Genomic DNA, 57,671 nt, shown 5'->3' with positions numbered 1-57,671 from the left:
GGGCGTACACCCTGATGCTCGCGGTCACCTCGACCATCGCGTACGCCACCATCTTCGACGTCCTCTTCGACGTGAACCGCACGGTCGCCATCGTCCTCGGCGGCACCATCGTCGTCGCGTACTCGACGCTCGGCGGCATGTGGTCGATCACGCTGACGGACATGGTCCAGTTCGTCGTCAAGACCATCGGGGTGCTGCTGCTCCTGCTGCCCATCGCGGTCGTCAAGGCGGGCGGCTTCAGCGAGATGAAGGCGCAGCTGCCCACCGAATACTTCGACCCGCTCGGCATCGGCGGCGAGACGATCTTCACGTACGTCCTGATCTACACCTTCGGCATGCTCATCGGGCAGGACATCTGGCAGCGCGTGTTCACCGCGCGCAGCGACCGCACGGCGCGGTGGGGCGGGACGGTGGCGGGGACGTACTGCCTCGTGTACGCCATCGCCGGAGCCGTCATCGGCACGGCAGCCAAGGTGATGTACCCGGACCTGGCGAGCGCGGACGCCGCCTTCGCGACCATCGTCAAGGACGAGCTGCCGATGGGGGTGCGGGGGCTGGTGCTCGCCGCCGCCCTGGCCGCCGTGATGTCGACGTCGTCCGGTGCGCTGATCGCCTGCGCGACCGTCGCCAACAACGACATCTGGTCGCGGTTGCGGGGGGCCGTGGTGCGGAGCGGGGGCGGTGACGGTGATGAGCCGCATGACGAGGTCAAGGGGAACCGGGCGTTCATCCTGATCATGGGGGTTGCGGTCATCCTGATCGCCATCGTCCTGAACGATGTCGTCGAAGCGCTGACCGTCGCGTACAACCTGCTGGTGGGCGGGCTCCTGGTGCCGATCCTGGGCGGGCTGCTGTGGCGGCGCGGGACGGCGGCGGGCGCGCTGTCGGCGGTGTGCGTGGGAGGTGTCGCGGTGGTCGGGCTGATGGCGTACTACGGGATCCTCGCCAACCAGCCGATCTACTACGGGCTGTTGTCGTCGCTGGCCGTGTACGTCGTCGTCTCGCTGGCCACGCCGCCTACGGACGCGGCTGTGCTGGCGGCTTGGCGCGAGCGGCTGGCGGGGCGCGAATCCAGCCCGTCCGGCGTTTGAGGACGGAACCCTCGCGCCGGACCCGGGCGCTCAAAGATGCCCTCAATCGCCGGGCGGGCTGAGGGTGGCCGGACTTGGTTGGCCGAGCCCAAAGACGCCCTCAATCGCCGGGCGGGCTGGAATGCCCGCACACTTGGCACCGTACGAAACCTGTACGAATCCTGAAACGAAAGGCACACCCCCCCATGAGCAGCAACGAATCGCCGCGCGGCCCCGTCGACTCCTCCCGCGTCCCGCGGTACGCCGGGCCCGCGACGTTCGCCCGGCTGCCCCGGCTCGAGGAGGTCGGGCGCACCGATGTCGCCGTCGTCGGCGTGCCCTTCGACAGCGGGGTCTCCTACCGGCCCGGCGCCCGCTTCGGCGGCAACGCCATCCGTGAGGCCTCCCGGCTGCTGCGCCCCTACAACCCGGCCCAGGACGCGTCCCCGTTCGCCCTCGCGCAGGTCGCGGACGCCGGGGACATCGCGGCGAACCCGTTCAACATCAACGAGGCCGTGGAGACCGTCGAGGCCGCCGCAGACGACCTGCTCAACACCGGCGCCCGCCTGATGACCCTCGGCGGGGACCACACCATCGCCCTGCCCCTCCTGCGCTCCGTCGCCAAGAAGCACGGGCCCGTCGCCCTGCTCCACTTCGACGCGCACCTGGACACCTGGGACACCTACTTCGGCGCCGAGTACACCCACGGCACCCCGTTCCGCCGGGCCGTCGAGGAGGGCATCCTCGACACCTCCGCCCTCTCCCACGTCGGCACCCGCGGCCCGCTCTACGGCAAGCAGGACCTGACCGACGACGAGAAGATGGGCTTCGGCATCGTCACCTCCGCCGACGTCATGCGGCGCGGCGTCGACGAGATCGCCGACCAGCTGCGCCAGCGCATCGGGGACCGGCCGCTCTACATCTCCATCGACATCGACGTCCTCGACCCGGCGCACGCCCCCGGCACCGGCACCCCCGAGGCCGGCGGCCTCACCTCCCGCGAGCTGCTGGAGATCCTCCGTGGCCTCTCCTCCTGCCACCTGGTCTCCGCCGACCTGGTCGAGGTGGCGCCCGCGTACGACCACGCCGAGATCACCTCCGTGGCCGCCTCCCACACCGCGTACGAGCTGACGACGATCATGTCCCGCCAGATCGCGGCGGCGAAGGCACCCAAGGACGCCAAGTGAGCCACGACCACGACGACCGGCCGCAGCTCACCGCCGCGCAGGCCGCCGCCGTACTGAACCCGCCGCCCGGGCGCAACGGCGGTGACCTCGTCGTCGAGTCGCTCCAGGGGCTCGGCGCGACCACCGTCTTCGGTCTGCCCGGTCAGCACGCGCTCGGCATGTTCGACGCGCTGCGCCGTTCCTCGCTGCGGTACGTCGGACTCCGCGTCGAGAACAACGCCGGGTTCGCCGCCGACGCGTACGGCCGGATCACGGGCGAGGTGGCGCCCCTGCTCCTCTCCACCGGGCCCGGTGCTCTCACCTCGCTCGCCGCGCTCCAGGAGGCGGCCGCCGCCTCCGCGCCCGTCCTCGCGATCTCCAGCCAGATCCCCACGGCGGGGCTCGGCGGCGGGCGCCACGGCTATCTGCACGAGCTGCGCGACCAGCAGGCTTCCGTCCGGGACATCGTGAAGTCTGTGCACACCGTGCGGGCGGCGTCCCAGATCCCGTCCGCGATCGCCGCCGCCTGGGAGTCCGCGCTGACCGCCCCGCACGGGCCGGTCTGGGTGGAGATCCCGCAGGACGTGCTGCTGGCCGAGACGACTCTCCCCGTCGTCAGCGCCATGGACGCCACCCCGCGTGAGCTGTACCCGCGCCCCGAGCTGACCATCGCCGCCGCCCATCTGCTGTCGAACGCCGAGCGGCCCGTGATCATCGCGGGCGGCGGAGTCGTACGCTCCGACGCCTCCGGCAAGCTGCGCGCGCTGGCCGAGAAGATCGACGCGCCGGTCGTCACCACCTTCGGCGGCAAGGGCGCCTTCCCCTGGGAGCACCCGCTGTCGCTGCGCTCCTGGCTGGAGGACCGGCACACGACCGACTTCCTGGAGGACGCGGACGTCCTGCTCGTCGTCGGCTCGGGGCTCGGCGAACTCTCCTCGAACTACCACACCTTCCGCCCGCGCGGCCGGGTCATCCAGATCGAGGCGGACGCCGGGAAGCTGGAGTCCAACCACCCCGCGCTCGGCATCCACTCCGATGCCCGCGAGGCGCTGTCCGACCTGCTGGAGGCCGTGGAGCCGCGCGAGGACGCGGGGGCGGCGGAGCGCGTACGTACGGTGCTGGAGAAGGTACGGGCCCGGATCGACGCCCAGGAGCTGACCCTGGAGCAGCGGGTCCTCGACGCCGTACGCGAGGCGCTGCCCGACGGGTCGCCCAGCTTCTGGGACATGACGATCCTGGCCTACTGGGCGTGGTCCGCGTTCGACGCGCGGCGCCCCAACACCATGCACTCGGCCCAGGGCGCGGGCGGCCTCGGCTACGGCTTCCCCGCGGCCATCGGCGCCGCCTCCGCCGACCCGACGACGCCGGTGCTCGCGGTCTCCGGCGACGGCGGGGCGATGTACTCCATCGCGGAGCTGGCCACCGCGCGCCAGTACGACCTGCCGCTGACGTGGCTGATCGTCGACGACGGGGGCTACGGCATCCTGCGCGAGTACATGACGGGCGCCTTCGGCGAGACCACGGGCACCGAGCTGTCCCGCCCGGACTTCGTCGCCCTGGCCGAGTCCTTCGGCGTACCGGCCGTCCGTACGACACCGGAGTCGCTCGCCGCGGACCTGGGCAAGGCGCTGACGGCCCCGGGACCGTCGGTCGTCGTGCTCCCGGCCCTGCTGCGGATGTTCGAGCCGACGCATCTGTAGGTCGCGCATCGGTAGTTCGTGCGTCGGTAGGCCGTGCGTCTGTACGTCGCGCGTCGGTACGTCGCGCGGCCGCAGGGCCCGGGGCAGGCCGCGTGGCTTACAGTGCCCGGCTCCCTCAGCCCGTTGCCGCCGCCCTCTCCGCGCTCGCGTCCGCCTCCGCCTCGGGGGCGGACGCGGACGCGCGTTCCTGGGAGGGCGGCTCCGCGCCTGCCTCCTCCCCGGCCGCCGTGTGCGGGATGAAGGAGACCCGGACCACGTCCTCCGCACCGGGCCGCAGGCTGAAGTCCGCGTCCATCGCCCGGGCGAGCCGGGCCAGCAGGGGCACGGTGGGCATGGAGCCACCGAGCTCCAGCTTCGAGACCTGTGGCTGGGACATGTTCGCGCGTCGCGCCAGCTCGGTCTGGGCCAGCCCCAGCGCCGTACGACGGTCGTAGACCGCCTGGCCGAGATCCCAGGCCAGATCGAGTTCCCTGCGGCGCCGCACGCGCTCCGCGCTCTCGGCGCTGTCCTCACCCTCCGAGATGCTCTCGGCGACCTTCCGGTCCCGGGCAAGCTTCCACTGTGCGTGACTCACCATGTGGCTCTTCCTTTCCAGACGTCGCGTCTAGACATCGCGGATGAATGTGCCGTGGGCGGGCTCGCGCTCCGACTCGCGGATCGCCTTGGCGCGCCTGGCGCGAGCGATCTCCGCCTTCTCGCGCTGCCGTGTCTTGCGGAAGACGGTCAGCAGAACGCCCCGGCGCCCGGGCGCCAGCCAGTACGAAATTCGTACGGCCTCACGATTGCGCCCCATCTCGGACCTGAGCTCCCGCACTCCGTCCCGATGAACCGCGAGTGCGGTTCGTCCAGCGTGGTCGCGCTCCGCGCCGGCCTGCCCGCCGCGTGGGCCGCCCGCTCGTAGTCACTCGCCGACAGATTCGTCAGCCGCGGTCGGACCTCCGGCTCGATCTCGATGATGAAGGGTTCTTTTATATGGAGGAGCGTATATATCCGGCAGTGTATAACCTGCCGAAGCGGGCGGGAAGTCCGCCGCACGAGTGATGGGAGCGCCCCGCGTTGACCCGGCTCCCCGGGCGCCGTTTGTTGCGGAGGGATGAAATCCGCCCCCCGCCGTGTTGGTGCCTTCCGGAAGATCAGGCGCGACAGCCGCGACAGGCAGAACAGATGGATCAGCGGAGAAGAGCCGGGAGGCAACGCGTGACGGGCGCAGAGCAACAGGGGTGGGGCCGACGGCTGACCGGGTACGCGTGGCGGTACCGGCGCAACGTCGTGCTCGCGCTCGGCTCCTCGCTCGCCGGGATGGCCGTCATGGCGCTCGTCCCGCTGATCACCAAGGTGATCATCGACGACGTCGTCACCGACCACACCCGCTCGCTCGCCGTCTGGACCGGCCTCCTCCTCGGCGCCGCCGTCCTCGTCTACATCGCCACCTACATCCGCCGCTACTACGGCGGCCGGCTCGCCCTGGACGTCCAGCACGACCTGCGTACGGACATGTACACAACGATCACCAGGCTGGACGGCAAGCGGCAGGACGAGCTCTCCACCGGGCAGGTCGTCGGCCGCGCCACCAGCGACCTCCAGCTCATCCAGGGGCTGCTGTTCATGCTCCCGATGACCATCGGGAACGTCCTGCTCTTCCTCATGTCTCTGGTGATCATGGCGTGGCTCTCCCTGCCGCTCACCCTCGTCGCCCTCGCCGTGGCCCCCGCCCTCTGGGCCATCGCCCGCCGCTCCCGCAAGCGCCTCTTCCCCTCCACCTGGTACGCCCAGGGCCAGGCCGCCGCCGTCGCCGGGGTCGTCGACGGGGCCGTCTCCGGGGTGCGGGTCGTCAAGGGGTTCGGGCAGGAGGACCAGGAGACGGGCAAGCTCCGCGAGGTCAGCCGGCGGCTCTTCGCCGGGCGGCTGCGCACCATCCGGCTGAACTCCCGCTACACCCCCGCCCTCCAGGCCGTGCCCGCGCTCGGCCAGGTCGCCATGCTCGCGCTCGGCGGCTGGCTGGCGACCCGGGGTGAGATCACGCTCGGCACGTTCGTCGCCTTCTCCACCTACCTCGCCCAGCTCGTCGGCCCGGTCCGGATGCTCGCCATGGTCCTCACCGTCGGCCAGCAGGCCCGCGCCGGTGTGGAGCGTGTCCTGGAGCTGATCGACACCGAGCCCTCCATGCAGGACGGCACCAAGGAGCTGCCCGCCGACGCCCCGGCCGGGATCGAGTTCGACGACGTACGGTTCGGCTACGACGAGGAGCGCCCCGTCCTCGACGGCTTCTCGCTCACCGTCGAACCCGGCGAGACCCTCGCGATCGTCGGCGCCTCAGGCAGCGGCAAGTCCACCGTCTCGCTCCTCGTGCCCCGCTTCTACGACGTCTCCCACGGCGCCGTCCTCATCGGCGGCCACGACGTCCGCGAGCTCACCCAGGCGTCCCTGCGCGCCGCCATCGGGCTCGTCCCCGAGGACAGCTTCCTCTTCTCCGACACCGTCCGCGCCAACATCGCCTACGGCTTCCCCGACGCCACCCAGGACCAGATCGAACAGGCCGCCCGCGCCGCCCAGGCCCACGGGTTCATCACCGAGCTGCCCCACGGGTACGACACCACCGTCGGCGAGCACGGCCTCACCCTCTCCGGCGGCCAGCGCCAGCGCGTCGCCCTCGCCCGCGCCATCCTCACCGACCCCCGGCTCCTCCTCCTCGACGACGCCACCTCCGCCGTCGACGCCCGCGTGGAGCACGAGATCCACGAGGCGCTCAAGCAGGTGATGGAGGGCCGCACCACCCTCCTCATCGCCCACCGCCGCTCCACCCTCCAGCTCGCCGACCGCATCGCGGTCCTCGACGGCGGGAAGCTCGCCGCGATCGGCACCCACGCCGAGCTGGAGCGCACCTCCCCGCTCTACCGCCGCCTGCTCACCGACCCCGACGAGCTGGGCGGTACGTCCCCGGGCCACCGGCCGACGCACGGCGAGGCCGACCCCGACGGCGACCGGGCCCTCCAGCGGGAGCTGGACGCCGAGTTCGACGCCGAGCGCGGCATCACGCCCGAGCTGTGGATCCGCAAGGAGGAGGAGCGGGACTCCTCGGTCGCCGGGATGCCCGCGAGCCCCGAGCTGCTCGCCCAGGTCGAGGCCCTGCCGCCCGCCACGGACACCCCGCAGGTCGACGAGGCGCGGGCCGTGCGGTCCGAGGACTCCTACGGGCTGCGCCGGCTCCTGCGCGGCTTCGGGGCCGCCCTGCTCATCAGCCTCGGGCTCGTCGCCGTCGACGCCGGGATGGGCCTGCTGCTGCCGGTCCTGATCCGGTACGGGATCGACGAGGGCGTCAACCAGGTGGCGATGGGCGCGGTGTGGGCGGCCTCCGGGATCGCCCTGGCCGTCGTGCTCGTCCAGTGGGTCGCCCAGACCGGCGAGATCCGGATGACCGGCCGCACCGGTGAACGGGTCCTCTACTCGCTCCGCCTGAAGATCTTCGCCCAGCTCCAGCGGCTCGGCCTCGACTACTACGAGCGCGAGCTGACCGGCCGGATCATGACCCGGATGACCACCGACGTGGACGCGCTCTCCTCGTTCCTCCAGACCGGCCTGGTCACCGCGTTCGTCTCCGTCGTCACCTTCTTCGGCATCATGGTCGCCCTGCTGGTCCTGGACATCCAGCTCGCCCTGGTCGTCTTCGCGACCCTGCCCGTGCTGATCGTCGGGACCTTCTTCTTCCGCCGCAGCAGCGTCAAGGCGTACGAACTGGCCCGTGAGCGCATCAGCGGGGTCAACGCCGACCTCCAGGAGTCCGTCTCGGGTCTCCGCATCGTCCAGGCCTTCGGCCGCGAGCACGACGGCGCCGCCCGTTACGCCGAGCGGAGCGACAGCTACCGCCAGGCCCGGGTGCGCGGCCAGTGGCTGATCTCGGTCTACTTCCCGTTCGTCCAGCTGCTGGCCTCGATCGCCGCGGCCGCCGTGATCATCGTCGGCGCGGGCCGGGTCGACAACGGCACGCTGACCGTCGGCGCCCTGGTCGCCTACCTCCTCTACATCGAGTTGTTCTTCGCCCCCGTCCAGCAGCTCTCCCAGGTCTTCGACGGCTACCAGCAGGCCACCGTCTCCCTGGGCCGCATCCAGGAGCTGCTGCGCGAGCCCACCTCCACCGCCGACCCGGACGAGCCGCTGGACGTGCTCTCCCTGCGCGGCGAGATCGCCTTCGAGGACGTCTCCTTCGCGTACGGGGACGAGGAGGAGGCCCTCACCAGCGTCGACCTGCGCATCCCGGCGGGCCAGACCGTCGCCTTCGTCGGCGAGACGGGCGCGGGCAAGTCGACCCTGGTCAAGCTGGTCGCCCGGTTCTACGACCCCACCAGCGGGCGCGTCACCGCCGACGGCACGGACCTGCGCCGCCTCGACATGACCGCCTACCGCCACCGCCTCGGCGTCGTCCCCCAGGAGGCGTACCTCTTCCCCGGTACGGTCCGCGACGCCATCGCCTACGGGCTGCCCGACGCCACCGACGCCCGGGTGGAGGCCGCCGCCCGCGCGGTCGGCGCGCACGACATGATCGCCACCCTGGAGGACGGCTACCTCCACGAGGTCGCCGAGCGCGGCCGCAACCTCTCCGCCGGACAGCGCCAGCTCATCGCGCTCGCCCGCGCCGAGCTCGTCGACCCGGACATCCTGCTCCTCGACGAGGCCACCGCCGCCCTGGACCTGGCCAGTGAGGCCCTGGTCAACCAGGCCACCGACCGGCTCACCGGCCGCCGCACCACGCTGGTGGTCGCCCACCGCCTGACCACCGCCGCCCGCGCCGACCGGGTCGTGGTGATGGACCAGGGGCGCGTGGCCGAGGACGGCACGCACGACGAGCTGCTGGCCCGGGACGGGCGGTACGCCCGGCTGTGGCGCACCTTCATAGGGGAGGACATCGGCGAGGGCATAGGGGAGGACGAGCCGGCGGGCGTCTGAGCGGACCCCTGGGAGGTTGCACCGACCCGCCCGTGCAACCTCCCAGGGGTCTGCTGCGTCGTAGGCAGGGACGCTCAGGTGCGTACAGACGTCAGGTGGGGGCAAAAGTGTTCGATACGGCGGCGGGAACCCGGAGACCGCAGCGGCGGTCCCGACGCGAGGGGGTGGCGGCGCGCCTCCTGGTCGTACCGCTGCTGGCCGGTCTCGTGCTCCTCATCGGCGCCCCGGCCACCGCGGCCCAGGCCGCGCCCGGCTGCTCCGGCCGGCCCGCGAAGACCGTCGCGTTCGCGACGGGGGAGCTGCGCGTCTACAAGAGCCGCGCCCACGCGTGTGCCGTCGCCGTCGCCAAGAAGCCGGGCAAACGGCGGGCGATGAGCGTCACGCTCCAGCCGCGCGGCGGCCATGTGGTCAGGGACAGCGGTTCGTTCACGCAGATGGCCGGTCCGGTGACGGTCAACGCCCTCAACCGCTGCGTCCGCGCCACCGGAACGGTCGCCGGGAAGTCGGCCTCCACCGGCTGGATCCTGTGCTGACCGCGCCGTAGGACCCGTAAGGAAAACGCGTGAAGAAACGCGTAAGGGAAACGCGTGAGGAATCAGGACACGCGCAACTGGGTCTGGCGCCCGGTGCGTTGCCCTCGCTAAGTTCACGGCGACTGTTGTGAATCAAGGGGAGGGTGCATGCGCAAGGCGCTCACAGGGGTTCTCTCGCTCGCGGTGCTGATCGGCACGGTGGGAGCGGCGGGAGCCTCGGCCGGTGCGGCCACCGCCGCGGAACCGGACGCGAAGCGGAGCGGTGCCACCGCCGTACGCGGCGGCGAGGCGGGCAACGAGGACATCAAGGACCGCATCCTGGCGATCCCGGGGATGAGCCTGATCGAGGAGAAGCCCTACGCCGGATACCGCTACTTCGTCCTCAACTACACCCAGCCGGTCGACCACCGGCGCCCGTCCAAGGGCACGTTCCAGCAGCGGATCACCGTGCTGCACAAGGACACCGCCCGTCCGACGGTCTTCGCCACCAGCGGCTACAACGTCTCCACCAACCCCAGCCGCAGCGAGCCGACGCAGATCGTCGACGGGAACCAGGTCTCCCTGGAGTACCGGTTCTTCACCCCGTCCCGCCCGGCCCCCGCCGACTGGACCAAACTCGACATCTGGCAGGCGGCCAGCGACCAGCACCGGGTGTTCACGGCGCTCAAGAAGATCTACCCGAAGAAGTGGCTGGCCACCGGCGGCTCCAAGGGCGGTATGACCGCCACGTACTTCGAGCGGTTCTACCCGAAGGACATGGACGGCGTCGTCGCGTACGTGGCGCCCAACGATGTCGTCGACCACGAGGACTCCGCGTACGACCGGTTCTTCCGGAACGTCGGAACCAAGGAGTGCCGCGACAAGCTCCAGGCGGTGCAGCGCGAGGCGCTGATCCGCCGGGCCCCGCTCCAGAAGAAGTTCAAGGAGTACGCCACCGCCAACGGCCTCACCTTCGACACCCTCGGCTCCCTCGACCGGGCCTACGAGGCCGCTGTCATGGACTACATCTGGACGTTCTGGCAGTACAGCCTGCTCGCGGACTGCGCCGAGGTCCCGGCCGACGCCAAGAACGCCACCGACGAGGTGATCTGGGACGCCGTCGACTCGGTCTCCGGCTTCTCGTTCTACTCCGACCAGGACCTGGAGACGTACACCCCGTACTACTACCAGGCGGGCACCCAGCTCGGATCGCCGGACATCAAGCAGCCCTGGCTCGGCAATCTGAGCCGCTACGGCTACCAGGCCCCGCGCAACTTCGTGCCCCGCTCCATCCCGATGACGTTCGACCGGGGCGCGATGCGGGACGTGGACAGCTGGGTCCGGAACAACGCCCACCAGATGCTGTACGTCTACGGGGAGAACGACCCCTGGCGTGCTGAGCCCTTCCACCTGGGGCGCGGTGCCAAGGACAGCTACATCTACACCGTGCCGGACGGCAACCACGGCGCCCGCATCTCCGGCCTGACGGAGGACCAGAAGGCGAAGGCCACCGCCGCGATCCAGCGCTGGGCGGGCGTCGCCCCGGCGGCCGTCCAGGCGGACCCGGGCAAGGCGAAGCCGCTGGCGAAGTTCGACACGAGGCTGGACCAGCTGAACGGCGAGGTGGAGCGCGCGGAGGGCATCCTGCGCCCGTGAGCGACCGCCTGTGCCCGCCGATTCCGTGACAGGAGCCGGCGGGCACAACGCTTTGGCGGCAGCCGCTAGTACGACAGCCCGTGGCCCACCGGGTACAGCACCCGCGCCGGGTCGTCCGCCCGCTGGACCGGGACCGGGAGCCGGCCCTCCGGAGCGGAGCGGCCCGCGATCACCCGGGCGGCGGCGCGGAGTTCGACGTCCGTCCAGGAGTAGGACGCCAGGACCGCGGCCACCCCCCGGCCGGTGAGGTGGGCGGCGTCGTACGGGTTGCGGATCGCGACCGCGACCACCGGGACGCCTGTCGCCACGAGGGCGTCGACGAGGGCGAGTTGGGTGCTGCCCGCCGTGATGTTGTACGTGGCCACGACCACCGCGTCCCTGCCCTGTGCGGCGGCGACCGCTTCGGCGATCTTCGCCTGGTCCGGGGCCGTGCCGGTGGACAACGCCGTGGTGCCGAAGCCCAGTTCGGTGAAGGCGCCCGCCAGCGTGGTGGTCGGCGGGCCCGTCGTACCGGACGGGGAGGCCGGGTCGGCGCCCACCACGAGCAGCCGTCGTCGGCTGCGGCGGGAGAGCGGGAGCAGGGCGCCGGGGTCGGCGAGCAGGGTCGTCGTGCGCTCGGCGATCCGGTCGGCGTCCAGGAGGTGCTTGCGGATGCCGACCGTGCGGTCGACCTCCCGGCCGCTGACGAACGGGTCGCGGAACAGGCCCAGTCTGGTCTTGAGCCGCAGGATCCGCAGGATGGACGCGTCGATCCGGGCCTCGCTGATCTCGCCGCCCCGGACCGCCTCCAGGACAGCGTTCCACGCGACCGAGAGGTTCGGCGGGTTGAGCAGCTGGTCCACCCCCGCCAGCAGCGCGAGGACCGGGACGCGGTCGTCGCCGTACTTCGTGCGTACGCCCTCCATGCCGAGCGAGTCCGTGACCACCACCCCGTCGTAGCCCAGCTCCTCGCGGAGGATGCCGGTGAGGATCGGCCGGGAGAGGGTGGCCGGGTCCTCGGACGGGTCGAGGGCCGGGACCACGATGTGCGCGGTCATGACCGAGTCGATACGGGCCCGGACCGCCGCCCGGAACGGCGGCGCGTCCAGCTCCTCCCACTCCTGCCGGGTGTGTTCGATGACGGGCAGCCCGGTGTGGCTGTCGGTGCTGGTGTCGCCGTGGCCGGGGAAGTGCTTGGCGGTGGCCGCGACCCCGGCGCTCTGATACCCCTTCACCTGCGCCGCGACCAGCTCGGCCACCGACTCGGGGTCGGAGCCGAAGGAGCGTACGCCGATGACCGGGTTGGCCGGATTGACGTTGACGTCGGCGTCGGGCGCGTAGTTCTGGTTGATGCCGAGCGCGGCCAGCTCGGCGCCCGCGATCCAGGCCGCCCGCCGGGTGTCGGAGCGCGAGCCGCCCGCGCCGAGGGCCATCGCGCCCGGCAGCAGGGTGGCGGGCGCGCCGACGCGGCAGACGATGCCGTGTTCCTGGTCGGTGGAGATGAGCAGCGGGATGCGGGAGCGGGTGGTGAGGGCGGCCTGCTGGATGCCGTTGGAGAGGTCGGCGATCTGGTGCGGGTCGCGGGTGTTGTGGGCCCAGGAGAAGTAGATGATCCCGCCGACGTGGTAGGTCGAGACCAGCTCGGCGGCGGTACGGACCCCGATCTCCTTGAGGTTCGCGTCGATGTCGGCCCGGTCGGGGTCGGTGGCGGAGTGCCCGTAGACCCGCATCACGAAGAGCTGGCCGACCTTCTCCTCCAGGCTCATCCCGGCGATGATCCGCCGCAGCCGGCGGTCGGTGGAGGGGTTCGTGGGGTGCGCGGAGGCGGTGGCGGCGAGGGGGAGGACGCCGGTGGCCGCGGCGGCCGTGGCGGCGGCGGTGGCGGTGAGGAGGGTGCGTCGTGAGGTGCGGTGGGGCACGTGAGCTCCTTCCCTGGCTGAAAGAAACTTCCAAGATGATACGGATATAGGGAAAGTAACTTTCGGTCAAGAGGGCGGGAGCGGACCGGGAACGACACGCGCGCGAAGGGGTGGTCCGCCCCGGGCGACCCCCGGTGCTCACTCCAGCCCGGCCGCCGCCCCATGGGCCTGGAGCGCGGAGACCGCCGCCGTGATCGCCGGGCGCCGGGCCGCCTCCGTACGCCACAGCGCGTACAGCCGCCGCTCCGGTACGGGGTCCAGCCGCACCGCCACCACCCCGGCCGGCAGCGTCCCGCGCCCGAGCCGGGGGATCATCGCGACGCCCAGTCCGGCCGCCACCAGGGCGAGTTGGGTGTGGTTCTCCTCGGCCCGGTGCCGGATGTCGGGCTCGTACCCCGCCGTACGCAGCGTCCGGGTCAGCCAGTCGTGGCACACCGTTCCCGGCGGCTGGCAGATCCACCGCTCCCGCGCCAGCTCCTCGCGCCGCACCGCCTCCCGCCCGGCCAGCGGATGGCCCGCCGGGACCAGCAGATCGCACCGGTCCAGGCCGATCACCGCCTGGGCCAGGCCGTCCGGGGCGGGCAGCGGGGCGATGTCCCAGTCATGGGCGACGGCCAGGTCGATGACGCCCTTGGCCACCAGGTCGACCGAGAGGTGCGGGTCCACCTCGTCCAGCCGCACGTCCAGCGCCGGATGGTCCCGGCCCAGCTCCGCCAGCACCCCGGGCAGCAGCCCGCGCGCCGCCGAGGCGAACGCGCCGACGGTCAGCCGGCCCGTCGGCAGCCCCCGGCGCTCCTCCAGCACCGTCTCGGTCCGCTCCACGATGGCCAGCAACTGCCGGGCCGCGTCCACCAGATGGAGCGCCTCCTCGGTCAGTGAGACACCACGGCCCCGCCGCTCCAGCAGGGTGGTCCGGGTCTCCCGCTCCAGCTTGGTGATCTGCTGGGAGACGGCGGACGGGGTGTAGCCCAGCGCGGTGGCGGCGCCCGCGACGGAACCGTGGACAAAGACGGCGTGCAGGGCGCGCAGCCGGGACAGATCGAGCACCGTGACCTCGTGGGGAGGGGAGGGGATTCGTTAGCAGCGCTCAATTCCACCATGAAGAAATCCGCGCTGGTGCTACACGGTCGCCCTGTCCGAAGCTCGGTCCATGCGTCCACTCCACATCGCCCTGGCCGTGCTGATCGCCGCCGTCTGGGGCGTGAACTTCGTCGTGATCGAGGTCGGCCTCGGCCACTTCCCGCCGCTGCTCTTCTCCGCCCTGCGCTTCCTCGCCGCCGCCCTGCCCGCCGTGTTCCTGGTCGGGCGGCCCGGCGTCGCCTGGAAGTGGGTCATCGGGGTGGGGCTCGCGCTCGGGGTGGGGAAGTTCGGGCTGCTGTTCATCGGGATGGACCAGGGGATGCCCGCCGGGCTCTCCTCCCTGGTCCTCCAGGTCCAGGCCGTCTTCACCGCCCTGTTCGCCGCCCTCGCCCTCTCCGAACGCCCCGGCCGGGCACGGGTCGCGGGCATGGCGATCGCGCTGGCGGGCATCGGGGCGGCCGCCGTGGACGAAGGCGCGGGCGGGCCGCTCCTGGCGTTCGTGCTGGTCGTCGCGGCGGCGGCCTGCTGGGGCGTCTCCAATGTGCTGACCCGCCGGGCCGCCCCGCCGGACGCGCTCGCCTTCATGGTCTGGGTCTCCGCCGTGCCCGTCCTGCCGCTGCTCGGCCTCTCCCTCCTCTTCGAGGGCTGGGACCGAGACGCGGCGGCCCTTGCCGCGCTGGACTGGAGCGGGGTGGCGATCATCCTGTTCATCGCCTGGGTCAGCACGGTGTTCGGCTTCGGCGCCTGGGGCTTCCTGCTCCGCCACCACCCGGCCTCGTCCGTGGCCCCGTTCACCCTGCTGGTCCCGGTCTTCGGGATGTCCTCGGCCGCCCTGTTCCTGGGCGAGTCGGTGAGCCCGCCGCGGTGGTGCGCGGCGGTGCTGCTGGTGGGCGGGGTGGCGCTGACGTCGCTGGGAGGAGGGCGGGGGCGGCGTACGACTTCATCGGCGCCCGGAACCGTACGGCTCACCGCTTCGACGCCCCCACCCCCGCGCCCTACCCCTTCGGCGCCCCCAGCCGCAGCAAGTGCTCCCGCCCCGCGCTCAGCAGCCCCGGCAGCTCCGCCGCACCCGGGTGCCAGCGCTTCTCGTACTCCCAGCACACCCACGTCTCCGGGGCCAGCGGCTCCAGGCAGTCGGCCAGCGGCAGCACCCCCGCGCCCAGGGGCAGCGGGGTGAGGTCGTCCGCCGACGCGACGTCCTTCACCTGTACGTAGCCGAGGTGCGGGGCCAGCACCGCGTGGCTCGCGGAGGGCTCCTCGCCGGACAGCCAGGTGTGCAGGACGTCCCAGATGGCGCCGATCCTGGGGTGGCCGACCGTGCCCACGATCCGGGCCACGTCGGCGCCCGCGCGGTGCGTGTCGTGGGTCTCCAGGAGGATGCTCACGCCCATGTCGGCGGCGGCCGGGGCGGCCGAACCCAGGCGGCGGGCGGCCGTCGCGTCGGCGTCCGCCGGGTCCTGGTCGCCGCCGCCGGGGAAGACCCGGACGTACCGCGCGCCCAGGTCCCGGGCCAGCTTCACCAGCTCGGCCAGCTCGGCGGAGACCGCCTCGTCGTCGCCCTCGGACGCCACCTGGACGTACCCGGCCACGGTCAGGATCTCCACCCCGGCCGCCTTGAACGCCTCGACCACATCGGCCCGCTCCAGCGACGAGAGCCCCGGGTGCACGGGCTCCTCGGGGTGGGCGCGCAGCTCCACGCCCCGGTAACCGTGCTCGGCGGCGAGCCGTACGACCTCGGCCACCGGCATCCCCGGCACCCCGAGAGTGGAGAAAGCGAGCTTCACGTGCGTGTCCTTCCATCGTGGCCGCGCGGGAGCGGGTCCGGCGCCTTCCCCCGGCTCCTGCCCGCCGTGCGGGCCCCTATGCGGTGCCCCGCAGCACCTGCTCCAGGCTACCGAGCAGCCGCAGCGCGTCCTCGCGCTCCGCGCCCGCCAGCGCCCGCCCGGGGGAGACCGGCGCCACCGGCTCCGGGGTGACCACCCGCAGGGCCGCCGCCGCCTGGCGGGCGAACATCGCCAGCAGGTCCAGCTCCCGCACGCCGGACCGGGCCTGCGGGGACGCGTCCAGCACCTCCAGGACGCCGAGGACGCGGGCGTCGCTGATCAGCGGGGCCGCCATCAAAGAGTTCGGGACATACGCCGTCGACTCGGCCAGCGAGCGGTCGAAGGACGGGTCGTCGGCCAGGTCGTCCACCACCATCGGCTCGCCCGAGGTCGCCACCCAGCCGGCGATGCCCCGCCCGGCCGGGAACCGGCGGCCCACCAGGAACTCCTGGCCCTCCCCGGAGACCGCCTGGAAGACCAGCTCGTCCGCCTCCTCGTCCAGCAGGAGGACCGAGCTGGCCGCCGCGCCGAAGATGGCCCGGGCCACGTCGACGACCGACTGGAGCAGCTCGCCGCGGGGCGCGTCGGCAGGGGTGAACGGGGAGGCGGTGGGGGCGGATTCAGTCTTCGGAGTCATCGCGGTTGTCTCCTGCCGCTGTTGAGGGACGCGGGTGCGCGGCGGCCGGCTCGTGCCGCACATTGGCCGCCGACAGATAAAGGGCGTTCTTGAGCTGGAAGGCCGTCATCCGGGGGTGGGCCGAGAGGATGCGGGCGCAGAGCCCGGCGACGTACGGCGTGGCGAAGCTGTTCCCGGTGGTGCGGATCGTCCGGCCGCCCAGCCACGGCACGGTGACGTTCTGGCCCGGCCCGAAGAACTCCACGGGCGGGGACGGGTTGTAGAGGTGGAGGTCGGGGTCGTCCTCCTGGTGGCTGCCGACGGAGATCACCGAGGCGAACCGCCAAGGGAAGCTCTCCACCGGGGTGTTGTGGGCCGAGGCGACGATCACCGTACGGGCGAAGTAGGCGCTGTCCGCGAGGGAGTGCAGCTCCTGCGCGAACCGGGTGCGGGTGGTCGACAGGCTCAGGTTCACCACGTCGAAGCGCTGCTCCACCGCCCAGCGCAGCCCCGCCATCAGGATGTCCCCGGTGCCGGAGAACCGCTCGCCCAGCACCCGTACGCTGTGGATCTCGCACTCCGGCGCGGTCCGGCGGATGATGCCCGCGCACGCGGTCCCGTGGCCGCAGGTGTCGCCGGTGGTCGTCGGCTCCACCGTGATCTCGCCGCTCTCCCCGTCCTTGACGACCACCCAGGAGGCGGCCGGTTCGCCGACCAGCGGATGGTCGCGCTCCACCCCCGAGTCCACGACGCAGACGCGTACGCCGCGCCCCAGGGCGGGCCCGGCGGGGTGCCCGCCCGGTGGCCCCGGGTCGCCCAGTACGGGCACGTCCTCGGGGCCGCGCCCGCGCAGGCTCCAGGTGAGGCCCTGCCCGGGCGCGGCCCTCGTCCCGGCTGTCGCCGTGGTCTCCGTGGCGCCCATCGGTCAGCTCCCTTCCCTCGTCGTGCTCGTCGTGGCCATGGCTGTGGGTCCTGTGTGCGTCCTGAGGAAGGCCGCCACCCGGCGGGTTCCCGGCAGGTGCCCCTTGTCCGCGAAGTGCTGCCCGGCGCTCCGGGCCGCCGCCACCGCGTCAGCCGTGCGGCCGAGGGCGGCGAGCGTGCGGGCCCGGTCCAGTTCGGCGGAGGCCTGGACCAGCGGTGAGTCGGTGAGCAGGGAGGCGCGTTGGGCCCTGTCGGCGTGGTGCAGCGCCTCGTCCGGGCGGGCGGTGGCCGCCAGCCGGGCTCGCAGCCCCTCCAGGTCGACGGCGTCCGCGCGGCTCAGCGCCGAGGTGTCACCGATGCCCGCCAGCCACTCCACCGCCCGGTCCTCGCTCCCCGCGTCCAGCTCCAGCCGGGCCGCGTCCAGCGCGAGCGCCGTCCGCATCCCCGCCGCGCCCATCCGCCGGGCCGCCGCGTCGGCCCGAACCAGCAGGGCCAGGGCCTCCGCCTCCCGGCCGAGCAGCGCCTCCACCGTCGCCCGGAACACCGGCAGGAACACCTCCGCCTCCGCGAACCCCAGCGTCCCGGCCAGCCGTTCGGCCTCGGCCAGGCACGCGTACGCCTCGTCGGCCCGGTCCTGGAGCCCGTACAGCACGGCCAGCGGGCAGTTGAGCGTCACCCGGACCGTCGGCCGGCCGGAGCCGTGCGCCGCCAGCAGGGCGCGGCACCGCTCCACCGCGTCGGGCACCGGGACGGGCCCGCGCCAGAGCGAGATCCCGATCGCACCCAGCGCCCCGGCCCGCTCCGGCTCCGCCCCGGCCGCCACCGCGTGCTCCAGGGCCCGGGCGTGGTCGCGCTCCGCCTCCTCGTGGCGGCCCGACTGCTGGAGCTGCTGGGCGAGGCGGAGGTGGGCGCGGGCCCGGCCCACCGCGTCCCCGGCCGCCTCGAAGACCGGCAGCACCGCGCGGGCCGTGGCGGCGGGACCGGGGCGCGCGGCCGGGTCCAGCACCGCCAGCGCCAGGCGGGCGTGCGCGGACTCCACGGGGGCGGTGGTCAAATCCCTTACCGTACGCAGAAGTTCGGCGCCCTCCTCGGTCCGGCCGAGCGCCACCCGTACCTCACCGAGCCCCAGCACCGCGCGCGCCGCGTCCGGCCGCAGCTCCACCGCCCGCTCCAGCAGCCCGTGCGCCCAGTGCAGGTCGGACCGGGCGGCGGCCTGCGCACCGGCCCGGCCCAGCGCGGCGGCGGCGCGGTCCCGCAGCGACCGGGCCCGGTCGTCCAGCAGCCCCAGCTCGGCGCGGTAGCGGTAGGCCCGCTCCAGATGGCCGCCGACCGCGCCGTCCCCGGTCCGCTCCACGCTCGGCAGCTCGGCCGCCCACGCGTGGCGCTCCGCCTTGGCCCGCTTGGAGAGCGAGGCGTAGGCGACCTCGTGGACCAGGCCACTGCTGAAGCGGTACGCGGACGACTCCCCGTCCCCGGAGGGCGCGGGCTCCACCAGCCGCCGCCGGGCCAGCGCGGCGAGCGCCTCGTCTACGCGGCCGGGGTCCTGGGGGGCGGCGGGAAGGGCTGATCCGGGCCGCTCCGCCGTCCGCACCGCCAGCTCCAGCCGCACCAGCTCCGCCGCCGCGAACTCCCGGCCGATCACGGCGGCCAGGTCCACCACCCCGCGCTCGGCCCGGGCCAGCGCCCCGATCCGGGCGCCCAGCAGGGCCTGGAGGGTGGGCGGCAGCTCCCCTTCCGGGGCCGGGGCGGCGGCCCGGTCGTCGATGAGGAGCTGCTCCAGGTAGAGCGGGTTGCCCTCGGAACGGGCCAGGAGCCGGTCGTCGGCCGGGGCGGGGCGGCCGTCGATCCGGGCGAGACCGGCCGCGAGCCGGGCCGCCTCCTCGCGGGGGAGGCCGGTGAGCTGGAGGTGCCCCTGCTTCCCGTCGGCCGGCTCCTCCTCCGGGCGGCCCGCGCAGATGACCAGGGTGCGGGCGGGCCCGGACCCGCCCGTCAGCCGGTCCACCGTCCGGACCAGCAGGGGCGCCGCCGCATGCCAGTCGTCGAGGACCAGGACCACCGGCCGGGTCCGGGCCGTGCGGGTCAGCACGACGGTCAGCGCGGCGCACATGTCCTCGAAGGGCGCGTTGGGCGTGCCGTCGCGCAGCAGGCCCCCGGTGAGCAGGGCCATCGCGTCCTCGACCGCCTCGTCCCCGGGGGCGTGGGCGGGCGGGAGCAGCGAGCGTACGGCGTCGGCGAGGGGAGCCAGCGTGCCGTGGTCCCCGTAGGTGCGGCAGCGGCCCGCCCCGTACGTGAAGGAGCCCGCGCCGCCATGGAGCGCCAGCCACTCCCGTACCAGCCGGGTCTTGCCGATGCCCGCCTCGCCGGTCACCCGCAGCAGAACGGGGCGGTCCTCCCGTACGGACTCCGCCAACGCCCCTGTCAGCGCGCCCAGTTCGGTGGTGCGGCCGACGAACGGGGCGTCGAAGCGGCGCAGCAGCTCGGGGTCGTCCGCACCCAGCGCCAGCAGCCGGTACGCCTCCACGCTCTCGCGCTTGCCCTTGAGCCGGAGCGGGCCCGTGGGCTCGGCCCGCACCGTGGGGCCGGCGGCGAGGAGGGTCTGCGGGCCGATGAAAATCTCGCCCGGGCCCGCGTTCTGCTCAAGGCGGGCGGCGATGTTGACGACCTCGCCGGAGACCAGCGCCTGCCGGGCCGTGGCATCCGAACCGGCCACCACCTGACCGGTGTTGACCCCGACCCTGGTCGTCAGCCGGATGCCGAGCGAGGCGTGCAGCTCCTCGTTGAGGGCGTCCAGCGCCCGGCGCATCCCGAGCGCCGCCGCCAGGGCCCGCCGGGCGTCGTCCTCCCGGACCACCGGCACGCCGAACACGGCCATGACCGCGTCCCCGATGAACTTCTCCGGGGTGCCGCCGCGCGCCACGATCTGCTCGCTCATCGCCTCGAAGTACCGCAGGGTCACCGTGCGCAGCGTCTCCGGGTCCAGCACCCCCGACAGGGCGGTGGAGCCCACGAGATCGCAGAACAGCACAGTCACCGGCTTGCGTTCGTCCTCGGCAGGCGGTGGCGGCACGGGTGCGGGGGCGGCGACGGCCGGACCGGCGCACGGCGTCCCGCAGGACGAGCAGAACCGGGCCGTGGAGGGAAGCTCCTGTCGGCACGAGGGGCAGGTCATGGCGGGTCCTCAACTCTCCTGGTCCAACTCGCCTCGGAAGAAGGGGGCGGTGGCTGATCCGGCCCCGGGGCGCCCGCGCCGGACCCCCGTCCTGGCGCGGACGCCCCTGGCGCCGCTGGGGCCTAGAACAGCGCGCCACCCGCGATCTCGCCGTGGGCCTGGACCTCGGGACCCACCGCGTCCAGCCGGCTCTTGACGTCCAGCAGCAGGGTGAGCTCCTGCGGTGACAGCTCGCCCAGCACCTGGCGCTGCTCCTCGGTGAGGAGGTCCACGGGGAAGCCCGCCTCGTACAACACGGCCTCCGTGGGGCGCTGTTCGGGATCGGTGGGTGGTGGTTGCGGCGGTCCGGTCATGGGGTGACTCCCGTCGGTGAGGTGGGTCCGGCTCCCCGCAGCGACGGCGCCGGTGCGGAGCGCCCGAGCCGGACGAACAGCCGGGTGAGCGCGTCGAGGGAGTGCAGCGCGCTGACCGCGACGGCCGCTTCCTGGTCCCGGGTCAGCGGCAGCCGGTCCAGCAGCGCGTACAGCTCGTCCAGGTGGTCCGTGTCCAGTGCCGCGTGCTCCCGTAAGGTCCGCAGGGCGGCGGCGGGCAGCCCGGTCAGGGCGGCGATGCGGCCGGTCAGCCCGGGGGCGGGCGCGTACCCCTCCAGCACCGCGATGTAGCCGAGCAGGGCCACCGGGTGGTGGTTCTCGATCCAGTAGAACTGCGGGCCGACGAGGGAGGCCACATCCGGCGGCGGCAGCGGACCGAGCGCGTCCCCGGGGTCCGCGCCCGCCGCGACCAGGTCCTCCAGCAGCCAGGCGTCGTGCCCGGTCTCCTCCTGGATGTGCTCCACCAGATAGGCGGCCAGCGGCTCCGACAGCGGATCGCCGGGGGCGTCCGAGGCGCGGCGCAGGGCGAGCTCCATCAGCGGTACGGAGGCCCGGATCACGGCGTGCATGGTGCAGAGGTAGGCCCGGTAGCGCTCCAACAGCCCCTCGGCACGCCACATATGAGCCGTCGCACCCCGGAACTCCGGTTCCAGCAGCAGCAATTTGGTACGCAGGCGCGTTGAGACGGTGGTGGCCGTGGCCGCTGTGCTCGTCCAGATGATGCTCACGGGGCGCTCCCGGTGCTCCGGGCGCCCACCAGTGGCGCGTACGCCGAGCAGCCGTGCCGCCGTACGACCCCCTCCGGCCCGCCCCGCGCACCGCGCCGCGCGGCGGCCAGGTCCAGCAGCGCACCCGCCGGTCCCGCCGCCACCGCACGGGCCCCGGCCGCCACCGCCTCGTCGCCGCCCAGGGCCCGGCACCCGTCGCAGTAGGAGCCCGCGTGGGGTCCGGCGCCGGAGCGGGCGGCCAGATGGGCGGGCCCGACCGTGCGGATCATGCGCAACACCGGGGATTCCAGGGCCCGTCGGCGTACCGTCTCCCAGTCGTCGGAGCCGATGTGCCCGAGGTCCAGATGGGCGGGGGCGGGGCGCCGGTCCACCGTGTCCTGGTTGCAGCAGGCCAGCACCGTACCGTCGAAGGCGACCACCGGCCAGGCGGCCATCGAGCACGGCGCCGCCGCCGACGGGTCGGGGCCGCTGCGCGCGGGCCGGGCCCAGGCGGCGGCCCGGCCGAACGGCCGCACCTCGTTGACCAGCGACGGCACCCGGCCGCCGAACTCCCTGTCGATGGCCCGGGTGATGTCGGCCAGATACGGATCGTCCGCCCCGGTCCCCGTGAGGTGGAAGCTGACGGGGATGCCCGACTCCCGGATGCGGTGCAGCGCCCGGAACACGTCGGCGCGCGCCACCTCCCGCTCGTGGTGGACGTCCAGGCTCGCGGAGAAGTGGTCGACCTGGGCGATCGCGCGCAGGATCGCGGGCGGGATCTCCTGGGAGCGGGCGAAGAACATCCCGCTCAGCACCGCCGTACGCGATCCGGCGCGGCGGGCGAGGAAGCTCAGCTCACCGACGAGCGTGGGCAGGAGCAGCGGCTCGCCGCCCGTCAGCATGACCACGTCCGGGCGGTTCTCGGCGGTGAACGAGTCGACAAAGTGCAGCAGTTGGCCCGCGTCCGGCTCCTCCCGCACGGTCAGGTCCGACCCGGTGGAGCAGTGCCGGCAGCGCAGGGGGCAGCGGCGGGTGAGGCCGAGCAGCAGACCGGCGGCCGGGAAGGGCCGCAGTCCGACGAGTTCGGCGAGTTCCATGCGGGCCGCCTCCTTCGGGGCTGGGGCGCGCCCGTACTCCAGGGGCCGGTGCGCGCCCGCCCAGGCTGCGCCGTACCGGTTCACCGGCGGTCTGCCAACGCTTGGGCGACGGTATGGGCGCAGGTCAGGGAGGGGGCCGGAGAGGGGCGGGCGGGGCCGGGGCGCGGGTCCACGGTCGGCGAGCTGGCCCCATACCGCCGCCATACCGGCGCCGAAGCGTCCTTGAGGCCGGCGCTCCTAACTTTCTCGGCAACGGCAGGCAACGGCCCGCCGCACCGGGGACCGCGGTACGCACCCGACGGATTCCGGGTCCAGCAGTGACGAGTGGACGGAGACCACCATGTCCGAGAACACGAAGCCCGCCGCCGACGAGAACAACGAGAACGAGTCCGCCGAGGTCGAGGCGCACTCCGTGCTGGACCTCCAGGAGACGTCCGTCGACAAGGTCGTCGCGCCGGGCAGCTGCGTCAGCGTGCTCAGCGTCGTCCTGGAGAACTGACCGGGCCGCACCGGGGCGGCGCCACAGGGGCTGAGGCAACTCTCCCCGCCGTGGCGCCCGGCCGGCCGGTGATGTGGGGCGGTTCCGTCACGACGGAGCCGCCCCGCCGTCGATTCCGGGCCGCACACGCCCACCCGAACGGCACCCCAGGAGAAGCCACCCCCCCCAACGCACCACCGCCCCCGCACACCACCGGGAGACCACGATGACCAAGCCGCTACGCGAAAACCGGGACTTCCGGCTGCTCTGGCTGAGCGGCCTCTTCGCGGTCCTCGGCGGGCAGATGACCGCCCTCGCCCTTCCCCTGCTCGTCCTCAAGGAGACCGGCTCCCCGGTGCAGGCCGGCGCCGTCGGCACGGTGTCCGTGGGGGCCGTCCTGATCACCATGCTGCCCGGCGGGGTGATGGCGGACCGCATCGAACGCCGCCGGCTGATGAGGCTGTGCGACGTCGGCAGCCTGACCGTCGTCACCGCCCTGACCATCGCCGTCCTGTACGGGCACGCCCCCATGGTGCTCGTCCTGCTCGTCGCGGCGGCGGGCGCGGTGATCAGCAGCGTCTACGCGCCCGCGGTCTTCGGCCTGATGCGCGCGGTCGTCCCGGCCGACCAGATGGGCACCGCCACCGCACGGCTCCAGGCGCGCACCCAGACGGCCCGGCTGGTCGGGCCGCTCGTCGGGGGCGCGCTCTTCGGCCTCCACCCGGCGCTGCCGTTCGCTGTCGAGGCGCTCGGCCTGCTCGCGTCGACCATCTGCGTGGCTCTCGTACGTACCCGCTCGCGGGCCAGGACGGCGGCGGGCTCGGCGTTCAGCAAGCGCGAACTGACGGCGGGCCTCACCTTCCTGTGGCAGATCCCCTACCTGCGGACGGTCCTGCTCATCTTCGGCCTGGGCATGAACTTCGCGTTCGGGTCCCTCACCTTCATCGCGCTGACCGCGTTCTCCGACGGGGGCCGCTCCGGGATCGGCGGCGGCTTCGTCATCAGCTGTGTCTCCGCCGGGGCCCTGGCCGGGGCGCTGTTCGCACCGAGGATCAGCCCGGCCCGGCACTCCCGGGTGCTGATCGTCGCCACCTGCTGGACCTGTGTCGCGGCCGCCGGGGTGATGGCCTGGCTCAGCCGGCCGGTCGTGGCCGGGCTGATGTGCGCGCTGTGCATGTTCCTGTCGACGGTCGCCAGCATCGGGTTCCTGTCGAAGCTGCTCGTGGTGACCCCGGAGGAGAAGGTGGGCCGGGTGCAGAGCGCGGCCGGGTTCCTGTCCTCCATGGTCCAGCCGTTCGGGCCGCTGGCCGGGGGCGCCCTGCTGATGGCGTTCGGCGCCCGGTGGGCCTTCACCCTGACCGGGTGCGTGCTGGCGGTCTCGGCCCTCGTGGTCACCTTCGCCTCCTCGGCCCGGGCGGAACCGGCCCCGCCGGTCCAGGAACCGCAGCCGGAGCCCGCCGACCCGGTGGAGCCCGAGGCCAAGCACGCCGCCCCCGGAGTCTGACCGGCTTCCGGACCTCCTTCACCGAGAAGAGAGCCCGACCGTGCCTGCCGTCCAGGAAACCCAGCTCTACTGCCTCGCCGACCGTACGTACTACGACACCCCGGACCGGCTGCCCGACGCGGACTCCCGCTACCGCCTCGCCACCGACCCGCCCCCCGCCGGCTGGCGCCGCTCGGCCGTGGGCCTGTGGACCTCCCTGGTGCCCGAGCACGCCCAACTCGCCGAGCAGGGCTGGAAGATCCACGTCTCCACGGTCCCCGGCGAGGCCGAGGCCACCCTGCGCGACACCGCCCGGATCTGCCTGCGCCACGGCGTACCGTTCAAATTCCTGCGCAGCGCACGGGCGTTGTCGCTGATGGCGGACAAGCACATGAACCGCAGCGGCGCGGGCAAGTTCATCGCCGTCTACCCGCCCGACGAGGCCGCCTTCCTGGCCCTGGCCGAGGATCTGTCCACGGCCCTCGCGGGGCGCAGCGGCCCGTACATCCTCAGCGACCTGCGCATCGGCGACGCCCCGGTCTACACGCGCTACGGCGCCTACGTGCCCCGCTGGTGCGACGACGGCGAGGGCGGCCGGGTCCTCGCCCTGCGCGACCCCTCGGGGAGCCTGGTGCCCGACGAGCGCGGGGTGGTCTTCCGTACGCCCTCCTGGGTCGAGGTGCCGCCGTTCCTGCGCCCGCACCTCGCCGCCCGTGCCGCCGCCCGCGACGACACCTTCCCCTACACGGTCACCGAGGCCCTCCAGTTCTCCAACGCGGGCGGGATCTACCTGGCCACCGACCGGGAGACGGGCCGCCGCGTGGTGCTGCGGGAGGCGCGCCCGCACTGCGGCCTCGACGGCGCGGGCGACGACGCCGTCACCCGGCTGCACCGCGAGCACCGGGCGCTGACGGCGCTGGCCGGGCTGGACTGCGTCCCCGAGGTGCACGGCGTACGGACGGTCTGGGAGCACCACTTCCTGATCGAGGAGCACATCGAGGGGAACACCCTCCTGGACGAGATCGTCGCCCGCTTCGCCCTCGTACGCGGGGCGGTGACGGCCGCCGAACTCGCCCCGTACGTCGCCTGGACCGACGCGATGGTGGCCGAACTCTCCCGGGCGCTGGAGGCGGTCCACGCGCGCGGCCTGCGCTTCGGCGATCTGCACCCGTCCAACATCATCGTCCGGCCCGACGGCCGCATCGCCCTCGTCGACTTCGAGTACGCCACCGAGCTGGACGACCAGGACACCCCGCTCGCCGGAGCCCAGGGCCTCCAGGCGCCCCCGGGCACGCCGGGCGCGGAGGCCGACGCGTACGCGCTCTGGGCGACCTGGCTCACCATGCTGATGCCGCTCACGGAGATGGCCGGTCTCGAACGGGCCAAGGCCCTCACGCTGGAGAGCTGGGCCCGTAGGCGGTACGGGCTCTCCGCCGACGCGGGTCCCGCCAGGCCCGCCCTGCTGCACGGCCTGGAGGCCTCACGGCGGCGCGAGGCGGAGGTGGCCGCCCTGTTCGAGCCGGACGTGGACTGGGCGGAGATCCGCACCCGCCTGCTCGCCGGGATCCACGCCGGAGCCACCCCCGAGCGGGCCGACCGGCTCTTCCCGGGCGGGCCCGGCCTCTTCGCCACCGGCGGCACCGACCTCGCCCACGGCGCGGCCGGTGTCCTGTACGCCCTGCACCGCACCGGCGCCCCCGTCCCCGCCGAGTGGACGGACTGGCTCGCCGCCGCCGCGTTCCGCAGGGACCCCGCCGAGGCGGGCGGCCTCTTCGACGGGCTGCCGGGCACCGCCCTGGTGCTCACCCTGCTGGGCCGCGCCGAAGCGGGCCGGGAGCTGTGGGACCGGGCGATGTCCGCCGCACCGCCGCCCGCCTCGGCCGATCTGTTCAGCGGACGCGCGGGACTCGCCCTCGCCGCGCTGCGCCTGGCCCGCGCCACCGGCACCACGGCCCCCGACGCCGGACTGGTGGACGCCGCCCTGCGCACCGCCCGGGACCTGGACCGGCTGGCGCGGGGCGGGTCGGTGGACGGGCTGCGCCTCCCGGAGTCGGCGGGGCTGCTGCGCGGGCTGAGCGGGGCCGCCCTGCTCCACCTGGAACTGCACGCGCTGACCGGCGAGTTGAGGCTGCGCGAGGCGGCCCGCACCGCCCTGGAACGCGAGGCCGGGCACCTCGTCACCATGGACGACGGCACGATCCAGGTCCGGGACGGCCGACGCCATCTGCTCTATCTGAACCAGGGCAGCTCGGGCGTCGCGCTGCTGGCCCAGGCGTACACCGCCCGGCACGAGGACCCCGCGCTGAGCGCCCTGATCCCCGGGGTGCGCGCGGGCTGCGCCATGGAGTTCGTCCGCGAACCGGGGCTGTTCACCGGGCGCGCGGGGCTGGCCGCCGCTGCGGGCCAGTTGTCGCCCGACGGCCGTACGGGGCCCGAGGTCCTGGCCTCCGTACGCAACCTGACCTGGCACCTGGTCGCCGAGGAGGACCGGCTGCTCGTCCCGGGCGCCACCCTGCGGCGCTGCTCCGCCGACCTGGCGACGGGGGCGGCCGGACTGCTGCTGTCCCTGGACTTCCTGTCGCGCGGAACGGGCGGGACGGGCAGGGAGTCCGCTACGGGACTGCTGGAGCTCCTCACTCTGGGGTGAGCGCCCCCTCGCGCTCGCGCGCGTACAGACAGAGCAGCCGCGGCACCTCGTACAGCGCGGCATGGGCGGTGACCTCCCCGGTGGGCGAGGTCACCGCCCCCGCGTCGATCAGCGACTCGACGGTACGGATCGCGGCCCGCTCCCCGCACCCCAGGGCCTCCATCGCCCCGTGCAGGGTGAAGCCGCCCTCCTGTGCGGGCCCGGCCAGCCGCCCCAGCGCCCGCCGGCCGTCCGGCGACAGGTCCTGCCAGCCGGACGCCATCCGCAGCCGTACGGAGACGTCCCCGGCGACCAGTTCGTCCAGGGCCGCCGACGGGTCGCCGAGCCGGTCCGCGTACTCCGCGAGCGGCAGATGGCGCAGCACCGCCAGCCGCATCCCGCTCACCCCCACCGCCAGCGGCAGCGCGCCGCAGGCCCGGACGATCCGCAGGGCCGCCGCCGGGTCGGTCCGCAGCCGCCCGGGCCCGATCAGCTTGCCCAGCAGCTCCAGCGCCTCGCCGTCCGCCAGGGCTCCCAGCGCGATCCGGTGCACGGGGGCGAGCCCTGCCAGCTGCCCGCGCGCGGTGAGCACCACCGAGGACGGGCTTGACCGGGGCAGCAGCCCCCGTACGAAAGCCTCGTCCGGTACGTCGTCGAGGACGATCAGCGCCCGGTGCAGGGACAGCCAGCGCTGCCAGGCGTCCTCCGCGCCCTGCGAGACCGCCGCCGCCGGGCCGCTCTCCGGACCGGCCGGCACCGCCGGGACCGTCGGGACGCGCACCCCGCACAACCGGCCCAGCTCGCCCAGGACTTCGGCCGGGGTACGGGCCGAGCCGTCCTCGCGCCGGACCTGGACGTGGAACCGCCCGTCGGGGAAGCCGTCGCCGAGCAGATGGGCCGCCCGCAGCGCCAGTGCCGACTTGCCGGACCCGGCGGGCCCCGAGACGACCACCACCCCCTCGTCCGGGGAGCCCAACAGGGCCAGCAGATCCCGCAGTTCCTCGCGGCGGCCGGTGAAGTGCCTCGGTGCGGCGGGCAGCGCCGTGCCGTGCGCGGTGTCCCGGTCGCCCGCCGGGGGCCGGGCGGCGCGGCCCCGGCCCAGCATCGCCCGGTACAGGGCCGCCATCGCCGGACTCGGCTCCAGGCCCAACTCCCTTGCCAGCAACTGCCGGTAGTCGTCGTAGACCGCCAGCGCCTCGGCCTGCCGCCCCGACTGGTGCAGCGAGTTCATCCATGCCACCCGCAGCCGCTCCCGCAGCGGGTGGCGCTCCACCAGATCGCGCAGGCCGTCCACCGCGACGGCGGCCCGGCCGAGTTCGATCTCGGTCTCGGCCCAGTCCTCGTACACGGTCAGACAGCGGGCCTCCAGCCGCTCCGCCTCCTCCGCCACCCCGGAGGAGTCCCGCAGGTCGTTCAGCGGCGGCCCCTCCCACAGGTCCAGCGCCTCCCGCAGCAGCCGGGCGGCGCCGCGCAGGTCGCCGCGTTCCCCGGCGGCCCGCCCGGCCCGGGCCAGGGAGCGGAAGCGCAGGGTGTCCAGCTCGCCCTCACCGATGGTGAGCCGGTAGCCGCCGCAGCCGTGGACGACCCGGTCCCGCCCGTCGTCGCCGGTGGAGCCGAGCAGGGCGCGGGCGGCGCTCACGTACACCTGGAGGTTCTTGCGCGCGGTGCGCGGCGGGTCGTCGGGCCACACCGCGTCGGTCAACACATCCACGGGGACAGGGGTGTTGGGGCGGGCGAGCAGGGTGGCCAGGACGAGGCGCTGTTTGCGCGGGCCGAGTGGGAGCGGACGGCCGTCCCGTACGGCGGTGAGCGGGCCGAGGAGCGAGAAGTACACCGCACCGGCGGGGGCCGGACGGGCGGGAGGTCGGATCATCAGCGGGCCTCCGGAAGCGGGGACGGGCGGCAGACTGCCGTACGTACCCCTCGATCCTGGAGCCGTACGCAGACCGGCACATCGGGGGACTGCCCGCATGTTCCGCCCGTACACCCGACCGAAACCGCCCCGTGCCCCCATGTTGTGGGGGCACGGGAGACGCCTCAGGTCGGTTCCACCGCGCACTCCGCCGCGAACTCGCACAGCGCCGAGCGGTCCGCGCGCCCGGTCTTGCTGAGCAGGCTGGCCATGTGCTTCTCCACCGTGCGCGGCGAGATGGAGAGCCGCCGGGCGATCTGCTGGTTGCCGGGCCGCTCCGGGAGCAGCACGAACACCTCGTACTCCCGCGGGGTCACCCCGCTGGTCCGCAGCGACAGCGGGATGCGGTCCCAGCCGCCCCGGTGCTGGGTGACGCTCGCCCCGGCCTGCCGCAGCGCCGCCCGGCACGCGGAGGCGACCGCCTGCGCCCCGACCCCGTAGAAGAACTCCTCGGCCCGCCGCAGCCAGGCGACCGGCTCGCCCCACCCGTCGGCGCGGGCCGCGTCCGCGACCAGGCGCAGCCCGAGATGGCGGGCGACCGGGAAAGGCGTGGAGCGGGCGTCGAAGGCGGCCACCAGGCGGGCGGCCCCGGCCCGGTCGCCGGAACGGCCCAGCAGCACGGCGTCCGCCAGCTCCAGGAACTGTCCGTTCCAAGCCAGTTGGGCGCCGGGCGAGGCGCGTACGGCCTCGTACTCCTCCCGGTCCGCCGCCCCCGCCAGCACCCGCAGGAAGGGGCGCAGCCCGTAACTCCCGCTCAGATAGAAGTAGCTGGGGTGGTCCCGCTCCCAGGCCTGCACCGCGTCCAGCCCCTCCAGGGCCCGTTCCCGGTCCTCCTCCAGGAGGGCGCCGATCGCCTTGCACAGCCCCAACTGGTGCGGCACGAGCAGGGATTGCTCACCACCCGCCCGGCGGAACGCGGCGAGCGCCCGGTCCATGTCCCGCCGCCGCCCCCGGTGCGCGGCCATCGTGGCGGCGGAGAGCAGCAGATAGCGGTGGGCGGAGAGGTTGCCGACCCGGGCGCTGGCCTCCAGCGAACGGTCGATGATCTCCTGCGCCTCGTCCCAACGGGCGCACAGCACCGCGTTCATGGCGAGCAGCCCGTCCACCGTCTGGGTCAGCAGCAGCGCACCCAGCTCCGTGGCCGCGGCCCGCGCCGAGCGCAGCCGGGAGGCGTCCCCGGTCCGCATGAAGGCGTTCGCCCCGAGCCGCACCAGGGCCTCCGCCCGCCAGACGGGCAGACCGTGGTCGGTGGAGAGCGCGAGCATCCGCTCCAGGCAGGCGTCCGCCTCGTCGAACCCCTTCTCGCGCAGCAGCAGCGCCAGCAGCTGCCAGGCCTGGCAGGCCACCACGGGCAGCCCCTCGGCCTCGGCGATCTCCGCGGCCTCGCGGGCGGCCCGCTCGGTCTCCGAGGGGCACCGGTGCTCCTGCCCGGGGAGCAGGGCGAGATGGGCGTCGGCGACGGCGAGCGCGGCCCGGCGGCCGGGCGCCGGCTCATGGCCGAGCAGGGTGCGGGCGGCGTCGATCTGGCGGGCCGCGTCGGCCGCCCGCTCGGCCATCACCGCCACCCAGGCGATCTTGACGTGGACCTCGCCGCGCCGGTCGGCGGCCTCGGTGCGCGCCGGGACCGGCGGCAGCGTCTCGGCCAGCTCCAGGGCGGCGTCCAGGTCGCCGCCCTCGGCCCGGGCGACCGCAAGGGACTCGGCGATGGCGGCCCGGTCGGCGTCGGCGGCCAGGGGGCAGGCCCGCTCCAGCAGCACCACGGCCGAACCGTGGGCCCCTGAGGCGAGCATCCGTCTCCCGGCCTCCGCGAACCGCAGGGCCGCGCCCGAGCGGTTGCCCGCGGCGAGGTGGAGGGAGGCGACGAGCTGCTGCCCGTCCTCGTCGAGGGGGTGGCCGGAGTGCTCCACGGCCCCGGCGGCGCGGCGGGCGAGCGAGGCGCGCTCGGCCGGGGCGAGCGAGGAGATCAGCGCCTCGGCGGTCAGCGAGTGGCGGAAGGCGTACCGGTCGGGGGCGGCGCCGTCGGGGGCGATCACGCCCGCCTCGACGGCGGACCGCAGATGGGTGAAGAGGGCCCGGTCCTCGAAACCGGTGACGGTCTGGAGCACGGAGACGGAGAACTGGCCGCCCAGGGTGGCCGCCGCGAGTAAGAGGTCCCGGACCGGCTCGTCCAGCCGGTCGAGTCTGCGGGTCCAGCTCCGCACGATGCCCGAGGGGACCGGCCCGCCGGGATCGTCGGCCGCCTCCCAGCCGCCCTCCGCCCGGCGCAACTGGCCGGTGTCCAGCAGGTCCGCCAGCAGCACTTCCACCAAGTAGGGGTTGCCGCCCGCGCGTTCGGCGAGGCGCCGGTGCACCTCCGGGGGTATCTCCTCGGGCGCCGCCTCCAGACACGCACCGGTCAGCGCCCGCATCTGCTCGTCGGCGAGCGGTTTCAACTCCCGTACGGTGGCGGCCTGGCGGCGCTCCGCGGAGCGTACGAGGTCGAGGGCGGCCCCCGCCTCCGGGCGCAGCGTCCCCAGGAGCAGGATCGGCAGATCGGCGAGGTTGTCGATGACGTACTCGACCACCGCGACGGTCTCCGTGTCGCTGTCGTGCAGGTCCTCCAGCAGGATCGCGCAGCCGGACTCCCGGCCCAGCACGGACAGCAGCCGCAGCAGCGCCTCCGCCAGCTCCACCACGGTCTCCGGATAGCCGGGCGAGGCCTCCTGGCGCCACTCGGGGACCAACCGGGCCAGCGCGGGGTGGTAGGGGGCCAGCTCGGGGTCGGTCGGGGTGCCGGCGGCCCGGAAGCGCGAGGAGAGGGCTTCCACGAGTGGCCGGAACGGGACGACGAGCCCGGTCGACGTGGCCCGGCCCCGGAGCACGGGCATGTTGAGCCCGTACGCCCGGTAGGCGCACTCACCCACCAGCCGGGATTTGCCGATCCCCGCCTCGCCGAGGAAGAACAAGGCGCGCCCCGAACGCCGTTGCACGGCGTCCAGGGCGCTGCTCAGCAGGCCGATCTCCTCGTCCCGCCCGACGATGACCGGCGAAGTGGCTCGCATGGCCGCAGGCTACTGGAGTCGTAACTCATCCGGCAGTGGCTCAATGCGCCACAATACGGGCCGAGCTGTGGTTAAAGGGGAATCATGGTGGTCCACGGAAGGTCGATGGTGTTGCCGGTCTCGCCCTCCGAGGCGCTGAGGAGTCTGCTGCGCATCCCCAGCCCGCCGCCGATACCGAGGGATATCTGGCCGGCCGGGTGGTCGTAGGCGCCCTCGTGGGCGGAGGTGCCGGATCCCTGCATCGCCGATTCGCTGATGTGCGTCATCTCTGCCTCATTCTCTGCCGAGTGCTGAATTCTGAACGGACTGAACGGTGAACGAAGGGTTTCTGACGGTTGGTCGACAACGGGTGCGGTCAGGAGGTCGGTGCGGATGGAACGGCTGATATCAGCCGCAGGGTGCCGGTCTAGGCGGCCCCCGCGGACGGGTGGAGGAGCAGCGCGGAGCCGATCCGGTCGGGGAACCCCGCCCGCAGCAGTCCGTGCCCGATGCCCGAGAGGCCGGTGAGCAGCCCCGGGTGCGGTACGTGTCCGGGGGTCCCGCAGCGCGGCCCCTCCCGGTCGGCAGCGGCCAGCAGCGTCCCGGCCCGGCGCACCCACGGCGTACGGTCGCCGGTCAGGGCGCTGTGGCCGAGCAGCTCCAGCAGGCCGAGCTCGCCGTGGCAGAGGCTGTCGTCGGCGAGCGGCGCGCAGTCCGCCAGCTCACCGGTCCGCTCCGCCAGCCAGCCGGACAGGTCCGGATCGGTGAGCGCGTCCGGGCTGTCCGCGACGGCGAGGGCCACGCCCGCGGCCCCCTCGCACCAGGCCAGGCCCCCCGTCACCTCGACGGTCGCCCGGCGCAGGGCCCGCAGCCCCGCCGTACGGTACTGCTCACCGCCCCCCGCCGCGGCGAAGCGCAGCAGCGCCCAGCCGATGCCCGCGGCCCCCTCCGCGAAGCCCCCGGCGGCCGGGAGCGGTGCGACGGAGAGACGTTCGGCGCAGCGCTCGGCGCCCCGCCAGGCCTCGGCCCGGCCGGTGGTGCGGTGCACCGCGAGCAGGGAGACCAGCCCGCCGGCCGCACCGCCGCGCACCCCGTACCCGTCCTCGGCGGCGCTCGCCGCGCAGGCCAGCCGGGTCGCCGGACCCGCCAGCTCCAGGACCGTGGCGTCGCCGAGGAGCGAGCCCACCTCGGCCAGGGCGTACGCGATGCCGCCGAGGCCCGCGAAGGCCCCCGAGCCCAGCACCGTGAGGTCGTCGACCCGGCCGTGCAGCGCGTCCAGCAGCCCGGGGACCGGGGCCAGCGCCTCGCGGGCGGCCTCGGCGTACCGCTCGGCGCCGGAGAGGGCGGCCAGCTGGGCGAGGAAGAGCGCGGGACCGGTGTAGCCGCTCGCGAGGTCGGCCGCCATCGGGGCGAGCCGCCAGTAGCGCTCGCCGAGCAGCTCCAGGCCGATCCAGTTGGTGCGGGCCTCGTGCCGGTAGGCGAGCGAGACGAGCTGATCGCCCACCGAGCGTGCGGCGGAAAGCAGTTGCTCCGGCTCGGGGGCCGTCGCGGCCGTCCGGGCCCGCGCTCCGCCCTCCGCCCGGTGCGGCGGTTCGGGGGAGGTGGACACCATGGCGGCCCGGATGATCCGCTCCTGGTCCTGGCGGTCCACCGTGTCCATGGCCCGCACCTTCTCCTCGACCCGGGCCAGCCCGGTGGGTCCCGGCGCGACCGGCACCCCGCGCCCGGTGCCGCTCCACAGGTCGGCGGAGCCGGGCCGGGTGAGGAAGACCGGCACATCGCCGTTCCACAGCTCCTCGATCTCCTCGTCCTCCAGCCCGGGCAGCGCGGGCACGCCCAGGGCGGGGGTGCGCAGCAGGGAGAGGACCTGGTCGCGCTCGGCGGCGTCCCGCATCAGGTCGGGGTGGGTCGACTCGTCCAGCAGCGTGGTGTAGGCCCAGGTCGGCCGGGGCACGACCCGCACCTCGTCCTGTGCGAAGTCGGTCAACAGGCCGCGCTTGCCGAGCAGTTCGTCGCGGTAGTCGCTGATGGCGGTGTAGCCGACGCGGAACCCCTCGCAGAGGGAGTCGGTGTACGCCGACGGGTCGGCCGGAACCCCTTCCAGCCGGGGCCGGTTGGCGGACTCGGTGAACCGCGCGGAGCGCCGTACCAGCCGCATGGTGTCCGTGCCCGCGTCCGCCCAGTCGGCGGTCTCGATCGGGGAGGAGGCAGCCCGGCCGCCGCCGATCGCGGAGACGTCGAGTGCGGCCGAGTCCCCGACCAGCAGCTGCGGCAGCAGCCCGACCCGGTGGACCGAGTCGTGCAGGGCCCGGGCGGCGGGGTCGGCGGAGTGGGCCTGGGTGAGCGGCGGGTGGAAGAGGGTCTCCACATCGACCAGGACCGGGTGCGACCCGCAGGCGATCAGGTTCTCCTGGTGCAGATCGGTGCCGTCCAGCAGGTGGAGCAGGGCCAGCAGCGCGCCCTGGCGCCGGTAGAAGAGATGGGTCTCGGCGGTCGAGGTGCAGGGCCGCTCCTCGACGAACTCCACCCACCCGTAGTCGCCCCGGTCCAGCACCCGCAGCGCCCGCAGCCCCGGTGTCCCGGGCAGCGAACCGAACCACTCCACCAGGGAGTTGAAGTGCCGGTGCGCCGCGAGCGGGCGCGGCTTGTAGACCAGCCGGGTGCCGTCGGTGAACCGCAGCAGCATCACCGAGCGGCCCCCGCGGTGGCTGTCACCCGCACCGGCATCGACCCCGGTCAGCGCCACCGGCCCGCGCCCGGCGCCCTCCGGCCCCGGGTCGCCCAACACGCCGGAGGTGGCCAGCAGTTCGCGGTCGTCGGCGAGCCGGCCGAGCATCTCCGTGAAGGCGTCGGCGGCGGCCAGGCTCGTCCGGGCCAGGATGCGGGCCAGTACGGGATAGGAGGTGAGGAAGGCCGCGAGCCCGTCCCGTCCCGCCGTCCGCCGCAGGAAGTCCCGGAACCGCTCCTCGGGCCCCTCCCCGGCCAGCCGCCCCGCCCGCCGCGCCTTGTGCAGCTCCAGCACGAGCGTCCGGGCCGCGAGCCGGGCCAGCCGCCGGACCAGGTGGGAGCGGAAGTCCTCCAGCACGGGGGCGAGCCCGACGGCGTTCCCGGCCCGTACGGCGTTGTTCGACGGCGAGGTCAGCAGCCGCCCGGCGGCCCGCTCGGCGAAGGGAGCGACGACCAGGGCGAACCCGGTGAGGCCGGGGTACTCCCGTTCGGCGACGACGGCCTGGGGCGGCGCGTCCGCGATGACGGCCCGTACGAAGGCGACCCAGTCGGGCTCGCACAGGGGCGGGTCGCCGACGATGCCGGGGAGCCACCAGGGGTCGGGGTGGGGGTTCGGTGCGGGGGTGGAGCCGGGTGCGGTGCTGCTGCCGGTGCCGCTCGTCCTCGCCGGGACGGTCGCTCCGGCGGCCGGGGAAGAGTCGGCGGCGGACCCGGCAGGCCGGGCGGAGGCGGCGGACGCGGCGGACGCGGCGGACCCGGCGGGCTGGGTGGACCCGTTGGTGCCCGGGAGGGCGGGGCGGGCAGGAGCCCCCGTACCGCCACTGCCGATCAGTTCCTTCTCCACCGCACCTCCCAGGTCGGGAACGGCCCACCGGACCGCTCACGAACCATCCTGGGGCGGGGACTCCCGTGGCGCATGGGGGAGTTGCCCCCATCTTTCGCCCCCGGCCCCCAGAAGGGGCGGGTGCATCCCCCAGAGGGAGGGCCTCACCCCACCCGGGGCGGAGCCGTCGACCCCCGGATCATCAACTCGGCGGCGATGGTGGCGATTCCGCCCGGCGGCGGGTCCTCCTTGCCCATGGCGAGCCGCCCGGCCCGCGCACCCGCCTCGAAGAGCGGCAGCCGTACGGTCGTCAGCGCGGGTACGGCGTCCACCGAGAAGGGCAGGTCGTCGAAGCCCGCCACCGAGATGTCCTGCGGGATGCGCAGCCCCTGGTCCCGTACGGCGGCGCAAGCTCCCAGCGCCACGGTGTCGTTGGCGGCGACGACGGCCGTCACCCCCGGCTCCCGGCGCAGTATTTCGAGGGTCGCCTCGTACCCGGAGCGCCGGTCGTAGGGCCCGTGCACGGTCAGCCGCTCCTCGTCCTCGGGCTCCGTGCCGAGCCCGGCCGCCCGGAGGGCCTCGCGGTGGCCTTCCAGCCGGTGCCGGGTGGTGGTCCGTTCGGGCGGCCCGGCGACGTAACCGATCCTGCGGTGGCCCAGCGAGATCAGGTGCTCGGTCAGCCGCCGTCCGCCGCCCCGGTTGTCGAAGGCGAGCGCGGCGACGAGCGCGTCCCCGTCGGGGAGCGGGGGGCGCCCGCAGAAGACGATCCGGGTGCCGGCGTCCGCCATCTTGGCCAGCTTCGCGGACATGGCGGCCTGGTGGTCCGGGTTCTCCACCGCACCGCCCGTGAGGACGACGGCGGCGGCGCGCTGGCGCTGGAGGAGGGTGAGGTAGGTGAGCTCGCGCTCGGGGGAGCCGCCGGTGTTGCAGATGACGGCCAGCTTCTCGCCGCCCGCCCGCCCGGAGCCGTCCCCGGGCCCGCCGATCTGGGTCTGCGCGGCCCCCGCCATGATCCCGAAGAAGGGGTCGGCGATGTCGTTGACCAGGATGCCGACCAGGTCGGACGTGGCGGCGGCCAGCGAGCTGGCGGGCCCGTTGAGCACGTAGTCCAGGTCGTCCACCGCGCGCAGGACCCGCTCCCGGGTCGAGGCGGCGACCGGGTAGTTGCCGTTCAGCACACGGGAGACGGTGGCCGGGGACACCCGGGCGCGGGCCGCCACGTCCGCCAGGGTGACTGTCATCGCTTTCCTCCGTGAGTCACGTGCGGCGCCCCTCTTGTCCGGCCGCTGTCCGCAGGCTAGCGTCATCTCGTATAGAAAGCGCTTGCTACGGCTGTATGGAGGGAACTTCGTGACACGCAGGACAGTGCGCATCGCCATGAACGGCGTCACAGGTCGCATGGGATACCGGCAGCATCTGGTGCGTTCGATCCTCGCGATCCGCGAGCAGGGCGGCCTCGACCTGGGCGACGGCGAGGTGCTCTGGCCCGAGCCCGTCCTCGTCGGCCGCCGCGCCCACGCCCTGGAGGAGCTGGCCGCCCGGCACGGCCTGACCGAGTGGTCGACGGACCTGGACGCGGTGCTCGCGGACGACACGGTCGACATCTACTTCGACGCCCAGGTCACCTCGGCCCGGGTGGAGGCGATCAAGAAGGCCGTGGCGGCGGGCAAGCACATCTACACCGAGAAGCCCACGGCCACGGACGTCGAGGGCGCCCTCGACCTGGCCCGCCTCGCCCGGGACGCGGGCATCAAGCACGGCGTGGTCCAGGACAAGATCTTCCTGCCGGGCCTGCTGAAGCTGAAGCGCCTGATAGACGGCGGCTTCTTCGGCGAAATCCTCTCCGTCCGGGGGGAGTTCGGCTACTGGGTCTTCGAGGGCGACTGGCAGGAGGCCCAGCGCCCCTCGTGGAACTACCGCGCGGAGGACGGCGGCGGCATCGTCGTGGACATGTTCCCGCACTGGGAGTACGTGCTCCACGAGCTGTTCGGCCAGGTCACCTCCGTAACGGCGCATGTGCAGACGCACGTTCCGCAGCGCTGGGACGAGCACGGCAAGCCGTACGAGGCGACCGCCGACGACGCCGCGTACGGGATCTTCCAGCTGGCGGGCGGGGCGGTCGCGCAGATCAACTCGTCCTGGACGGTCCGGGTCAACCGCGACGAGCTGGTGGAGTTCCAGGTGGACGGCACGCACGGCTCGGCGGTGGCCGGCCTGCGCAACTGCCGTGTACAGCACCGCTCTTCGACCCCCAAGCCGGTCTGGAACCCGGACCTTCCGGTCACGGAGTCGTTCCGCGACCAGTGGCAGGAGATCCCGGACAACCAGGAGTTCGACAACGGCTTCAAGGCGCAGTGGGAGCTGTTCCTGCGCCATGTGGCGCTGGACGAGCCGTACACCTGGGACCTGCTGGCGGGTGCGCGGGGCGTCCAACTCGCCGAGCTGGGGCTGAAGTCGTCGGCGGAGGGCCGCCGCTTCGAGGTGCCGGAGCTGACGCTGTGACGGCTCCGGTGCCGCTGCCGCAGGGCCCGTACACACCGCGTACGACGCCTCTCGCCCTTGCGCCGGGAGGGGCGCCGCTCACCTCCCGTACGGTCTTCTCGGCGGCCCACGTGGTCGCGGACCCGTACGCGGACATCAGCCCGGACGACCCGGCGGCGGTCGACTGGGAGTCCACGCTCGCCTTCCGCCGCCACCTCTGGTCGCACGGCCTGGGTGTGGCGGAGGCGATGGACACGGCGCAGCGCGGGATGGGCCTGGACTGGGCGGGCGCGGCCGAACTGATCCGCCGCTCGGCGGCCGAGGCGAAGGCGATGGGCGGCAGGATCGCCTGCGGCGTGGGCACGGACCAGCTGCCCGCGACGGGCGAGCCGACCCTCGCCGAGGTCAGGTCGGCGTACGAGGAGCAGCTGGCCCTCGCCGAGGAGAACGCCGTACAACCGATCCTGATGGCGTCCCGCGCCCTGGCCCGGGCGGCAGGGGGCCCGGAGGACTACCTGTCCACGTACGCGCACCTCCTGCGCCAGGCCTCGGAGCCGGTGATCCTGCACTGGCTGGGCCCGATGTTCGATCCGGCCCTCGACGGCTACTGGGGCAGCGGCGACCTGGACGAGGCGACGGACACGTTCCTGAAGGTCATCGCCGAACACCCGGACAAGGTCGACGGCATCAAGATCTCCCTCCTGGACGCGGCCCGCGAGATCGACGTCCGGCGCCGCCTCCCGGGCGGGGTGCGGTGCTACACGGGCGACGACTTCAACTACCCGGAGCTGATCGCGGGCGACGAACAGGGCTTCAGCCACGCGCTGTTGGGCATCTTCGACCCGCTGGGCCCGCTGGCGGCACATGCGGTACGGGTGCTGGACACGGGGGACGTGGCAGGCTTCCGCGCCCTCCTGGACCCCACGGTCGAACTCTCCCGCCACCTCTTCCAGCCGCCGACCCGCTTCTACAAGACGGGCGTGGTGTTCCTGGCCTGGCTGGCGGGCCACCAGGACCACTTCACGATGGCGGGCGGATTGCAGTCGGCGCGCTCGCTGCCGCACCTGGCGAAGGCGTACGAACTGGCGGACGGCTTGGGCCTGTTCCCGGACCCGGAGCTGGCGGCCCACCGTATGCGAGCGCTCCTCGCGGTCCACGGAGGAACACGATGAACGAGCACCTGTCCCGCCTCTCGCTCAACCAGGAGACCATCAAGCAGTGGTCGCTGCCCGAGCTGGCGGAGGGCTGCGTCAAGGCGGGCATCGGCCGGGTCGGCCTGTGGCGGGCGCCGATCCAGGCGTACGGCGTCGAGCGCACGGCCAGGCTCCTGGCGGACGCGGGCCTCACGGTCACCAGCCTCTGCCGCGGCGGCTTCCTCACCGCCCTGGACCCGGCGGAGAGGGCCGCAGCCCTGGACGACAACCGCCGGGCGATCGACGAGGCGGCGACCGTCTCCACGGACACCCTGGTCCTGGTCTCCGGCGGCCTCCCGCCCGGCAGCCGGGACCTGCACGGCGCCCGCGAACGAGTGGCGGATGCGCTGGCCGAACTCGCCCCGTACGCGGCGGAGCGCGGCGTACGGCTGGCGATCGAACCGCTGCACCCGATGTTCGCCTCGGACCGCTGCGTGGTCTCAACTCTCGCCCAGGCCCTGGACCTTGCGGAACGCTTCCCGGCCGAGCAGGTGGGGGTGGTCGTCGACACGTACCACGTCTGGTGGGACGACCGGGCCCCCGCCGAGATCGCCCGCGCGGGAGCGGGCGGCCGCATCCACTCCTTCCAGCTGGCCGACTGGATCACCCCGCTCCCGGCGGGCGTGCTGCTGGGCCGGGGCCAACTGGGCGACGGAAGCGTGGACTTCCGCGCGTTCCGCAGGCACGTGGAGGCGGCGGGCTTCGACGGCCCGATCGAGGTGGAGATCTTCAACGAGACGCTGTGGGCCCGGGACGGGGCGGAGGTGCTGGCCGAGGTGGCTGAGCGCTATGGGCAACATGCCTGCTGAGGGCCCCGATCGAGGCCAAAGGTAAAGAGATCGTAAAGGGCTGCAACCTTTGCGTACCCTCCCGGGTCACACATGGCGTCGGGACTTCCGGGGAGGGGTCCGGGGGGAACGGGAAGGCCCGACGGGGGGAAAGCGAGGGGGGTCCGGCCGAGAGGCCGGGCCCCATTCTTGCTTCGCGGCCTCCGGCGAGGGGTGGCGGGCGGGGTGGAGGCTGCCCGGCGTCTCCTCTTCCTTGCCTGTGGAGCGTCCTGAGATGAGTAGCGCTCCGGCGATTCCGGGAGATGAGCCCTGGCGCACGTGGCAGCGCGTGGGTATGGGCGAACGGCATCGAGGAATTCCCGAGTGGGACCGCAGTGGCGTTAGAGGCCTCAGTGGGCCTTCCATCGGCGGGGGTTGTTTGGCCATCAGGGCTTCGGTGGCTGGGTCGGTGGCAGTCGGCGCGGTGCGGCGAGTCTGCTTCATCCTTGTGTTGGATCACATCGGGACGCGCGAGTCAATCGTGATGTAGATCACGGTGGCCTGCCAGGCTTTCGCTGGGTTAACGCCCGGTTTATCTCCGTTGACCTTGCCCCGCCTGTGCGTGTTGTTTGTTTCTGTGAGAAAACTGTGGATGCTTGGCGGGCAGAGTGTGTCGAAGGTGTGTGCCCGAAATAGGTTCAGTGGCAGGGCTGTTGGTGCCCTGCTAGGCATGTCGTTGGCCCTTGGAGCACTACCGTCCACTCTCGGTGAAGCAGAGGCGGTGGAGAGCACTGCCCCCGCCGGAGCGATCACACAGTCGCCCCGGAGCGCTGATACCGGATCTGGTGAGCAGATGCTCTCGGAGGCGGAAGCGCGGGCAAAGGCCGAGCAGAGCGGCAAGTCCACCGAGATCACCGCACTCCGCAGTCAGATGCGCGAAGTATTCGTGACGCCTGAGGGCAATCTGGAGGCGCGTGAATATCTCCGGCCGGTGTGGACCCGGTCCGAGGGCGTCTGGAAGCGTGTCAACACAGACCTGGCAGTTGGCCGTGGGGGGACGATCGTGCCGGTCGCATCCACGGTGGATCTGGAGTTTTCCGCAGGCGGCACCGATACGCCGCTGGTCCGGTTGGAACGCTCCGGCCGCGAATTGAGCTTGTCATGGCCCGGATCGCTGCCGGCCCCACGGCTCGACGGGCCGATTGCCACTTACGAGTCCGTGCTGCCGGACGTCGATCTGCGCATGACTGCCCAGGAGGACGGGTTTACGCAGCTCTTGGTCGTGAGGACAGCGGAGGCCGCGCAGAGTCCTCAACTGGCACAGCTCCGGCTGAAGATGGATACGGAGAAGCTGAACGTCCGGGTGACGCCGGAGAACGGTCTGGAGGCCCTGGACGCAGGGGCCGGGACAGCCGTTTTCGAAGCGTCGAGGCCGATGATGTGGGACTCCAGCCCCGGGTCGGGAACCGCGATCACCGAATCGGCCGGGAAAGCGGCTCTGTCGGGTAAGAGGGCGGCTGACCCGGAGGAGACATTCGAAGGTGCCATGGCAGAGCCCGGCGCTGGAGAGTCGGGGAAACTCGCGCCGGTAGGGGTGGAGGTGCCCGCCGGACAGAAGGAGCTGGTGCTCACCCCTGACAAGGACGTTCTGCGGTCGGACGACACCGTCTATCCCGTGTACATCGACCCGCAGTGGCACACCCCGCCCAGTACGGCTTGGACGATGGCGTCGGCGTACTGGGCATCGTCACCGCAGTGGAAGTTCAACGGTGATCCGGACGCCGGACTCGGATACTGCAACTGGGCCTACTGCGCCCCGCACGACACCAAGCGCCTCTTCTACCAGATTTCGGTGTCCCAGTTCGCGGGCAGGTCGATCCTGTCGGCGGAATTCGTGGTGCGCAACACCTGGTCTGCGTCGTGCTCGGCCCGTGGGGTCGAACTGTGGACGACCAAGGGCATCTCCTCGTCGACCACCTGGAACAGCCAGCAGGCAAGCGGCTTCTGGATCGAGCGACTGGCCTCTGAGTCGTTCGCTCACGGATATACGGGCTGTGCTGCCAAGGACGCCGAGTTCAACGTCAAGGCGGCGGTGCAGCGCGCAGCCAACAGCAAGAGTTCGACGATGACGTTCGGCCTGCGCGCAGCCAATGAGAGCGACGGCTATGCCTGGAAGCGCTTCTCCGACAAGGCCTATCTGCGGGTGCAGTACAACCGGGCGCCGCCGCAGATCAAGATGTCCCAGCTCTCGATGGAGATCGGCGGAACGTGCAAGAGGCCGTCCGCCGCAGCACGCGTACGGACTCTGGGGGTGATCTATGCCACCGGTGTGACCGACCCCGACGGCGACAACGTCAGTGTCGAGTTCGAGGCCCAATGGGACTCCGGCGACGGCAAGGGGACGATCGTTCGGTGGAGGTCGGGCCGGACTACCTCGAAGAAGTCGGGTGCCGACTTCCATATTGGCCTGCCCTCCTCGATACCCCAGAACAAGCAGATCTTCTGGTACGCACGGAGCTATGACGGGGCCCAGTACTCTCCTTGGTCGACTTCCGGTGATCCGACCGGCTGCTACTTCGTCTACGACGCCACCGTGCCCAAGGCGCCCACCATCTCGTCCGGTGACTATCCGGCCTCCGATCCCGAGAACCCCGAAGATCCTTGGCATGACGGTGTGGGCAAGCACGGTACGTTCACGATCAAGGCCGCAGAGAACGACGTGACCAAGTACTGGTTCGGTGTCAACGGCGACCCCACAGCCGCCAACACCATCACGACATCAGGTGGTGCTGCCAAGAGCGTTCTGCTCCTGCCGGCCAAGCCGGGGCTGAGCTTCGTCACAGCCCGGTCGTTCGACCAGGCGGGTAACGGCAGCGAGACCCGCACCTACCGATACCGCGTCAAGGCCGGACAGCCCGAGCGGGCTGTCTGGGAACTCGACGAGGCCGGCGGAGCGAGCCAGGCCGCAGGTTCGTCAGGGGCCCGTATCGCCAAACTGCACGGCGGTGCCACCACCGGAGGCGCCGGTAAGAAGGGCAAGACCCTTCATCTGGACGGCACAAGCGGGTACGCGGCCACCGACATCCCGACAGTCAACACGGCCAACGGCTTCAGTGTGTCCGCGTGGGTCAAGCTCGACAGGATTCCCACGGATGCCGCTGTTGTAGCGGCACAGCCCGGCAACCACTCCCCGGGCTTCGAGCTGTACTACTCCCACGGCTACCAGCGGTGGGTCTTCAACCAGTACACCTCCGACACCCCTGGAGCCCCGATAGCCCGTGCGATGGCTTCGCAGGCCGGCGGTGTCACCGCGAACGCGTGGACTCACCTGGTGGGCGTCTACAGCGGCGGCGACAAGGAGCTGAGGCTGTACGTCAACGGTGCGCTCGTCGGCTCCACGCCGTACACGACTGCGTGGGACGCCCGTCGGGGTCTGCAGATCGGTGCCGCGAACCTGCGAGGCTCTGTGACCAATTACTTCCCTGGAGCCATCGACGAACTGCGCATCTTCGACAAGCCCGTCAGTGCCACCGAGGTGACCCGTTTGTACAACCTGCAGTCCATAGGCAGCGGGCGGACGGCTCGCGCCGTCTTCCCGATGGATGAGGACTCCGGGGCCACCGAGGTTATCGGCCGGGCCGACACCCAACCCCTCGGTCTCGTCGGTGACGCCCGACTCGGAAGCCCCGGTATCGCGGGCAGGGCGCTGGAACTGGACGGCGCGGGTGACTACGCACACACCGCCGCACCGCACGCCGACACCCAGCGCTCCTTCGCAGTCTCGGCTTGGGCGAAACTCGACAGGGTTCCCGCCCAGGCGGCCACTGTGGTCGCACAACTAGGCGCGAATCGACCAGGTTTCGAGCTGTTCTATTCCAAGACGTACAACCGCTGGGGCTTTACCCAGTACTCGGCCGACATACCGGGGGCTCAGCAGATCAGGATTGTGCAGCCTGAGGGCACCATCGTGAGGCCTGGGGAGTGGGCGCATCTGGTGGGTGTTCACGATGCGGTGGAGAAGACGCTCACCTTGTATGTCAACGGTACAAGAGTGGGCAGCGTCCCGCAGACCGCGCCCTGGTACGCGGGCGGCCGGGTCCAGGTCGGCGCCCTGAGCATCGACGGCGGACAACTGATCCAGTTCTTCCCCGGGCAGATCGACGACGTGCGGTTGTACGACCGGCCGGTCTCCGCGGAGGAGGTCCAGCAACTGTTCCGGCAACGCCCCATCGTCAAGGCCCGCTGGAAGTTCGAGACGGCCAGTTCGACGACGCCACCCACCACCCCGGACGCGTCTCCGACGGGAGCGGCCCTGACCCTGCACAACGGGGCCGGGGTGGGATCGGGCTGGGTCGACGGCGGGTTGGAACTCGACGGAGTGGACGACTACGCCGCGACGGTGGGCGCCGTGCCCCCCGTCGATACCTCCGGAAGTTTCACCGTGAGCGCCTTCGCCCAGGCAGCCGCCGTACCGACCAAGCCGGCCGCTCTGATCAGTGCTCCCGGCACCTCCAGGAACGCCTTCGAGGTCCGCTACGTTCCGAGCGCGACACCGCAGACGACCGGAGGCCGCTGGCAGATCACCACCGGCCAGGCCGATTCCACGGCCGCCACCGAAACCGACGTGGCCTACGGGCCGTTCTCCGGGGTCGATGAATGGCACCACCTCGCCTTGGTCTACGACGGATTCGCCCGGGAACTGAGGCTCTACGTCAACGGATCGTTGGAGGAGACGGCATGCGCCGACAGCGACGGCGACGGCGTGGCGGACGATCCCACATGTGAGGAGAGGATCTCCCGTGCCGAGAACGTGATCACGTTCAAGGCCGCTCAAGGGCTTCACATCGGACGCACGAAGACCGGAGTGAACACGTGGGGTGAGTACTGGCCGGGTGCGGTGTCGGACCTGTGGACCTTCCAGGGCGCACTGAGCGAGACCGCCATCGCCCATCTGGCCCAAGGCGTTCCCGGGGCCGAGACCACCGTTCCCGGCAGCGACTGAGCAGTCGGGGGTCCGACGACATGGTCGGACCCTCCCACGCCCTGATCCACCGCAGCGGTACGCGTCTCGTGCTGCCGACTGCTCCGAACTTGCACGACGAAGGATGAGGATGAACGGCAGACAGCGGACGCGAGTCCGTTCCCTGTGGCGCAGGACAGCACTGGCCTCGGCCATGGTCCTGGTGGGAACCCTGCTTCAAGTAGCAACCCTGCCCGTCGCATCGGCAGTCGATCTCGGTACGGGCCGACCCGACCTTCCCGCGTCGGAGAAGCCGGTCGCAGTCTCACCGGTTCCCTACATTCCGCGCGTCGGTGCGCAGCCCGGCGCACCCGTGCGGGCCCCGAAAGCCGTGTGGCCGGAGGCGGGCACGGTGACCGTGGAGGTGCCGAAGAGCGGCTCCTCCGTCGTACGCGCGGGGAAGCTGCCCCTTGCTCTGGGCAACTCCCAGGCATCCGGGTCCGTACGCACCCGGATGTTCGACCGCCAGGCTGCCCGTCTGGCGGGGGCGGACGGACCGATGTTCAGTCTGGAAGCCGCCGGGACGACTGCGTCGAAGACATCCGTCCGCGCCCGTCTCGACTACTCCTCCTTCGCCGGAGCGTTCGGCGGCGGCTACGCCGGCCGGCTCAAGCTGGTCGAACTGCCGGCGTGCGCACTGTCCACGCCGGAGAAGGCCCAGTGCCGTTCCGCCGAACCTGTCGAAACAGTCAACGACACCGAGAAGCAGACCCTCACCGCCCCACGCGTCGCCCTCGCGTCCTCCGGCGCCACGGTCCTGGCAGCCGTCGCGGACGACGCCAGCATGGGCGGCGACTACAAGGCGACTCCGCTCTCCCCCTCCGCGCAGTGGAGCACCAGCCTCAACACCGGTGACTTCTCCTGGTCGTACGCCATGAACGTGCCGGAAGTTCCCGGAGGGCTGGCGCCCAGCGTCGGTCTGTCGTACTCCTCCGGATCCATCGACGGACGCACCGGTAACAGCAACAACCAGGCATCATGGGCCGGGGACGGGTTCGACCTGTGGCCCGGAGCCATCGAGCGCCGCTACAAGTCGTGCGCCGACGACGGGGTCGAGCGTCCAGACGGAGGCAAGCCGGCCGACCTGTGCTGGGCCTACGACAACGCGTTCATCTCTTTCAACGGCAAGGGCGGGGAACTCGTACCGACCGGTGCCGACACCTTCCGGCTGCCTGACGACGACGGCACGAAGGTCCAGCGCCTGAAGGGAACGAGCACGGACGTGCGGGCCAACGGAGCCCGTGACGACGAGTACTGGAAGGTCACCACGCCCGACGGGGTGCAGTACTTCTTCGGGTACAACCGTCTGCCCGGCTGGGCATCCGGCAAAGAGACCACCGACTCCACCTGGACCGCCCCGGTCTTCGGGGACGACACGGGCGAACCCTGCCACGCCTCCGCGTTCGCCAACTCCTGGTGCCAGCAGGGCTGGCGCTGGAACCTGGACTACGTGGTCGACCCGCACGGCAACGCGATCGCCTACTACTACGACCAGGAGTCGAACTCCTACGGCCGCAACCTGGACGAGAAGGCCAACACCCGCTACGTGCGCGGTGGCTCCCTCGACCGTATCGAGTACGGACTGCGCTCCAGCGGCATGTACTCGGCAAAGGCCCTGGCGAAGGTCAACTTCACCAGCGGCAAGCGATGCCTGCCGACGGGCGGAAGCACCTGCCCCGAGGTGGAAACCGATGCCTTGCGCTGGTACGACACCCCCTGGGACCTGAACTGCAACACCGGTGCGACCTGTGATAAGGGCCGGCTCGCGCCCGTATTCTTCACCACCAAGCGGCTGGCCTCCGTCGCCACTCAGGTCCTCAGGAACGGCACCTACGCGGACGTCGACTCGTGGGCGCTGGGCCACCGGTGGGGGATGGCCGACACGGATTACCAGCTGCTGCTGGAGTCCATCCAGCGCACAGGCAAGAGCGCCACCCCGGCCATCACCCTGCCCAAGACCACTTTCGGGTACACCCAGCACGCCAACCGCCTCGACCGGATCAATGACGGCTACGCCCCGTTCATCAAGGAGCGCCTTGCCACGGTCGCGGACGAGGCCGGCGGCCGGATCGACGTCAACTACTCGGCCCCGGTGTGCAACGCGGCAGCGCTACCGACCCCGCAGACCAACACGACCCGGTGCTTCCCCCAGAACATCGGCGCCACGAGCACCGACGACGGCGAACTGCACTGGTTCAACAAGTACGTCACCTCCACCGTCACGCTGACCGACCGGACCGGCCGGGCCCCCGACCAGGTCACGATGTACGACTACCTCGGCGACGCCGCCTGGCACTACGACGACGATGACGGGCTGACCAAGGAGAAAGCCAAGACCTGGTCCCAGTGGCGCGGCTACGGTCACGTCCGCGTCAGGACGGGCGGACAGGGTGGTGCCGCCGCGATGAAGTCCCAGAACGACAGCTACTTCCTGCGCGGCATGAACGGCGACCGTAAGGAGCCCGCCGGCGGCACCAAGGCGGTCACCGTTTCTCTCGGCACCGACGAGGGCGCCCCGCTCACCGACCACGAGGCGGCCGCGGGCTTCGAGTACAAGACGGTGCAATACTCCGGCCCCCAGGGCCACGTCCTCGGCAAGACCGTGAGCCGCCCCTGGTACCACGAGACCGCGAAGAAGGTCCGCTCCTGGGGGGCGGTGACCGCCAACTTCACCGGCACCGCCCAGACCCGGTCCTGGACCTCGCTCGACGGCGGCGCCGGCAGCCGGTGGCGGACCACCACGACCTCCAACACGTACGACACCGTCGCCGGACGCATCACGCAGGTCGACGACCGTGGCGACGACTCCACCGCCACCGACGACAGGTGCACCCGCACCTACTACCCGACGGCGGGCGCGATCCTCTCCCTCCCCGCTCGGGTGGAGGCGGTCTCCAAGGCGTGTCCCACCGTCCCCGCGCGCCCCGCCGATGTCATATCCGACATCCGTACCGCCTACGACGGCCTCGACTACGGAACCGCGCCCACCAAGGGCACCGCCACGGCGACGGGCGTGCTCAAGTCGCACGACGGCACCACCGCCACCTATACCGAGACGGCGGCCACCTATGACGGTTACGGCCGTCAGCTCACCACCAACGACCTCAGCGGCACCGTCACCGTGAAGAACGACGCGGTGACCCGGACGCCGCGCAACGACGGCCTCGTCACCACAACGACCTACACACCTAGCACCGGCTTCCCGGACTCGGCCAAGGTCACCACACCACCGGTCAAGGGCACGGACAGCACCACTGCTCACACGACCACCACCGTCCGCGACCCGTTGCGCGGTATGCACCTGAGCATCACGGACACCAACAACAAGGTCACCGACTTCGCCTACGACGCACTGGGGCGGAAGACCAAGGTCTGGCTCGCCGACCGCCTGACCGGTGAGGTCCCCACCTACGAGTACACCTACACCGTCGCGGAGAACCGGGCCATCGCCGTCGGTACCAAGACCATCGGCAACAACAGCGGTCAGGACACCTCCTACGTCTTCTACGACGGCTTCCTCCGCCCGCGCCAGACGCAGGCACCCGGCCCGGACGGCGGAACGCTGCTCACCGACGTCTTCTATGACGAACGCGGCCTGGCAGAAAAGGAGTTCTTGCCCTACTACGCCACCGGAAAGCCTTCCACCACCCTCGTCACGCCGCAGGACGCCAGCGGGGTGGAGACCCAGAACCGCTACACCTACGACGGACTCGGCCGGCAGACGGAACACCGGCAGATATTCGGCAACGGCGACGGCGGCCAGGTCCTCGGCATCACCCGGAACATCTACGGCGGCGACCGCGTCACCGTCATCCCGCCCGTCGGCGGAACCGCCACCACCACCCTGACCGACGCCCGCGGCCAGACCACGGAACTGCGTCAGCACCATGAGCGCATGGCCGACGCCCCGTTCGATGCCACGAAGTACCACTTCACCCCGACGGGGGCCCTGGCCAAGGCCACCGACCCCGCGGGCAATGAGTGGACCTACAAGTACGATCTCCTCGGGCAGGTCAAGGAGACCAAGGACCCCGACAAGGGCGCCTTCGCGTACTCCTACGACGACCGCGGCCGCCTCATCTCCACGGAGGACGCCCGCAAGACCACCCTCGCCTACACCTACGACGGACTCGGCCGCAGAACCGAGATCCGTTCCGGCTCGTCGAGCGGCCCCCTGAGGGCCACCTGGACGTACGACACCATCAGCGGTGCCAAGGGCCACATCGCCGAATCCACACGGTACGCGGACGACGGCGCGGCCTACGTCAACAAGGTGGTCGCCTACGACAAGCTCTACCGGCCGCTGCGCACCTCGGTGACGATCCCGGCCACCACCGCCAACGCCGGACTCTCCGGCACCCACCTGTCGAGCGCCACCTACAAACCGTCCGGCCTGGTCAGCGGGGTCGGCCTGCCCAAGGCGGGAAGCCTGGCCGCCTCGTCCGTCGTGTACGTCCACGAGGACGCGACGCTGCGGCCGATTGCCGTGGACGGCCGCGAGGGCATCAAGGCCACGACGTCCTACAGCCTGACCGGCAAGCCACTGGGGCATGAACTGTCCAACGCGGGAGGCAAGAGAACCTGGGTGTCCAATGAGTACGAGCCCGGCACCCAGCGGCTGTTGAACACCCGGGTCGAACGCGAGGACATCCCCGGCGTCGACCAGGCGTCCACCTTCCGCTACGACGAAGCCGGCAACGTCCTCTCCGTCTCGGACACATCGCGCGCCGGTACTGACAACCAGTGCTTCACCTACGACCACCTGCGCCGCCTGACGAAGGCATGGACCCAGTCCACCAAGACCTGCGCGGATGCGCCGAGTGCCGCCGTCATCGGCGGCCCCGCCCCGTACTGGTCCTCCTACGGCTACGACAAGATGGGCAACCGCACCGCCGAGACGGAGCACAACATCGCCGGTGACACCACGAAGAACGTCACCAGCACCTACAACTACCCGGCCCCCGGAGCCACCGCGGTCCGCCCGCACGGCTTGACATCCGTCACCCGCACCGGCCCCGGCCTCACCCAGGGCGACTTCTTCACCTACGACAAGACGGGCAATACCGAGACCCGCACCCTGGGCGACGGCACCAGCCAGACGCTCAAGTGGGACGCCGAAGGCAAGCTCGTCAAGGTCACCGAACCGGTCGAGGGCAGCTCACCGAAGGTCACCGAGTACATCTACGATGCCGACGGCAACCGTCTGATCGCCCGCACCCCGACCGAGTCCACCCTCTACCTCGGCAGCACCGAGATCACCGTAGCCAAGGGCACCACCACCCCCAAGGGAACCCGGTACATCGACCTTGGCGGCGGCCACCAAGCCGTCCAGGCCGACAACGGCAAGGTCACCTTCACCACCGCCGACCACCACGGCACCGCACTGCTCTCCATCGACGCCGCCACCCAGCAGCTCAGCCAGCGCCGCTCCCTGCCCTTCGGCGGAACCCGCGGCTCGACGCCGACAACGTGGCCCGGTACAAAGGGTTTCGTCGGCGGCACGATCGACAAGTCCACCGGCCTGACCCAGGTCGGCGCCCGCTCCTACGACTCGGCAACCGGACGCTTCCTTTCGGTCGACCCGATCATGGACCTGACCGATCCCCAGCAGATCAACGGCTACGCCTACGCCAACAACAACCCCCTCACCTTCTCCGACCCCACGGGCCTCTACTGCGACGGATGCAGCCACGGCAACCCCGACTCCGCCTGGGCCCCCGACAAGGGCAACGGACCGGGCTGCACCACTTCCGGCTGCAGCAAGCCGCCGAAAAAGCCGCAGAATCCCCCGAAGCCGAAAAACGAAAAGGGGAAAGGCTCGCAAACCAGCCCTGCGGTGGCGGTCACCGTCAGCCAGAAGAACGGCGAAGTCGCGATCGAGGGCCTCGTCATCCCCAACGCCCGCACATTGGAGGCGCTATACCCCCTGTACCCCGAGGAAAAGCGCGTCGAGGCGTGGGCGGAAGGCAAGTGCTACGCCCAGGACACCAAACTGGCGGCGTTCTGCGGAGCTGCTGAGGCGCTGGGGATCATCGACTACACGCCCAACGGCTTCGACCGATTCGTCTCTGCGCTCATCGTCCCCGACATAGACACGTGGAAGAGTTGCCTCTCGGGTCAGAGTGCTACCGCCTGCGGACTTGCCGCTCTCGACCTGCCCTGGGCCCGCGCCCTGAAGGGCATCAAGGTCCTGAAGGCCGCGAAGAGCTGCAACAGCTTCGTTCCAGGTACCGAAGTCCTTATGGCCGACGGCACGACCAAACCCATCGAGGACGTTCGCATAGGCGACCAGGTTCTGGCCACCGATCCCGAGACCGGTGAGACGTCGGTCAAAACGGTGACGGCGGAGGTCACCGGCACCGGAATGAAGAACTTGGTGACCATCACCCTCGATGTCGAGGGCGAGAAGGCGACCCTCACCGCGACCGAAGGCCATCCGTTCTGGGTCCCCGCCCTCAACGCCTGGATCAACGCCGGTGACCTGACCGCCGGACAGGAACTCCGTACCGCCGACGGCATAACCTTCCGGATCGCGGACATCGAGCACGTGAATCAGCGGGCCGAGGTCCACAACCTCACCATTGCGGACCTGCACACGTACTATGTGCTGGCAGGGAGTACGCCGGTCCTCGTGCACAATTCCGGGCCCTGTGGAATCTCGGCGCGTAACGAGAAGGCTGGTGATATCGGTAATTACACCGATTCACAGAAGACTCGAGATCCAGCGTCGCAGTGGTATCACGAGAAACTGAGCAATAAGGAACTTCTGGACGGGATCAACAACCCTGGCGCAGGAGATGGAATTCTTGTCTCGCGTGATGGCAAGATCTTGGGAGGCCACCACCGCAAGGACGAACTCCTGGCGAGAATCAGGGACGGGCGCATCGACCCAGATATTCGAATCCGCATTGACGTCTATGACGGGGAGTAGTGCCTGATGTCACTGATCCATTCGACCGACCCTGACTTCCGCGTGTGTCAGATCAGCTTCGATACGCTACTCGCGATCCAATTGGAGGCGGAAGAGCGAGGCTGGGCGACTCGGTGGTCCTCAGTTCACGCACTCCGCAGCCAGGTGAAGGAAGGAAGCGTCGTCCTTCAGTCACTGATGCGTGAAGAGAGAGGGGGAGATGTGCGCGCCTACCGATGCCTTCTCCTGTTCTCGACCGTGGAGGACGGACATGCTGGGGGAGTGGCCACGGTCGATCTTGATCCGGCGAGATATGAATCGTTGGAGCGGCTTGACCGAGACCCGGATGTCCGGAAGGCTCTGGCCCGAATGTTTTCCCTTGCGATGGGTGGCGTTTCAATGGTCTCGAAGAAGTAGTGGACTCTCCTGGCCTGCGGGCAGATTCGCGGCAGCGGCGATTGGAATGACGGCTTCTTGACGGTTACTCAGGAGGCTGTCACTCGGAGAGGGAATTCGCGCTCTGCCGAGGTGTGCAGAATTGTGCTAGTTCACGCATCCACGAGATCAGCAATCGCAGAACAATGAACGAAGAAGGGTCTGCCGGAGATAATTCCGGCAGACCCTTCTGGGTGGGTTGACGGCAACGCTGACGGCAACGTCAGCGGACGACTGCTGTCGAGGGCGGATCGTCGGGGTCGTCGTCGGTTGTGCCGAGGGCGTTGCCGAGGGTGTCGATGGCTTGGCGTTGGAGTCGGAGTCTCACGTGGGCGTAGACGCTGGCGGTGACGCCGATATGGGCGTGGCCCAACAGCTCCTTGATGACGACGAGGTCGACGCCCTGTTCCAGGAGTAGGGTCGCGGTCGAGTGGCGGAGGTCGTGGAAGCGGATGCGTCGGAGTCCGGCCCGGTTGAGGAAGCTGCGGAAGCGGCGGGTGAGGTTGGCAGGGTCGAGAGGCCGTCCTGTGGGCGTGGTGAAGACGAGGCTGTTGTCTCTCCATTCCGGCCCTGCGGTCTCGCGCTCCTTGTCCTGCTGCTCCTGGTGCTTCTTGAGGGAGTGGATGCATTCGGTCGGGAGCGCCATACGGCGCTCGGACGCCCGGGTCTTGGTGGGCAGATGCGTGAGGCCGCCGGTGCGAGTGCGCTGGAGCGAGCGCCGGATGCTGGCCGTTCCGGTGGTGAGGTCGAGGTCTTCCCAGTGGAGGCCGAGGAGTTCGCCCTTGCGGAGTCCGGTGCGGAGGGCACGTTCGTACAGCGCATGCAGCCGGTCGGCGCGGGCCGCGTCGAGGAACCGGCGGGCCTCGGCTGCGGTGAGTGGCCGGAAGCGCCTGGGCCGGGGTGCGGTGGTCTTGACGTTCCGGGCGACGTTGCGGGGCAGTTCGTCCTCGCGGACGGCGTGTTCCAGAGCGGACTTGAGGACCGATTGCACGTACGTCACCGTCGAAGGGGACAACTGCTTCTGGCAGCACTCGCCGACCGCGCAGCATGCCTTCCGTTCGGCGTCCAGGCCCTGGGTGCAGCACTGGCAGGTGGTACGGAGCCGGTCGAGGAAGGTGCGGACCTCCTTGGTGGTGAGGCGCTGACGATGGCCAGCAGCTCGGCCTCGAGGCGTTCGCGGGCCTTGCGGTCCGGGTGGCGGGTGTAGTTCGCTACCTCGTCGATCACCACGAGCAGCAGCGGCAGCTCGGGGCTGAAGTCGGTGATGCGGTCGGTGCGGCCGGACCAGAACAGCCGCTCCCGGCGCTGCATTTCCTCGCGCACCCAGCGCAGGATCTCGGTCGGCTCGTCGGGGTGGATGGCGTCGGAGACCTTGTAGGCGGTACGCCACCAGGGCGCGACCGCGCCGAGGTTGGGGTCGATCACGATCAGACGCACGTCCCGCATGAGGGAGGCGTAGGCGAGCAGGGTGTTGACGGTGATCGATTTTCCGGAGCGGGTGAGGCCGGCGATGAGGGCGTGGGCGGAGTAGGCGAGGTTGAGCACGATGGGGGTGCCGTCTTCGTCCCAGCCGAGCAGTATGTCGTCGGTGGAGACGAACTGCCCCAGTCGGCAGACGGGGGAGCCGTCGGGACCGAGGAGTGGTGAGCGGATCACCGCCTCCAGCGGTTCCCGCCGGAAGCCGCGCGCCACGATCACTCCGGGTTTGGGCTGGGTGATCCGGATGCGGCGCATGCCCCAGGCGTCGCACAGGCCCTCGCCAGCGTCCTGCCAGGCGCCCAGCCCGACCTGCGGCAGCGCGTCGGCGGTGACGGTGACGCCGAAGGCATCGGCGCGGGTGCGCAGGCGCGACACCAGCACGCGCGGCTTGGTCGGTTGCTCCTGCGGGCCGTACTGCTGGAGCACGGTCGGGGTGGCGTCCTTGACCGCCAGGCCGAGCATCGGGGCGAGCCGCTTCCAGCCCCACCGCAGCCGCCGCGCCTGCCGCAGGCTGATCCGGGTCTCGGCATCGGCCCGGTACCAGCGGGTGAAGCAGTACCCGGCCCAGCCCAGCAGTCCGAGCGCGCCGAGGCCGACCACGGCCAGGAGAGCGGGTCCGAGGGGGCTGCCGGTCATCATGCGCCCGCCTTGGCGGTGATGGCGTCGGCGCGCAGGGAGATGCCGTGGCGGTCCTTGCCGTTGCTCTCGTTCTCCCAGGCCGAGGCGACCAGGCCGGTGAGGACGACGGGCAGACCGACCTTCAGGCCCTTGCCCAGGCCCGGCTCCGGGACCTTGACGATGATCACTTCGGCGCGGCCGTTGAATGCGAACATCACGTCCACCAGGTGCAGGTGGGCACCGGTGACCCGGTCGATCGCGGGCTGCTGGCCTTCGCGGTCCTTGAAGTGCGGCCGGGACTCGGAGGCCAGGATCACCAGGGCCGGAGTCTGGTCGATGGGCATGGTCTTCACGGAAACCTCCAGGTAGAAGGGGTGCAAGTCACCCGTGTGGGTGATCGCGTGCCGCAACCCTGCATTCATCCCATCCGAAGTCCATCCCTATTGAATTCCATCCGTCGTGGGGTGGTCCATCCATACGGCGGCTACCCTGACCCCGTGAGGCCGCTGAACTGGTGAAACGCGACAGGCAGCGAGTGGCCCGCGGTGGGTGGAATCGGACTGGGACCGGGGATGGACATGGCTGCTGCTGATGAAGCGCGCTTGACGTTCGAGCGCATCGCGGACGACCTCCGGCAGCAGATCCGGGACGGCGAACTGCGGCCCGGCCAGCTCCTGCCGACCCAGAGCCAGCTTATGCAGACCTACAAGTCATCGAGCCTGACCGTGCAGAAGGCGATCCGGCTGCTTAGGAACGAGGGCTGGGTCATCGCCCGCCAGGGGCGCGGCACGTTCGTCACGCGCTCGGCCGACTTCGAGGACGCCTTCGAGAAGGTGGCCGGCGATCTCACACAGCAGATCTACTCCGGCACTCTGGCGCCCGGCTCCCGGCCCGCGACGTCCTGGCGGAGCACTATGCGGTGCCGCTCAACGTGGTCACCAATGCCATCGCCCTGCTGGCCGGTAACTTCCTCCTGCGTTACCCCGGTGAGCTGCCCGGCGACGAGGTCTACGTACGCGACTGGGACGACCACGGCTTCGCCACCCAGCTCTCCCACGGCCGCCTGGTCCGCAAGATCAGAGACGGATCACTGGCCAGGGGCGCCACGGTCACCGGGGACGAGGTGGTTGACACGATCGGCGGCGACCCGGAATCCGCCGACCAGGCCCTGACCTTCCTCGCTCTGGAGGGCAGGATGAAGAAGACCTGCCAGCGCAACGGCTCGATGGCGTATGTCGTCGTGGGGGACGAGTTCGGCACAGAGGTACCGGTCGCGGTGCAGCCGGTGGACGAGTCTGACGAAGCGTCGGCTTCCGCGCCGAACGAGTTCCCGGCGGCGGCCGGAGTAGCGGATCTCGCCCACAAGCTGGAATGCGCCTTGGAGCGCATCGAGGAGCTGGAGGAGCGCTTCGAACGCCTCGAAGGCCGCGACACCAACTGAGGCGGGTGCATGAACGGCAGCGTCCCCGAACGCCGCAGGCTGGCATTCGGAAACGCTCCGCGTGGATCGGTCAGGGCTGGTACCCGTACCCGATGGTGAACCGGGGCGGCAGGCACCACTCCCCGTACTCGATGATTCCCTCCGCGTCCGACCATCGGTGCGCGCCGGCCAGGATCGGGGAGCCGACCGGCAGCCCCAGCGCGCTCGCCTCTCGGGCATCGGCGGGGCGGGCGTGCATGTTGTCGCGGGCGTGGGTGATCGTGCGCTCGGTGGCTTCCAGTACTCGGGCGGACAGTCCGTGGTTGCGGCCCGGGGCGGTGTTCAGCAGGTCCGGCACGAGGGCGGCGAACGGGGCCGGGTACCAGGTCACGGCGAACACGGTCCGGGTCTTGCCCCGTCCCGCCAGCCACTCGCGCCGCACCACCTGATCCCCGGCCTCCAGGTCGAAGATCTCCGCCACATACAGCGGCGGGACGATCAGCTCGGCCGCCGTCACCCGGCTCGTCTCGCCCTCGGCCAGAACGACTTCACCCGCTGGACCCGGGCCAGCCGGTCCCGAGCCGACAGCGTCCAGCGCGGGTCATCGGCGACGTAGGTGCCCCTGGGGGTGGTGCGGATGAAGTTCTCCACCTGGAGAGCCTGCAAGGCGCGGGAGACGGTGGCGGCCGCGGCCTGCCACTGGCCGGCGATCTCCCGGTTCGTCGGCAGCTTGGCGCCTGGCTCAAGCTCTCCCGACAAGATGCGCTCCCGGAAGTGATCCGCGATCTTCGTGAACGTCTTGGGGCTGGGCATAAGGCTTGCCCCTCCGTTGAGTTGACGTGATGTCAGTTAGGGTGCACTAGTGCACTGTGAACCGTAGCGGGAGTGCTTCGGCCACTCGAATACTGAACTAGAGCACCGGCCTGTCAAGGAGTCGGCCATGTGACGTTCGAGAGGTGGCGATGTGCATGACGGAGCCGACCAGGTACTCGACCCCGCCAGTTGAACTCCCCTTGCGCCTGGAGCTGGAGCCGGTACCCGTCGAGGGCTGTGCGGGGTGCGCAGAGCTGGCCAACGTACGAGACCGGGCCCGCACGGTCGGCGACATGACCACCGTCAGCGACTGCAACGTCTACATGCGACGCCACCCGGAGGGCCACCAGTGAGCCCCCGCGCGGTATACCGGCACGTCGTTCACACCATCCGCCACGCGCCCGAAGGCGGCATCACCTACGAGACGTTCTGTGCCACTGCCAACTGCGGAGCCGAATCCGGACCCCATTCCGAGCAGGAAGCCGCACAGGATTGGGCACTCCGCCACACCGGACGCACCGGCCACGACCTCTTCAGACGCGTCTTCACCGACCACGCCAAGGTCACCCGAGCCGAGTAGAACCACCACCGCCAGCCGGAACAGGACCCACACCCCACAGGCCATCGCGCCAGACCAGCAGCCCAGCCGAACGCTCAACCGACAGTCAGGGCATACCGCCGAAGCGGGATGCGTTCAAACTTTTTCTACGTCTTCAAGGCGACCCGCTGACGCGGGTCG

Annotated in this window: 32 protein-coding genes and 6 pseudogenes (1 of these 38 only partly in view); 18 read left to right on the top strand and 20 right to left on the bottom strand. The window is 71.7% G+C overall.

Features of this window, described 5'->3' with window-relative positions; translation table 11 throughout:
- The 3 genes from GTY67_RS10330 to GTY67_RS10320 form a co-directional block, all read left to right on the top strand.
- Positions 1 to 1,091: the 3' portion of a sodium:solute symporter gene (locus GTY67_RS10330; protein ID WP_161278465.1), read on the top strand. It extends 367 nt beyond the left edge of the window; only the last 1,091 of its 1,458 coding nucleotides appear in the window; the start codon falls outside the window, past its left edge; it ends in the stop codon at positions 1,089 to 1,091.
- Between the two features lie 185 nt (positions 1,092 to 1,276).
- Positions 1,277 to 2,257, top strand: a complete 981-nt coding sequence (gene speB / locus GTY67_RS10325) for an agmatinase (protein ID WP_161278464.1) — start codon at positions 1,277 to 1,279, stop codon at positions 2,255 to 2,257.
- Positions 2,254 to 3,936 (top strand): thiamine pyrophosphate-binding protein, encoded by a 1,683-nt coding sequence (locus tag GTY67_RS10320; protein WP_161278463.1) that lies wholly within the window; start codon positions 2,254 to 2,256, stop codon positions 3,934 to 3,936. The genes speB and GTY67_RS10320 overlap by 4 nt, the downstream gene beginning before the upstream one ends.
- Before the next feature lie 115 nt (positions 3,937 to 4,051).
- Here GTY67_RS10320 and GTY67_RS10315 read toward each other — a convergent pair whose 3' ends face one another.
- Complete coding sequence (locus GTY67_RS10315; protein ID WP_161278462.1) at positions 4,052 to 4,513, bottom strand: helix-turn-helix transcriptional regulator; 462 nt, start codon at positions 4,511 to 4,513, stop codon at positions 4,052 to 4,054.
- 27 nt (positions 4,514 to 4,540) lie between these two features.
- Positions 4,541 to 4,908, bottom strand: a pseudogene (locus GTY67_RS10310) (type II toxin-antitoxin system RelE/ParE family toxin).
- A gap of 225 nt (positions 4,909 to 5,133) precedes the next feature.
- Between GTY67_RS10310 and GTY67_RS10305 the strand changes: the two are divergent.
- The 3 genes from GTY67_RS10305 (at position 5,134) to GTY67_RS10295 (ending at position 11,045) form a co-directional block, all read left to right on the top strand.
- Positions 5,134 to 8,877 (top strand): ABC transporter ATP-binding protein, encoded by a 3,744-nt coding sequence (locus tag GTY67_RS10305; RefSeq protein ID WP_343238660.1) that lies wholly within the window; start codon positions 5,134 to 5,136, stop codon positions 8,875 to 8,877.
- A 164-nt stretch (positions 8,878 to 9,041) separates the two neighbouring features.
- On the top strand, positions 9,042 to 9,410 hold the full coding sequence (locus GTY67_RS10300; RefSeq protein ID WP_093688451.1) for a hypothetical protein: 369 nt from the start codon (positions 9,042 to 9,044) through the stop codon (positions 9,408 to 9,410).
- A 147-nt stretch (positions 9,411 to 9,557) separates the two neighbouring features.
- Positions 9,558 to 11,045 (top strand): S28 family serine protease, encoded by a 1,488-nt coding sequence (locus GTY67_RS10295; RefSeq protein ID WP_161278460.1) that lies wholly within the window; start codon positions 9,558 to 9,560, stop codon positions 11,043 to 11,045.
- Between the two features lie 65 nt (positions 11,046 to 11,110).
- Here the strand turns inward: GTY67_RS10295 and GTY67_RS10290 are convergent, their stop codons facing one another.
- A complete protein-coding gene (locus GTY67_RS10290; RefSeq protein WP_093688447.1) occupies positions 11,111 to 12,943 on the bottom strand; it encodes a glycoside hydrolase family 3 protein in 1,833 nt (610 codons plus the stop codon).
- Between the two features lie 138 nt (positions 12,944 to 13,081).
- The gene (locus GTY67_RS10285) at positions 13,082 to 13,990 is read right to left on the bottom strand and encodes a LysR family transcriptional regulator (RefSeq protein WP_093688445.1); all 909 of its coding nucleotides are present in this window, start codon (positions 13,988 to 13,990) and stop codon (positions 13,082 to 13,084) included.
- A 103-nt stretch (positions 13,991 to 14,093) separates the two neighbouring features.
- Between GTY67_RS10285 and GTY67_RS10280 the strand changes: the two are divergent.
- Positions 14,094 to 14,873: pseudogene (locus GTY67_RS10280) on the top strand (EamA family transporter); the annotation flags it as partial.
- 145 nt (positions 14,874 to 15,018) lie between these two features.
- Here the strand turns inward: GTY67_RS10280 and GTY67_RS10275 are convergent.
- From GTY67_RS10275 to GTY67_RS10245, 7 genes are all read right to left on the bottom strand, one after another.
- On the bottom strand, positions 15,019 to 15,807 hold the full coding sequence (locus tag GTY67_RS10275; RefSeq protein ID WP_093688443.1) for a sugar phosphate isomerase/epimerase family protein: 789 nt from the start codon (positions 15,805 to 15,807) through the stop codon (positions 15,019 to 15,021).
- Between the two features lie 76 nt (positions 15,808 to 15,883).
- On the bottom strand, positions 15,884 to 16,483 hold the full coding sequence (locus tag GTY67_RS10270; protein WP_093688441.1) for a GAF domain-containing protein: 600 nt from the start codon (positions 16,481 to 16,483) through the stop codon (positions 15,884 to 15,886).
- The gene (locus GTY67_RS10265; protein ID WP_093688439.1) at positions 16,467 to 17,384 is read right to left on the bottom strand and encodes a S8 family serine peptidase; all 918 of its coding nucleotides are present in this window, start codon (positions 17,382 to 17,384) and stop codon (positions 16,467 to 16,469) included. Before GTY67_RS10265 ends, GTY67_RS10270 begins: the two co-directional genes overlap by 17 nt.
- 3 nt (positions 17,385 to 17,387) lie before the next feature.
- Complete coding sequence (locus GTY67_RS10260; RefSeq protein WP_161278459.1) at positions 17,388 to 20,552, bottom strand: adenylate/guanylate cyclase domain-containing protein; 3,165 nt, start codon at positions 20,550 to 20,552, stop codon at positions 17,388 to 17,390.
- Positions 20,553 to 20,674: 122 nt separating this feature from the next.
- On the bottom strand, positions 20,675 to 20,905 hold the full coding sequence (locus GTY67_RS10255; protein ID WP_161030305.1) for an aroma-sacti cluster domain-containing protein: 231 nt from the start codon (positions 20,903 to 20,905) through the stop codon (positions 20,675 to 20,677).
- Complete coding sequence (locus tag GTY67_RS10250; RefSeq protein WP_237502744.1) at positions 20,902 to 21,543, bottom strand: iron-containing redox enzyme family protein; 642 nt, start codon at positions 21,541 to 21,543, stop codon at positions 20,902 to 20,904. The genes GTY67_RS10255 and GTY67_RS10250 overlap by 4 nt, the downstream gene beginning before the upstream one ends.
- Positions 21,544 to 21,647: 104 nt before the next feature.
- Positions 21,648 to 22,727 carry a radical SAM protein gene (locus GTY67_RS10245; protein ID WP_161278458.1) on the bottom strand — a complete coding sequence of 360 codons (1,080 nt, stop codon included), beginning with the start codon at positions 22,725 to 22,727 and terminating at the stop codon, positions 21,648 to 21,650.
- Between the two features lie 340 nt (positions 22,728 to 23,067).
- Between GTY67_RS10245 and GTY67_RS34495 the strand changes: the two genes are divergently transcribed.
- From GTY67_RS34495 to lanKC, 3 genes are all read left to right on the top strand, one after another.
- A complete protein-coding gene (locus GTY67_RS34495) occupies positions 23,068 to 23,226 on the top strand; it encodes a hypothetical protein (protein WP_176727421.1) in 159 nt (52 codons plus the stop codon).
- Positions 23,227 to 23,431: 205 nt separating this feature from the next.
- Positions 23,432 to 24,709, top strand: a complete 1,278-nt coding sequence (locus GTY67_RS10240) for an MFS transporter (protein ID WP_161278457.1) — start codon at positions 23,432 to 23,434, stop codon at positions 24,707 to 24,709.
- A 40-nt stretch (positions 24,710 to 24,749) separates the two neighbouring features.
- On the top strand, positions 24,750 to 27,335 hold the full coding sequence (gene lanKC / locus GTY67_RS10235; protein ID WP_161278456.1) for a class III lanthionine synthetase LanKC: 2,586 nt from the start codon (positions 24,750 to 24,752) through the stop codon (positions 27,333 to 27,335).
- Here the strand turns inward: lanKC and GTY67_RS10230 are convergent.
- The 5 genes from GTY67_RS10230 to GTY67_RS10210 form a co-directional block, all read right to left on the bottom strand.
- Positions 27,322 to 29,187, bottom strand: coding sequence for a BTAD domain-containing putative transcriptional regulator (locus GTY67_RS10230; protein ID WP_161278455.1), 1,866 nt, complete (start codon positions 29,185 to 29,187; stop codon positions 27,322 to 27,324). The genes lanKC and GTY67_RS10230 overlap by 14 nt on opposite strands.
- A 164-nt stretch (positions 29,188 to 29,351) precedes the next feature.
- Entirely contained in the window at positions 29,352 to 32,267 is a 2,916-nt protein-coding gene (locus tag GTY67_RS10225) for an AAA family ATPase (RefSeq protein WP_161278454.1), read from the bottom strand.
- 71 nt (positions 32,268 to 32,338) lie between these two features.
- Positions 32,339 to 32,533 (bottom strand): hypothetical protein, encoded by a 195-nt coding sequence (locus GTY67_RS10220; RefSeq protein ID WP_093688423.1) that lies wholly within the window; start codon positions 32,531 to 32,533, stop codon positions 32,339 to 32,341.
- A gap of 140 nt (positions 32,534 to 32,673) precedes the next feature.
- Positions 32,674 to 35,817, bottom strand: a complete 3,144-nt coding sequence (locus GTY67_RS10215) for a type 2 lanthipeptide synthetase LanM family protein (RefSeq protein WP_161278453.1) — start codon at positions 35,815 to 35,817, stop codon at positions 32,674 to 32,676.
- Positions 35,818 to 35,960: 143 nt separating this feature from the next.
- Positions 35,961 to 37,037, bottom strand: a complete 1,077-nt coding sequence (locus tag GTY67_RS10210; protein WP_093688419.1) for a LacI family DNA-binding transcriptional regulator — start codon at positions 37,035 to 37,037, stop codon at positions 35,961 to 35,963.
- Positions 37,038 to 37,146: 109 nt separating this feature from the next.
- Here GTY67_RS10210 and GTY67_RS10205 point away from each other — a divergent pair, with 109 nt between their 5' ends.
- From GTY67_RS10205 to GTY67_RS10185, 5 genes are all read left to right on the top strand, one after another.
- Positions 37,147 to 38,298: a Gfo/Idh/MocA family oxidoreductase gene (locus GTY67_RS10205; protein WP_093688417.1), complete on the top strand. Its 1,152-nt coding sequence runs from the start codon at positions 37,147 to 37,149 to the stop codon at positions 38,296 to 38,298.
- Complete coding sequence (locus GTY67_RS10200) at positions 38,295 to 39,449, top strand: dihydrodipicolinate synthase family protein (RefSeq protein WP_161278452.1); 1,155 nt, start codon at positions 38,295 to 38,297, stop codon at positions 39,447 to 39,449. The genes GTY67_RS10205 and GTY67_RS10200 overlap by 4 nt, the downstream gene beginning before the upstream one ends.
- Positions 39,446 to 40,279, top strand: coding sequence for a sugar phosphate isomerase/epimerase family protein (locus GTY67_RS10195; protein ID WP_161278451.1), 834 nt, complete (start codon positions 39,446 to 39,448; stop codon positions 40,277 to 40,279). The genes GTY67_RS10200 and GTY67_RS10195 overlap by 4 nt, the downstream gene beginning before the upstream one ends.
- A gap of 811 nt (positions 40,280 to 41,090) precedes the next feature.
- Positions 41,091 to 45,239, top strand: a complete 4,149-nt coding sequence (locus GTY67_RS10190; RefSeq protein WP_237502577.1) for a LamG-like jellyroll fold domain-containing protein — start codon at positions 41,091 to 41,093, stop codon at positions 45,237 to 45,239.
- A 472-nt stretch (positions 45,240 to 45,711) separates the two neighbouring features.
- The gene (locus GTY67_RS10185) at positions 45,712 to 52,188 is read left to right on the top strand and encodes a polymorphic toxin-type HINT domain-containing protein (RefSeq protein ID WP_237502743.1); all 6,477 of its coding nucleotides are present in this window, start codon (positions 45,712 to 45,714) and stop codon (positions 52,186 to 52,188) included.
- A gap of 637 nt (positions 52,189 to 52,825) precedes the next feature.
- Here GTY67_RS10185 and GTY67_RS10180 read toward each other — a convergent pair.
- From GTY67_RS10180 to GTY67_RS10170, 3 genes and pseudogenes are all read right to left on the bottom strand, one after another.
- Positions 52,826 to 53,743, bottom strand: a pseudogene (locus GTY67_RS10180) (site-specific integrase); the annotation flags it as partial.
- Between the two features lie 104 nt (positions 53,744 to 53,847).
- Positions 53,848 to 54,336 (bottom strand): annotated as a pseudogene (locus GTY67_RS34860) (FtsK/SpoIIIE domain-containing protein); the annotation flags it as partial.
- A gap of 380 nt (positions 54,337 to 54,716) precedes the next feature.
- Positions 54,717 to 55,043: a hypothetical protein gene (locus tag GTY67_RS10170; RefSeq protein ID WP_202461900.1), complete on the bottom strand. Its 327-nt coding sequence runs from the start codon at positions 55,041 to 55,043 to the stop codon at positions 54,717 to 54,719.
- A 228-nt stretch (positions 55,044 to 55,271) separates the two neighbouring features.
- On the opposite strand from GTY67_RS10170, the pseudogene GTY67_RS35465 reads away from it, so the two are divergent.
- Positions 55,272 to 55,436: pseudogene (locus tag GTY67_RS35465) on the top strand (GntR family transcriptional regulator); the annotation flags it as partial.
- A gap of 182 nt (positions 55,437 to 55,618) precedes the next feature.
- On the top strand, positions 55,619 to 56,140 hold the full coding sequence (locus GTY67_RS35460) for a hypothetical protein (protein ID WP_343238759.1): 522 nt from the start codon (positions 55,619 to 55,621) through the stop codon (positions 56,138 to 56,140).
- Positions 56,141 to 56,210: 70 nt separating this feature from the next.
- Here GTY67_RS35460 and GTY67_RS10160 read toward each other — a convergent pair.
- Positions 56,211 to 56,932, bottom strand: a pseudogene (locus GTY67_RS10160) (GntR family transcriptional regulator).
- A 155-nt stretch (positions 56,933 to 57,087) separates the two neighbouring features.
- Here GTY67_RS10160 and GTY67_RS10155 point away from each other — a divergent pair.
- On the top strand, positions 57,088 to 57,285 hold the full coding sequence (locus GTY67_RS10155; RefSeq protein WP_115069895.1) for a hypothetical protein: 198 nt from the start codon (positions 57,088 to 57,090) through the stop codon (positions 57,283 to 57,285).
- Positions 57,286 to 57,671 lie beyond the last annotated feature (386 nt).

It is taken from the genome of Streptomyces sp. SID8374 (genome assembly GCF_009865135.1).
In the GTDB taxonomy this organism is placed as follows: Bacteria; Actinomycetota; Actinomycetes; order Streptomycetales; family Streptomycetaceae; genus Streptomyces.
Note: the sequence above shows the minus strand (reverse complement) of the source record. Positions and strands in the feature narration are given on the sequence as shown.

What these genes read in the sequence shown, in the direction of transcription:
- GTY67_RS34495 (WP_176727421.1), top strand. Translation starts at nt 23,068, where the DNA reads ATGTCCGAGAACACGAAGCCCGCCGCCGACGAGAACAACGAGAACGAG.
- GTY67_RS10220 (WP_093688423.1), bottom strand. Translation starts at nt 32,533, where the DNA reads ATGACGCACATCAGCGAATCGGCGATGCAGGGATCCGGCACCTCCGCC.
- speB (WP_161278464.1), top strand. Translation starts at nt 1,277, where the DNA reads ATGAGCAGCAACGAATCGCCGCGCGGCCCCGTCGACTCCTCCCGCGTC.
- GTY67_RS10245 (WP_161278458.1), bottom strand. Translation starts at nt 22,727, where the DNA reads ATGGAACTCGCCGAACTCGTCGGACTGCGGCCCTTCCCGGCCGCCGGT.
- GTY67_RS10155 (WP_115069895.1), top strand. Translation starts at nt 57,088, where the DNA reads ATGACGGAGCCGACCAGGTACTCGACCCCGCCAGTTGAACTCCCCTTG.
- GTY67_RS10240 (WP_161278457.1), top strand. Translation starts at nt 23,432, where the DNA reads ATGACCAAGCCGCTACGCGAAAACCGGGACTTCCGGCTGCTCTGGCTG.
- GTY67_RS10195 (WP_161278451.1), top strand. Translation starts at nt 39,446, where the DNA reads ATGAACGAGCACCTGTCCCGCCTCTCGCTCAACCAGGAGACCATCAAG.
- GTY67_RS10210 (WP_093688419.1), bottom strand. Translation starts at nt 37,037, where the DNA reads ATGACAGTCACCCTGGCGGACGTGGCGGCCCGCGCCCGGGTGTCCCCG.
- GTY67_RS10185 (WP_237502743.1), top strand. Translation starts at nt 45,712, where the DNA reads ATGTTCGACCGCCAGGCTGCCCGTCTGGCGGGGGCGGACGGACCGATG.
- GTY67_RS10250 (WP_237502744.1), bottom strand. Translation starts at nt 21,543, where the DNA reads ATGTGGCGTGCCGAGGGGCTGTTGGAGCGCTACCGGGCCTACCTCTGC.
- GTY67_RS10270 (WP_093688441.1), bottom strand. Translation starts at nt 16,483, where the DNA reads ATGACTCCGAAGACTGAATCCGCCCCCACCGCCTCCCCGTTCACCCCT.
- GTY67_RS10265 (WP_093688439.1), bottom strand. Translation starts at nt 17,384, where the DNA reads ATGGGCGCCACGGAGACCACGGCGACAGCCGGGACGAGGGCCGCGCCC.
- GTY67_RS10230 (WP_161278455.1), bottom strand. Translation starts at nt 29,187, where the DNA reads ATGATCCGACCTCCCGCCCGTCCGGCCCCCGCCGGTGCGGTGTACTTC.
- GTY67_RS10260 (WP_161278459.1), bottom strand. Translation starts at nt 20,552, where the DNA reads ATGACCTGCCCCTCGTGCCGACAGGAGCTTCCCTCCACGGCCCGGTTC.
- GTY67_RS10315 (WP_161278462.1), bottom strand. Translation starts at nt 4,513, where the DNA reads ATGGTGAGTCACGCACAGTGGAAGCTTGCCCGGGACCGGAAGGTCGCC.
- GTY67_RS10295 (WP_161278460.1), top strand. Translation starts at nt 9,558, where the DNA reads ATGCGCAAGGCGCTCACAGGGGTTCTCTCGCTCGCGGTGCTGATCGGC.
- GTY67_RS10170 (WP_202461900.1), bottom strand. Translation starts at nt 55,043, where the DNA reads ATGCCCATCGACCAGACTCCGGCCCTGGTGATCCTGGCCTCCGAGTCC.
- GTY67_RS10225 (WP_161278454.1), bottom strand. Translation starts at nt 32,267, where the DNA reads ATGCGAGCCACTTCGCCGGTCATCGTCGGGCGGGACGAGGAGATCGGC.
- GTY67_RS10190 (WP_237502577.1), top strand. Translation starts at nt 41,091, where the DNA reads ATGCTCTCGGAGGCGGAAGCGCGGGCAAAGGCCGAGCAGAGCGGCAAG.
- GTY67_RS10255 (WP_161030305.1), bottom strand. Translation starts at nt 20,905, where the DNA reads ATGACCGGACCGCCGCAACCACCACCCACCGATCCCGAACAGCGCCCC.